Genomic DNA, 54,779 nt, shown 5'->3' on the forward strand with positions numbered 1-54,779 from the left:
GCTGAAAGCTGAACAGATCGATGATGTAGCTGAACCGCTGCTGCATGACAAATGGGCGCTGTACGCGATGATCAGCCCGACCGCGGATTTAACGCAGATGGTCGGCGACGGGCAGAAGGTTTACACCTCGATGGAGATCAAACGCAATTTCGCCAATTCCAATAAATCCTACCTGGTCGGTCTGGCCGTCACCGATGACCCCGCAAGCCTCGGCACTGAAATGCTGGAGTTCAGCCGTACAGCAAAACAGAACCCGCTGGCCGGTCGTAAAACCGATCCGGACAGCCTCTTCACCGTCGCCACCGAAGCACTGATTGAGTTTGAAGATGCGCCGGAAACTGCCTCTTCTCTTTTCGCCCTGGTGAAACAAAAGCTTTCACGTAAGCAGGCGTCAGACGATGCCCGCCTGGCCGATGTTCACGAAGCTGTCAGCGAGGTCGCTCAATACGCTCAGACTGAACTGAATAAGCATGAAACCAGCCTGACCGATCTGTTGAGCCGCGTCGATACCCTGGAAAAATCCACCGCTGCCGAACATGACGCCCTCACTGAACTGAAAGGCAAGCTTGCGCAGACACCGGCGCAGAACTTTAACCAGCGCCCGCACGCAACCGGCGGCACAGGCGCTGACGAGACAGTGACCGACTGCTGATCCAACATCTTTAATTCACCCTCAGGAAATAAGTCATGAAAAAAGAAACGCGCTTTAAATTTAATGCGTTCCTCTCCCAGCTCGCCAAACTCAACAACGTTGACGTCGGCACACTGGACAAGAAATTTAACGTCGAGCCGTCCGTCACTCAGACCCTGATGACCCGATTGCAGGAGTCCTCAGAGTTCCTGACCCGTATTAACATCATTCCGGTGGACGAAATGATGGGCGCTAAAGTTGGCGTCGGCGTGACCGGTACGATTGCCAGTACAACCAACACTGACGCCGGTGACGAGCGTGAAACGGCTGATTTCACCAAGCTGGATCAGGAAGGCTATCACTGCACCAAAACCAACTACGACTTCCACTGGATGTACAGCAAGCTGGACTTGTGGGCGCGCTACAACGATTTTCAGACCCGTTTGCGTGACGCCATTATCAAGCGTCAGGCACTGGATCGCATCCTGGTCGGCTTTAATGGCGTTTCACGCGCACCGACGTCTAACCGGGTTCAGAATCCGCTGTTGCAGGATGTCGGCGTGGGCTGGTTGCAAAAATACCGCCTGAATGCCCCAACCAAAGTGATGGGCATGATTGTCGCCGAAGACGGCACCGTGACCAATGAGACGGTGAAAGTCGGTGGCGAAGGTGAATACAAAAACCTCGACGCGCTAGTCTTTGATGCGGTGAATGAACTGATCGACCCAATCTATCAGGACGACACCGAACTGGTGGTTATCTGTGGCCGCAAGCTGCTCGCGGATAAGTATTTCCCGCTGATCAACAAACAACAGCCAAACACTGAGGCGATGGCCGCCGACCTGATTGTCAGCCAGAAACGCATCGGCAATCTGCCCGCCGTTCGCGTGCCCGGCTTCCCTCCTAACGCCATGCTGATTACCCGTCTGGATAACCTGTCCATTTACTGGCAGGACGGCACGCACCGCCGCCACGTTGAGGAAGTGCCGAAGCGTGACCGTATCGAAAACTACGAATCCATTAACGAGGATTATGTGGTTGAAGATTACGGCTGCGGCTGTCTGATCGAGAACATCGAAGTGACCGCCGGAGAAGACGACACAGCTGAAAAAGCTGATCTCAGCAAATTCACCTCGGCGATCGTTGATGCCATCAAAACTGCATCCGGTACCACCGCACCGGCAGCTCAGGAGTAAGCCATGACCAGCCCTGCCCGACGTCATTTGTTGCGGCAGTCAGCTATCGAAGCCGCGCAGCAGGATACCAGCCTGCTGCGTCATGCCACTGGCTATGAACTGCTGCTGCAAAAGCTTAATGCTGACCAGAAAGCCCTGAAGAAAGCCTATTCCGCTGAGAAAAAGGCAGAACTCAAACGCAAGATGCTGCCTGAATATGCGCCGTGGGTGGCAGGCGTTCTCGCTGAGGGTAAAGGCGCTCAGGACGCCATACTGATGACCATAATGATCTGGCGTATTGATGCCGGTGACTACGCCGGTGCGCTCGAAATCGCCCGCTATGCGCTGCATTACAAGCTGGCGATGCCGTTCGGTAAACGTCCTGCCGGTTATGCGTTGGCGGAGGAAATCGCCGACATGAGCACCCGCGCTCATGCTGCCGGTGAGCCAGTCAGTCTCGATGTACTCATGACCACGATGGAACTGACGGAAAGCCAGGACATGCCGGATCAGGTACGCGCCAAGCTGCACAAAATCACCGGCTATCTGTATCGCGACGCGGAAAAACTGCCGCTCGCCCTGCAACACCTGAAACGCGCCTTCCAACTAAACAGCAACTGCGGCGTTAAAAAAGACATTGAGCGGTTGGAATCAGCCATCAAAAAGGCTGCCAACGGCTAAACAGAACGCGCCCCGCGCCGGACGGCACGCCAGCCGAGACCGGTCTTTGACCGCGTTCAACGCTGGCGTCCACCGTCCACCTATTCAGAGGTCATTATGTCCCTTGTTGTACCAGCACCGAAACCGGACGCCGCGACGGAACCCGCGATTAGAAACACCCATTTCTGGCCTGATGTCGATCCGGTTGAGCTGCGCGACACGCTGCGCCTGGAGGGCACCGTCACGGCGAAAAGGCTGCGCACCGCCGCAAAGTTTGCCATGACCGAAGTGAATGCCGAGCTGTTCAGCTTTCGCGATGCGCAGATTGCCCAGGGCTTTACACGCCTGGCTGACGTTCCTGCCGATCAGATTGATGATGAAAGCGTGAAGGTCTGCGCCTATCAGCGCGCCGTGGCGTCTATCGCGGCGGCCTTCCTGGCGGAGCGTTACCCGAATAACGACACCACCGACAAGGGCAGCCAAAAGGCCGAAATCGTGGAAAGTACGGTGGATGATTTATGGCGGGACGGACGCAACGCCATCAGCGACGTCGCCGGTGTGTCTCACTGCATCATCGGGCTGCTCTGATGAAAGTCTATGCCGAACAGGGCGACACCGTAGATTCACTCTGCTGGCGGTACTACGGGCGCACCGAGTCGGTGATGGAGCAGGTTTACGCGGCTAACGTTGGTTTAGCTACTCGCGGGGCAATCCTGCCCCATGGCTACGCGGTGGAGCTGCCGGACATCACCCTGGCCGCAGTCAGTGAAACCGTCTCACTTTGGGACTGATGACCATGGAGCGCATCACCTCGTTTATCTGTTACTGCATCGCCGTCTTTCTGGCCTGGCTGGGGGGCATGTCTTATCAGGATATCGCCTTTTTGGTGGGTGCCGCCGTCGGCGTCGCGACCTTCCTGGTGAACTGGTATTACCGTCGCAAAACCTACCGCCTGCTGAAAGAAATGGGCATCAGTGGAGAAATCAATGCAGCCATCAATCGTTAGACGCTGCGCCGTCGCTGCCGTCCTGGCAATTGCCGCGCTGCTGCCGCAAACGCCCACGTTGAAAACGTCCGCCGCCGGTCTGGCACTGATTGCTGATTTTGAGGGCTGCCGCCTGTCTGCCTATCAGTGCAGCGCGGGCGTCTGGACAAACGGCATCGGGCACACCGCAGGCGTGAAACCACAAACGCACATCAGTGAACGGCAGGCCGCCGTTAACCTGGTGGAAGACGTGATGCGGGTGGAGAAAGGCATTGCGCGCTGTATGCCGGTTGCCATGCCGCAGCCGGTGTACGACGCCGTGGTGTCTTTTGCCTTTAACGTCGGCGTGACGGCGGCGTGCAAATCAACGTTAGGGTTTTTCATCAATAAAGGTCGATGGCGTGACGCCTGCGAGCAGTTGCCGCGCTGGGTGTTTGTGAAGGGCGAACGCGTCACCGGCCTGGAGCGCCGCCGCGCGAATGAGCTGGCCTACTGCCTGCGGGGTGTCTGATGCGCATTTTAATTCTGTTACTGCTGGCAGCCTGTGCGCTGGCGGGGCTGCAAACGTGGCGTATCGGCGGCCTGACTGAAAAAGTAGACCAGGCGCAGCGCATTATCGGCACGCTGTCCGCCGGTATTGAAAGCCGAGACAACGCCATTAACCGCCTGAGTGATGAGGCCGTGACGCGCGAACGCCAGGAAAAAAGCCTGCGCGCACAGCTATCACAAGCGGGGCAATTAGCGCGGGATCGTGAAATTCACCTTCAAAGGTTACTTAATGAAAATCAGGAAATGCGTGACTGGTATGCAGCTCGTCTGCCTGACGGTATTGGCCGGATGCACCAACGCCCCGCCTTTGCCAGCGCCGCAGATTATTTACGTTGGCTGTCCGGCGGTAACGAGTTGCCCGATACCGGCAAGCTCACCGGCCACTAACGGCGATTTAAGCAGTGATGTCAGAAACCTGGAGGCGGCACTCACAGCCTGCGGCCTCCAGGTGGAAGCGGTCAAACAATGCCAGGAGGAACACCGTGTTAAAACCCGCCCAACTGAGAAAAGCCTTAACTGACGCCGTGCCCGTGCTGCAAGCCAGCCCCGATACCTTGCGGATGTTTGTGGATAACGGGCGCATCGTTTCCACGTTAGCCAGCTCGCTGTCGTTTGAATATCAGTATCAGACCGAGCTGCTGATCACCAACTTTGCCCAGGACTGCGATCTGATCATTGTCCCAATCCTGGCCTGGCTGCGCGAGCATCAGCCGGACATCATGGCGACACCCGAAAAGCAGCAGACCGGCTTTAAATTCAAGGCCGATATGCTCGATGATGGTTCCTACGATATCGCAATTGACGTGCAGCTCACCGAGCGCGTGATCGTGAAACAGATTGATGCCGGTCTGCACGTGGAGCATTTTCCGGAACCGCCTCTGCCGGAGCCGGTGGAAAGGCCGCGTGAACTGTACCTGCACGGCGAGTTAGTGAGTCAGTGGAATGAGTGAGCTGACTGCGTTTGATACCCGCCTGGCGGGGCTGATTGCCGCGCTGTCCCCGCAGAACCGGAAAGCGATGGCGGCGACCATTGCGAAGCGCCTGCGCAAACACCAGCAGCAACGCATTAAGCAGCAGGTTACGCCGGAAGGGCAGCCGTTCACCCCGCGCCGCCCGCAGCCGTTGCGGGCAAAGAAAGGCCGCATTAAGCGGGAAATGTTCGCCAAACTGCGCACGGCCAAATACATGAAGGCCAAAGGCACTGCTGATGACGCGGTGGTGGAATTCACCGGACAGGTGCAACGGATGGCAAAAGTGCATCAGTACGGGCTGCGGGATCGCCCGTCTGTCCGTGCAAAAGAAATGCAGTATCCGGCGCGCCCGTTGTTAGGACTGGACGCGGAGGATGTGAAGATTGTGGAAGAAGAGTTGCTAAAAACCCTCATCCTGTAAACCACCAGCGCCTTCGGTTTGAATGACGGGATCTTCACATAACGAAGTCATCAAATCGGAAGGCCGATATAAGTCAGACTCGTTTCCCGTCCATAGTTACAATGGCGTCAGCAGAACTATTCGGAATGTGAATTTTTACCTTGACTCCTGAATCGGTAATTACCTCGATCGTAACCGAAGAAGGTGGCGCGCCCGTGTCATCACCTGTAAAAGCGATAACTATTTGTTCAGATGATTTATCTTCAATAATCGGCATTAAATCACCGTTTACTAATCCAGCATAAATTTTCACATTACCCATTTAACCCTCCGAAATGAAATCTATGGTTTTCAATGCCAATTAAACTTTTGACACAACCATCTAATTACAATGGTTAAAATCATCTTTTTTGGTACGTAACCCCAGTCACTTTATAACCCGCTATGGCTTTATGAGTATCATCTAGCTGCGGGACAATTAATTCATTTACAATGAAATGTAAGCAGCGTGCCATTAGGGCATAACATATAGCTGTATAACGCAACCCATGAGGACAATCTTCGCTTATAAGTTGATGACGTATTTTTGTATCCCCAAAATCCACAAAGACTTCATAGTCGGCATCATTAAGTGATTTCATACCATAGGATGGAAGTTCATCAACCTTCTTAATTAAGTCCATGAAATCTTGATGAGATGCGCCTTCGAAATTAGTTCTATGGGCGAACCCATTCCTGATCGAATTTAATTTATCGATAATGCGAAAGGCTTTTATTGGCAGCCCCATTCTTTGTGCTAACTGCGCCTTACCCATAAAGCCTAAGGAGAATCGTGATTTTTCTTTATTTTTAGAGTCATTGATAAATAAATCTTCAATTTCAGTATATCCACATATCCACGCTTCGATGAAGCGCTCTAGTGCTAAATGTGTTGTAAGACAATTGGCGAGATCATTCTCTTCCCTCATAACTTTCATAACTGTTTCGGCCTCAAAAGTAAAGCCGGAAACTCTCATCATAATTTCAAAGTTCATTTTAATCCTTTTTTGATGTCAATTCATCTTGAGCCAATATAATACGAATGATGATCTTTATCGATGATTGTGAGTAAATATGGCAAGACACAAAATGTGTAGCCAAGAAAATATTATTCTTAGTTTATGCTAAGAAGAATGTATATCCCAAGAAATATAACAGCGTTCAAGGGGATTGCTCACTGCAAACATCCACATCTAAATTACCCATATGCACAAAGCAGCCTCCAAGTTGTGCCACCCGCCATCAACCCACCTCAAATTGTATGCCGCCTGACAGGGCGGCATTCTTTTATCCATGAATACATCCATCCCAAACAACGACATTCCGCGCCTGCTGCGCAATCTGATCCGCATTGGCACCGTTGCCGAGGTTGATTTAGAGACGGCGACCTGTCGCGTCAATACTGGCGGCAACGTCACCGACTGGCTGCACTGGCTGACGTCCCGCGCTGGGCGTTCCCGTTCCTGGTGGGCGCCGTCTGACGGTGAACAGGTTGTGTTGTTCTGCCTGGGCGGCGAGCTGGATACCGCCTTTGTGATGCCTGGCATTTTTTCTGATGAATTTCCGGCACCGTCTGCGTCCGCCGATGCTGTACACGTCACTTTCCCTGACGGTGCGGTGATCGAATACGAACCCGAAACCGGCGCACTGCTGGCAACCGGCATCAAATCCGCCACGGTAAACGCCTCGGAAAAAGTCGCGGTGACTGCGCCGGACATCACCTGCACCGCATCAGCCCGCATCACCCTCGACACGCCGGAAGTGGTCTGCACCAACAAGCTCACGACAGGCAGCCTGGAGGTGAAACAAGGCGGAACCCTAACCGGCAACCTCACCCATTCAGGCGGGAGTCTCACGTCAAACGGCGTGGTTGTTCATACCCATAAACACGGCGGCGTCCAGACGGGCGGTGGCAACACTGGCGCGCCCGCCTGATAACGAGGAGTTTTTAATGAATGTTTTCTTGTCAGTTTTTTGTGCGTCAATTTCAGGGGGAATGCTGGCGAACGATGCGGGCGGCTGGTGGTTGGTTGCCATTCTTGGCCTTATTTTCCTTTGCGCTCATGACTAACGCCAAATACATCGGCCTGGCTCGCGAATCAGGGCGCAGCGTCGAAGACCTGGCGCACATTCAGCAGTCGGTCAGCGACATTTTGCGCACGCCCGTCGGTTCCCGTGTCATGCGCCGTGACTATGGTTCACTGCTATCGATGCTGACTGACCGCCCGCAGAATGCGGCGCTGCGCCTGCAAATCATGGCGGCCTGCTACAGCGCGATCCTCAAGTGGGAGCCACGCGTCAGCCTGACCGGCATCACCTTTGAAACGACGTTCGACGGGAAAATGGTGGTGGATATCACCGGCACCCGCAAAGACACGTCCGCCGCCATTTCCTTAACCTTACCCGTGAGCTAACCATGGCAACTATCGACCTGAGCCAGTTACCCGCCCCCGACGTGGTGGAGGTGCTGGATTACGAAACCCTCCTGGCGGAGCGCAAAGCCACGCTGGTCTCGCTTTACCCCGAAGACCAGCAGGCCGCAATTGCCCGCACGCTGACCCTGGAGTCTGAGCCGATTGTGAAACTGCTGGAGGAGAACGCTTACCGCGAAGTGATCCTGCGTCAGCGGGTAAACGAGGCGGCACAGGCGGTGATGCTGGCTTATGCCTCCGGTAATGATCTCGACAATATCGCCGCCACGTTCAGCGTGGAACGCCTGACGATCACCCCTGCCGATACGGTCAGCGTGCCCGCCGTGGCTGCTGTGATGGAAAGCGATGCGGATTTGCGTATCCGTGCGCAGCAGGCGTTCGAAGGGCTGAGCGTGGCCGGTCCGGTCGGCTCTTATGAGTATCACGGGCGCTCGGCTGACGGGCGGGTGGCGGATATTTCGGTCATCAGTCCGTCGCCTGCCTGCGTGACAATTTCCGTGCTGGCACAGACCGGCAACGGCACCGCGCCCGCTGACCTGCTGGCCGTGGTTCAGGCCGCGCTCAATGACGAGAACGTGCGCCCCGTGGCTGACCGCGTGACCGTCCAGTCTGCCACCGTGGTCAGTTACACCATTGATGCCGTGCTGTATTTGTTCCCTGGTCCGGAAGCCGAACCCATTCGAGAAGCCGCCGAGGCAAAACTGATTGCTTACACCACCGCGCAGCACCGTTTAGGCCGCGACATCCGGCTGTCCGCCATTTATGCCGCGCTGCACGTTGAAGGTGTGCAGCGGGTGGAGCTGAAAAGCCCCGCCGCTGACATCGAGCTGGATAAAACGCAGGCGTCATTCTGCACCGCGTACACCCTGAAAGTGGGCGGCTACGATGAGTGATCGCCTGCTGCCTGCCGGTTCCTCGGCTCTTGAGGTTGCCGCCGCCGATGCCTGCGCCGCGCTTGAAAACGTGCCGGTGCCGCTGCGGCAACTCTGGGATCCGCTGACCTGTCCGGAGAAGCTTTTGCCGTACCTGGCATGGGCGCTGTCGGTTGATCGCTGGGATGAAAACTGGCCTGTCGCCACTAAGCGCCGCGTCATTCAGTCGGCGTGGTTCATTCACTGCCACAAGGGAACCCTCGGTGCCATCCGGCGCGTGGTGGAGCCGCTCGGCTACCTGATTAACGTGACCGAGTGGTGGGAAACGAATGACGAGCCAGGCACGTTTCGCCTGGATATCGGTGTGCTGGAAACCGGCATCACCGAAGAAATGTATTTAGAGATGGAAAGACTGATTGCCGACGCCAAACCGGCCAGCCGCCATCTGATTGGCCTGTCCATCAACCTGGACGTCAGCGGCACCTTACCCGTGGCCGCCGCAAGCTACGGCGGCGACATGCTGACCGTTTACCCCTACACCCCTGAAAGTATCACCGTCTCCGGCAGTGGTTACGCCGGTGCGGCGGTTCACCTTACCGACACCGTGAGAATCTACCCATGACAACCAAATACTTTGCCCTGCTGACCAACCAGGGGGCAGCAAAGCTGGCGAACGCCGCCGCACTCGGTACAAAAGTACAAATTACCCAGATGGGGGTCGGTGACGGCGGCGGCACCCTGCCCACGCCAACCGGCACGCAGACCTCGCTTATCAACGAAAAGCGGCGCGCCCTGCTTAACGCCCTGAGCGTGGACGCCGCCAACAGCAGCCAGATTGTTGCGGAACAAATCATTCCCGAAAATGAGGGCGGGTTTTGGATCCGTGAAATCGGCCTGTACGACAGCGACAACACGCTGATCGCCGTGGCGAACTGCCCCGAAACCTATAAGCCGATGCTCGCCGAAGGCAGCGGCCGCACGCAGACCGTGCGCATGATTTTAATCATCAACAGCACCGACGCGGTGACGCTGAAAATTGACCCGTCCGTGGTGCTGGCTACCCGCCAGTCCGTGGACGCGGCGGTGATTGAGGTGAAAGCCTATGCCGATAACGCGTTGGCAAAGCACCTGGCCGCGACAAATCCCCATACGCAGTATGCGCCCAAAGTGAGTCCGGTATTGTCCGGCACCCCCACAGCCCCGACGGCACCACCGGCAAGCAACGATCTGCAACTGGCTAACACGGCGTTTGTTACGGCGGCCATCGCGGCCTTAGTGGGGACATCGCCGGAGGCGCTCGACACGCTCAATGAGCTGGCCGCAGCCATGGGTAATGACCCGAATTTTTCAGCGACGGTGCTCAATAAGCTGGCGAAAAAAGCCGAACTGGCGGGGAGCGCGACGCAGGCTTTTAACGTCGCCGTGGGCGGCAGCGCGTCTTCCGCCGTTAATCAGGGGCAGTTTATTACCGGAACGAATGGAAACGGCGTGTATGCCCGCCTTCCCGGCGGGCTGCAAATTTGCCGCAACTCTATCCCGACCACTAACGGCAGCGCCGTGAAGTGGACCTACCCCCTCGCTTTCAACGCGACGCCGCAGGTTTTTTCAATGCCGGTAAACCCCTCGTCCGAACAACGTTCGGCCATGTGGACGACCGGGATCTCTGCCACCAGCGTTGATGTGTTTAATCCCAACGCGCAGGGGTGTCTTGTAAACGTATTGGCCGTAGGTTACTGAGGAATGCAAATGAAATTTATTACTATCAACGAACAGGGCGTGATAGACAGTATGCGCATTGAGCTGCCCGCCGATGGCCGCGCGTTCACTGAACAGGAAAGCGCCGCCATGGCTGCCCGCGGATTCATCCCGGTCACGGATGCGCAGTGGCAAAGCATCGGTCCGGATTACCGCTTCATTGAGGGTGTCCTGCTTCCCCCGGCGGCAATACCGGCGGCGCAGCGCCTGGAGGAGGCAAAGGCGGCTCAAAAAAACGGGCTGAAAAATGCCTGTCAGGATTATTTACTGGCGGGGTTTTCGGCGGATGCGTTGGGCAGCGATTACCGTTATCCCTCCCAGATCACCGATCAACAAAACCTGTCCAGTGCGGCTTCTGCACAGACGGGCGCTTACTTGTGGTGTGCAAAAGAGGCGGAATGGTCACTGAAAAGCCATACCCCGGCGCAGGTCCAGGCGGTGCGCGTGGCGTGGGTGACGTATCTGAATGCCGCACAGCAAAAGCTGGTCAGCCTGATGGACGATGTTGAAAATACCACCACGCCGGAAGAAGCCGCCGCCGTGGTATGGCGTGACTGATACACATCCGAGAATGACGCTGCCCCGAAAGGGGCTTTTTTGTATCGGGCATCGTTGCCCCTGACTGTGCTGTCCGGAACCTGCAGCACAGTCATTGCTGACGTTGCCTCGCCTGCGTTGTGCCATTTCCCACACATCCCTCCCGCCGTGCCTGATTGCCCCCAACACGCGATGATTGACCTCACCCCAATCACAGGAAAAACACCATGGCTGATTATCACCACGGCGTGCGCGTTGTTGAAATCAACGACGGCACCCGCGTTATTTCCACCGTTTCCACCGCCATCATCGGGATGGTCTGCACCGCAGAGGATGCCGACGCCGACGCGTTCCCCCTCGATACGCCGGTACTGATTACCAACGTGCTGACCGCCGCCGGTAAGGCCGGTAAAACCGGCACGCTCTACGCCTCCCTGATGGCCATCGCCAACCAGGCAAAACCGGTGGTCGTCGTCGTGCGGGTTGCCGAAGGCGAAACCGACGCGGAAACCACCTCCAACCTCATCGGCACCACGGACGCCACCGGCATGTATACCGGCATGAAAGCCCTGCTGTCCGCGCAGACCGAACTCGGCGTAAAGCCGCGCATTCTCGGCGTGCCGGGTCTGGATAATCAGGAGGTTGCGACCGCACTGGCCGCCGTCTGTCAGCAACTGCGTGCATTCGGCTACGTCAGCGCACACGGCTGTAAAACGGTCTCTGATGCCATCAAGTACCGCGATAATTTCAGCCAGCGTGAGCTGATGGTGGTCTGGCCGGATTTCGTGGCCTGGAACACCACCACCAACGCCAGCGACATCGCCCCCGCCACGGCTTACGCCCTCGGCCTGCGTGCCAAAATCGACGCAGAAACCGGCTGGCATAAAACACTCTCTAACGTCGGCATTAACGGCGTCACCGGCCTGTCGGCCAGCGTGTACTGGGATTTGCAGACCCCCGGCACCGATGCCGACCTGCTGAACCAGGCGTGCGTCACCACCCTTATCCGCAAGGACGGCTTTAAGTTCTGGGGACAGCGCACCTGCTCTGAAGACCCGCTATTTTTGTTTGAGAACTACACGCGCACCGCGCAGGTGCTCGCAGACACTATGGCGGAGGCGCACCTGTGGGCGATGGACAAACCCATGACCCCGACGCTTATCAAAGACATGATCGGCGGCATCAACGCCAAGCTGCGCGAAATGAAAACCGCCGGTCTGATCATCGATGGCAAATGCTGGTATGACGCGGAGGCGAACACCGTGGACACCCTGAAAGCGGGCAAGCTCACCATTGATTACGACTATACGCCGGTGCCGCCGCTGGAAGATTTGACCCTGCGGCAGCGCATCACCGACCAGTACCTGGCGACGTTCGCCACGGCCATCAACAGTTAAGAGGCGCTCAAACATGGCACTGCCTAAGAAACTCAAATACCTGAACCTGTTTAACGACGGCAATAGCTACCTCGGCACGGTCAGCGCGCTGACGCTGCCGAAGCTGACCCGCAAGCTGGAGAACTATCGCGGCGGCGGCATGAACGGTTCAGCCCCGGTGGATTTTGGCCTGGACGATGACGCCCTGACGTTTGAATGGACGGTGGGCGGCCTGGATGAACAGGTGCTTCAGCAGTGGGGGGCGGTGGCCGCCGTGCCGCTGCGCTTTGCCGGTTCCTTCCAGCGCGACGACACCGGCGACATCTCCGCCGTGGAAGTCTCCCTGCGCGGCCGTCACAAGGAAATGGATTTTGGTGAATACAAACAGGGTGAAGACACCGAAACCAAAATCACCACCCAGTGTACCTATTTCAAGCTCACGATTGACGGCAAAGACGTGATTGAAGTCGATACCGTGAACATGGTGGAAATCGTGAACGGCGTTGACCGCCTGGAGCAGCACCGCCAGAACATCGGCCTGTAACCCCTAACCGCGCCGAACCCCGGCGCAAAACCTCGCCTTTTGAAGAAGAGACACCGCTATGTCAGAACAAAATGAAAATATCGTTATCCTGGAAGAACCGATCAAGCGCGGCGACACCGTCATTGAACAGATTGAAGTCATCAAACCGAATGCCGGACACCTGCGCGGGATCGGCCTGGCTGCCCTGGCGAATGCCGACGTTGATGCGCTGACCCTGCTGCTGCCCCGCATCACCGCGCCGAACCTGACGCCGAAGGACTGCCAGTCACTGAGCCTGCCCGACCTGGTGGAGCTGGCGGGTAAGGTGGTGGGTTTTTTATCGCCGAAGTCGGCACGGTAACGCTGCCGCCTAACCTGGCAGTCGATGATCTGATGGCGGATATCGCGGTGATCTTCCACTGGCCGCCGTCAGAACTGAACCCGATGACGCTGACCGAACTGCTGGTGTGGCGTCATAAGGCCATGCAGCGCAGCGGAGCCACAGACAGTGAGTAACTTAAAAGTAGAGGTGCTGTTAAAGGCGGTTGACCAGGCAACCCGCCCGTTTAAATCAGTGCAAAACGCCAGTAAGGCGCTGGCCGGAGAGATTAAAACCTCACAGGCCGCGCTCAAAGACCTGAACGCCCAGGCCGGGAAAATTGACGGCTTCCGTAAATCCAGCGCACAGCTCGCCGTCACCGGTCAAAAACTCAAAGACGCCAAAGCGGAAGCGGCGGCGCTGGCGATTCAGTTCAGAAACACCGCCAGCCCGACCCGCGCACAGGCGCAGGCCATGGAATCGGCCAAGCGTACCGCCGCGCAGTTGCAGACCCAGTTCAACGGGCTGCGCCAGTCGGTGCAGCGTCAGCGCACCGAACTTACCCAGGCGGGCATCAGCACGCGCACGCTGTCTGACTCTGAGCGTCGCCTGAGAACGTCCATCAGCGAAACCACCGCCCAGCTCAACCGGCAGCGTGAATCCCTGGCACGGGTGAGCGCGCAGCAGGCCAAACTCAACGCGGTGAAAGGCCGGTATCAGGCGGGCAAACAACTGGCCGGTAGCGTGATCGGTGCAGGTGCCGCCGGTGTCGGGATTGCGACGGCGGGCACGGCGGCGGGTGTCGGGCTGCTGATGCCCGGATTTAACTTTGCGCAGAAAAACTCTGAATTGCAGGCGACATTAGGGCTGGAGAAAGATTCCGCCGATATGACCGCGCTGCGCACCCAGGCGCGGCAGCTCGGCGACAACACCGCCGCCTCTGCCGACGATGCCGCCGCCGCGCAAATCATCGTCGCCAAGTCCGGCGCGGACAAGGACGGCATTCTGGCGGCGACGCCGACTATTCTGAATCTGTCCCTGGCAAACAAGCGCACCATGGAGGAGAACGCCACCCTGCTGATGGGCGTGAAGTCCGCGTTCGGCATGACCAATGACACCGTGTCACACATCGGGGACGTGCTTTCTACGGCCATGAATAAGTCGGCGGCCACCTTTGAAGGGTTGTCAGACACCATGACCTATGCCGCGCCGGTGGCGAAACAGGCCGGTATCAGCGTCGAAGAAACGGCCGCGATGGCCGCCGCCCTGGCGGATGCCAAAATCACCGGCTCGATGGCGGGCACCGGCGCGCGAGCGGTCATTACCCGCCTGCAGGCACCGACGGGCACCGCCGCCGCCGCGCTCGGCGAACTGAAAGTGAAAACGGCGGACAGCAAAGGCAACATGCGCCCGCTGTTTACCATCCTGAAAGAAATGCAAAAGAGCTTTGAGAAAAACAAGCTCGGTTCGTCGCAGCGTGCGCAGTACATGAAAGCCATCTTTGGCGAGGAAGCCAGCTCGGCGGCGGCGGTGCTGATGGGGGATGCCTCCTCCGGCAAGCTCGACCAGCTCAGCCAGGCGCTGAAAACCTCGGACGGCAAAACCGAGGCGCTGGTGGCGATCATGCAGGACAACCTCGGCGGCGACTTTAAGGAATTTCAGTCCGCCTATGAGGCGGTCGGGACTGATCTGTTTGATCAGCAGGATTCGTCCCTGCGCAAACTGGTGCAAACTGCCACCGGCTACGTGCTGAAACTGGATAAATGGGTGGTGAACAATAAAGCCCTGGCGGCCACGCTCGGCAAGGTGGCGGGCGGTGCGCTGCTGATTATCGGCGCGCTGGGCATGTTTGGCCTGGTGGCCGGTCCCGTTATCAGCGGGATTAATCTGATTGTTGCCGCCGCCAGCATGCTCTGGACCATTCTCGGCACGGTGGGCGGCGCGATTGCAACGGTGATCGGCGGCCTGACATGGCCGATTGTTGCCGTCGGTGTCGCCATTGTCGCCGGGGCGCTGCTTATCCGTAAATACTGGGAGCCGATCAGCGCCTTCTTTGCGGGGGTGATTGAAGGGTTAGGGATTGCGTTCGAACCGGTAAAAGAGATGTTTGCGCCGTTGCAGCCGGTGTTTGACTGGCTTGGGGACAAGCTCAAAGCCTTGTGGCAGTGGTTTAAAGACCTGATTGAACCCGTGAAATCCACGCAGGAAACGCTGAACAGTTGTAAAGATGCGGGGGTGTCGTTTGGTCATCTGGTCGCTAACGCACTGACCGCGCCGTTGCAGGTGGCCAATAAGCTGCGCAGCAGCGTGGTCTGGCTGCTGGAGAAGCTCGGCCTGATAAAAGACGAGTCTGCTGATTTGGATAAGAATGCCGACAAAGCCAACCGCGCGGCGCAGGGTGTCAGCGTTGCCGCCCCGCCGCCGGGCGGATTGCTCGGCGGGGGCTATGTGCCCGTTTCCGCCGGTGGCAGCGGCAGCTATGTAGACCGCAGCACGCATACCTACCAGATTTCAGCCGGTAATGGCCTGGGTGGGGCAGATGCGGGAAAACAAATCCGCGCTGAACTGGAAGCCCGTGACCGCGCCCGCGCCGCACAGCAACGTTCACGCATGGATAACGACTAAGGAGATATTCCCATGATGTTAGTACTCGGGATGTTTGTGTTTCAGTTGCAGACCCTCCCTTATCAAAGTTTGCAGCGCGATGTGGATTACCGCTGGCCGGCGAATAACCGCATTGGCCTGCGCCCCTTGCCTCAGTTCCTCGGGGTCAATGAGGAGAAAATCACCCTCTCCGGCGTGCTGTTGCCGGAAATCACCGGCGGCAAGCTGTCGCTGCTGACGCTGAACCTGATGGCAGATCAGGGCATGGTCTGGCCGCTGCTGGACGGAAGCGGCACGATTTACGGGCTGTTTTTAATCAACAGCGTCAGCGAAACCCAAACGGAATTTTTCTCCAACGGCATGGCGCGAAAGATTGAATTTACGCTGACGCTCACCCGCGTGGATGACTCCCTGAGCACGATGTTAGGTGACGTGAACAGCTGGGGTGAGGGGGTATTAAATCAGGCGGGCGGTCTGGTTAACCAGGCTGCCGCAACGGCCGGAGGGTTATTTGCATGATCGCGGACGCGGTAAGCGGCATGGGCGGGCAGTTCGCGCCGGACTTTACGGTGACCGTCGGCGGTAAGGACATCACGCAGGACGTGAGTAACCGGCTGATTTCGCTGACGCTCACGGATAACCGGGGCTTTGAGGCTGACCAGCTCGACATCGCGCTAAGCGACACCGACGGCCTGCTGGAGATGCCGCCACGCGGCGCGGTGATAAATATCGCGCTCGGCTGGAAAGGCCAGGCGCTGACGAACAAAGGCGATTTTACCGTGGATGAGGTGGAGCATCGCGGCACGCCGGACACGCTGACTATCCGCGCCCGCAGCGCGGACTATCGCGGCAGCCTGAATTCCCGCCGCGACAACTCTTATCACGACACGACGCTGGAGGCGGTGGTGTCCGCCGTGGCGGCGCGCAACAACCTCAAGCCCGCCGTTGCCGAGCCGTTCAGGGGCGTAAAGGTCTCACACATTGACCAGACCCAGGAAACGGACGCGAAATTTATCACGCGCCTGGCGGAGCTGAACGGCGCGGTTGTAGCTATCAAGGCGGGCAGCCTGCTGTTTATCAAGCCAGGCGCGGCAAAGACGGCCAGCGGGAAGCCAATCCCGCAGATGACGATTATCCGCAGCGACGGCGACGGGCACACGTTCAATATTGCTGACCGTGGGGCGTATACCGGCGTTTCGGCAAGCTGGCTGCATACCAAAGACCCGAAGCCGAAAAAGGTGAAGGTTCAGCGAAAACCGAAAGTGCAGTACCTGCGCGCCCTGCAACATCCGAAGGCAAAGAAGGTCAGCACGAAGGTGCAGAAAACGCCGGAGGCGAAAGAAGGCGATTACCTGGCGGGCAGCGATGAAAACGTGTTTACCCTCACCACCGTCTATGCCACGCAAAAGGCCGCCATGCGGGCAGCCCAGGCGAAGTGGGACAAACTCCAGCGCGGCGTCGCCGAATTCTCAATTTCCCTGGCGCGCGGGCGGGCGGATTTATTTCCTGAAACGCCGGTGGCGGTGTCCGGCTTTAAATCCGTGATCGACGCGCAGCCGTGGATAATCAGCAAGGTGACGCACAGCCTGGGCAGCAGCGGATTTGTGACGATGTTGAATCTGGAAGTATTGCTGTCGGATGTGAGTTATGAAGCTACTGAAAGCTGATCACTCGACCCGTTTGACGTCAGGATGGAGTTCACTGGCAGCCTCATGAAATATATCGCCGAGCCAGCCAGGAATTTCACCCTCAGTCATATCATCGGGAATGATGATGTCATTCAGGCGAGAAAATTTTCTTTCAGACATATCAGCCCGAAATACCTGCCAACCTTCTGGTGTTTTATTAACGCCGAGATAGCGACCGAAGACATTATAAATCAGCATATTTTCTCCTTCGTATTAATCCAGATATATTGAGAATAAGACGTCCGAAATACAATGTAAATCACTGTAATATAAGATGTATGCTTTTCTTTGTGACATACAATGACCGCATCTGATTAAAATGATTGCATGGTGATTATTATGATGCACTGCCCGAAATGCCAACACGCAGCACACGCACGTTCCAGCCGTTATCTGAGTATCAATACCAAAGAACGTTATCACCAATGTCAGAATATCAATTGCAGTTGCACGTTTAAAACCCATGAGTCTATTGCGGACATCATTGTTGAACCTGGCACCGTTCATGCTGTTCAGTTGCATCCTGATAAACATAGTCAGCAGTCCCTTCAAATACACTAAGACTAAGACCAAGCCCGCGAAAGCGGGTTTGGTTATTCCTGGCATTAGAAAATAAGAAATGACGGGTTCTTTAACAAGCATCAAAGTGAGATGACATTTAACTGCGTAGTACCTTCGTTATTCTTCTAATATTCATTACGACAACTCATAGCAGTTTTTACTGTGCCGTTAATTCCGACTCTCACTAAAGTGATAAATAAAATGTGTAAACAAGCCCTCTTCTTAGTGGTAGCGTCATTTCTTACTGGTTGCACAACCGTAAGTGAAATCAATCGTCCAGGCGGGGTTAAAGAGTATTTGATTGGTTGTGGTGCTTCTACCGGCTGGGGTGTTTGCTACGAGAAAGCAAACACCCTCTGCCCAAATGGATACATTGACGTATCTAAAGAGCCTGGCTTCAATCGAAAAGAACTCACCATTCAATGTAAGTAACCCCTCTGCATGTATACACGCGACTAAATCAAACATTTACACTGGTTTTATATACAGTAAAATTCACATTCTCAAAAAAGGAGGATGTGATGAGTGTAAGAAAACTGTCTACAGGCAAATGGTTATGTGAGTGCTACCCGAACGGACGCGAGGGCAAGCGATGCCGCAGGCAGTTTGATTCCAAGGGTGAAGCCGTTTCTTTTGAAACTTACACCATGGAACGGGCGAAAAACAAACCCTGGCTGGGTGAGAAGGAAGACCGGCGGAAGCTGAGCGAACTGGTCGATCTCTGGTACAGCCTGCACGGCTGCTCTCTGAATGATAAAAAGGGACGGCTAGGCAAACTGAAGATTATCAGCGCGGGAATGGGTGACCCGATCGCCAGCACAATCACACCAAAGGACTGGGCGCACTATCGCGATCAGCGACTGCGCGGCGAGATTGATAATGGCTACAGTACCAGTCTGGCGACCCGTAAAGTTTCCACCGGCACGGTGAACTGTGAGCATGCTTTTCTGCGGGCGGTATTCAATGAACTGAAACGACTGGGGGAATGGTCGCTGCCAAACCCTCTCGAGAATATCCGCGAGTTTGATCAGCCGGAACGTGAAATGGCATGGCTGACTCAGGAACAAATTCTGCTGCTCATGGCCGCCTGCAAACAACATGGAAATGACGAATTAACGCTTATCGTTAAAGTCTGCCTTTCGACCGGCGCACGGTGGAACGAGGCGGCCAAAATCAAAAGCTCGCAGATTTCGCCCTACAAACTCACCTTCATCAATACCAAAGGTAAAAAGAACCGTACCGTTCCCCTCTCCCGCCCTTTGTATGACGAACTGATCGCCCGTAAAGGTGTGTCCTTCTCGCCCTGCTATAAACAGTTCTATCGGGTGATCAGGCTGGCCGGTATTGAGCTGCCAGAAGGACAGATGACGCACGTTCTGCGGCATACGTTCGCCAGTCATTTCATGATGGCCGGCGGCAATATTATCGTGTTGCAACGCATCCTCGGGCACTCAGATATCCGCGTCACGATGCGCTATGCGCACTTCGCTCCGGATCACCTGGAAGACGCTATTCACCTGAATCCGCTGGCTCAAATGGGTGGCGACAAAGTGGCGACAGAAAGTCCAAATGAGTAGCATTGAAGGTAACAAGAAGTGGTTTAAGTGATTGTTTTAACGATAAGTTATTGATTTAAGAAATGTTCAAAAAAAAGACCGAATACGATTCCTATATTCGGTCTAGGGAAATGGCTCTTGGGAGAGAGCCGTGCGCTAAAAGTTGGCATTAATGCAGGCGGTTAAGCCGTACAACTTAAAGCGTAGACGACAGATGGCTATTTTCCACCCAGTTTGAAACATAGTGATAATAACAATGATGTATTATTTTCATTGTGTGACAACATACGCAAAACATGGAAGTTACATCAGTCATTTATCGTCGGCACGGCCATTCAGCAAAGTGATCTCGCTTTGGCAATAAAGGGAGCCAGACTCATTTTCTGTCCCGGATTCTGCGGGTCATCAAGCCAGATTTTCTCCAACGGCACGGCCTGGACCTGATGGTTTTTGACCTGCTCTTTCGCCACATCATTCAGAGGATATTGCGCCAGCGTACTGTCGTTAATCACATACAGCGCATTACCGGGGCGGCATTGCAGCATCACTTCTTCACGGGTAAAAGCCCAGGTTTTACCGTATTGCAGACGGCTGATCGTTTCCAACTGGGGTGCCGCGAAACTGCTGGCAGATAAGGTCAGCAGCACGCAGGCTAGCAGTGTTTTCCTCATGATTTTTCCTCGATGATATTTAATTCCTGATACCTGTCAGATAACCCGTTCAGCGCGGTGCCAGTGTGGCAAACACACTCACCAGCAGTAAAACACCCAGCGCCAGCCCCCATTCGAGCCAGGTCATCATGACAAAATAATGTTGTGCCCTGTCGGGATCTTTACTCATTAATGGCACCAGCCGGTAACGGTTAAACACAGCCACGGCCACCATCATCCCGACCATCAACACTTTGACCACCAGAAGGCGCTGGTAAAGTGATGTCATATCAGTCGGCCAGCGCTGTAAAATAATGGTCGTATTGATGATACCGGTAAGGATAACCAGCGCGACGGCAGCCTGTCCCCAGAGCGAAAAACGGATAAGTGTGGCAAGCGCATACGGCCTTGCCGCAGGCTGTCGGGTATACCACATGCAAGTCAGTAACGGCAGTAGACACCCGAACCAGTAAGCCGCGCTGAGCAGATGCACCACATGATTGCTTCGCTGGATAACCCCAAGTATACCTTCATGCATCGCGGCATGGCCGACCAATGCCTGGCTCATCAGTAAACCGAATGAGCATAGGAAAATCAGCATATTCCGCACAGGCAGCCAGTCCATCAGAAGCACCAGCAACAGCGCGGCCGTCAGTAATAAATGCCAGCGCCAGACTTCACCAAATGCCGTTGTTAACACCAGCAACCAGACATTCAGGTTCAGCGCATCGCCCCATCCGTTGCCCATCAGCGCAGCCTGAATCGCCAGCATACCGACCGAAGTCACAGCCGCGACAAAAGCAGAGCAGATCATCAGGGTCTGGTTTTTGCGCAGCAACACCGCTGAGAAACCGGCAGGTGTCAGCAGCGAACAAAAAACACTCAACCCAAAGATTTGCATCAGCGAAGCAAAATGCGCAAACCGACACAGAACGAAAAGTACAGTCAGGCTCATCGCTTATTTAACAGTGAAGCTGTACTGACCGTGCGTTTTATGACCATCGACGGAGACAACGTTCCACGAAACAATATATTTTCCCGCATGCAACGCATCGGAGAGTGGCAGAACGGCCTGAGTATTATCATTCGCTGCCAGCGCCATTTTACCGGTTTTAACCGCTTTCTGGCTGGCATCCGTCAGGGTGATCTTGCTGAAATCAGGCTCGATGCCTTCACTGAATCCGAGAGACAGTTCAGTCGGGCTGACGGTTAAAACCGAATCTGCCGCAGGGGTTTCCGTTTTCAGATGAGCATGAGCAGAAGCTTGCTGTGAGATAAATCCGCTCAGCATAACGGCTGAGACTGTCAGGACACGGCAAAGAGAAGTGGTTTTTTTGAACACGATGATTCCTTGGCTTGCTTAACGATGAATTTATAACGCCGTCACTTTAGCGCAAACTGCCGTAAAACGTTTGCCAAAAAGACATAAAAAAACGCAGAGGCGGAAGCACTCTGCGTTTTTGTGGACACCCCTGATCGGAAATTAGCCTGTCGGGGTTTGTGCCACCATATTTTTGAGATCTTTATCAACGAAGAACAAACCGTTACCGGTATTGCTGACCAGTGCCAGTTTATCAAGGACAGATTTGAACAGCGTCTCTTCTTCATGCTGCTCAGCAACGTACCATTGCAGGAAGTTGAAGGAAGAATAATCTTTCAGCGTCATGGACAGATCAGCCAGTTCATTGATTTTCTGCGTGATCAGCTGCTCATGTTCGTAAGTTTGCTTGAACAGATCGGTCAGGGATTCAAAGGCAACCGGCGGAGCGGCAATCGCCCCCAGCAAAGGCAGAGCACCGGTATCGCTGACGTATTTGAACAGGCGATGCATATGGTCCATTTCTTCCATTGAATGCTGTTTCAGGAAAGCAGCGGCACCTTCGTAACCTTTGTCGCTGCACCATGCACTCATCTGCAAATATAAATTGGCAGAATAAAACTCGAGGTTCAGCTGTTCATTAAGCTGATCAATCATTTCTTTTTTAAGCACGGCACGGCTCCATAAATTAAATTAAAGCAGGTGGGGGATTTATTTATCTGCATTATGCCCGTATCAATACAAAATAAAAACACCCGATTCACATTAATATTCACCGCAATAACAATTTAATTTAAGCCACTGATTTAATGAGTGTTTTTAAAAAATAAAATATCCAAAAATGATAATCATTAACATACAGAAGCGTATTAAAAAGGAATCATTCTTATTTGAGATATTAATTACCCCGCCTTATTGTAGATATTTATCATTTACCTTTTGTGAATGGTTCTTATTCACTCATTAGAATTATCCGCATTCTTTGTTAGCTGCGCGGAAATAAAAGCAAAATCGCAATATTCACGCTGACCCCAGCCTCGGGTACAATGTGGCAAAATCGATCATCAGGAAGCAGTTATGAGCATCAATCTGGCTGAAATCAGCAAAGAAGAAATGGATCGTATCAACGTCGACCTTGCGGCCTCCGCGGTGGCCTTTAAAGAACGCTACAACATGCCGGTTGTCGCTGAGATGGCGGAACGCGAGCAGCCTGCGCATCTGCGCACCTATTTTCGGGAACGGGTGATGTTTTATCGCGGGGAATCACATAAGTTCTCCCGCTTACCTTATGAGCCAAAGCAAAAGTAAACGGGAGTCGCAGGGGAAGGTTAGCGCCGCGCGGCGAAACGCTGGTTGGTACGGATCAGTTGATCGAGAATGCCGGGCTCGTCGAACGAATGCCCTGCCCCCTCAATGATGTGCAACTCCGCTTCCGGCCATACCTGCGCCAGATCCCACGCATTTTGCACCTGGCATGCCATATCATATCGACCATGCACAATGACGGCCGGAATGTGGCGAATACGTTCGACATTTTTCAACAACTGGTCATCACTTTCCAGAAAACCCAGATGCGTAAAATAGTGGTTTTCAATACGGGCAAACGCCAGCGCGAAATTGTCCTCACCAAAGGATGCCGCACCTTCCGCAGGCAGCAGCGTCACGGTTTCCCCTTCCCACAGGCTCCAGATTTTAGCGGCCTCAAGCTGAACAGCGCGATCGCCGGATGTCAGACGGGCCCGGTAAGAAGCAATCACGTTTTTACGTTCTTCTTGCGAAAGAATCGACAAAATACGTTGCCACTTTTCCGGGAAGAAACGGGAAGCCCCGTCCTGATAATACCAGGACAGCTCCTGCTTACGTAACGTGAAGATCCCGCGCAATACCATCTCGCTGACATGTTCAGGATGCGTCTGAGCATACGCCAGCGCCAGCGTTGAACCCCATGAACCCCCAAACACCAGCCATTGGTCAACGCCGGCCATTTTACGCAAACGCTCAATATCTTCGACCAGATGCCAGGTTGTATTGTTTTCCAGACTGGCGTGCGGTTTTGAGCGTCCGCATCCACGCTGGTCAAACAGCATGACGTCGTAATCATTGGGATCAAACAATTGACGGTGTACCGATGAACAGCCGCCACCGGGCCCGCCGTGGAGAAATACTGCTGGCTTGCCTTTCGGGTTTCCGCTGCGCTCCCAGTAAATTTGGTGACCATCCCCCGTATCAAGCATGCCACTGGCATAAGCTTCCCTGGGCGGATACAACCCTTTTAATTTTGGCATGACATTTCCTGTTCTATTTGGCCAGTGTATTGATTGATGTGCATTCATCTTCATAACAGCGCATCGGCTAGCCCACGACAAGATGTTATGAGCAAAAATCGTTATTTTGCATGCCGTTCGCATACTTATCGTGCAGTTTCACTTACTGCCCCGGCCGTAACATCGATAAAGCAGCCAGGCAGGAGCGAAGAAAATTCACAAAGACGCTTGCAACCGGAGCGGTTTAAGCAGTAAATAGCAGAGCAACCCAATCCACCAGCTTTAAGAGAGGCGAATATGAGTAAAGGAATGGATAGCAAAAAAAATGCGAAGAAAAAGCCACTGAAGACCCCGGCCGAAAAAAAGGCTGAGAAAAAAGCCAAGAAAGCTTCTGCTTAACAATGGACTTCGTAGAATAAACCCGCCGAGAGCGGGTTTTTTTATTTCCCCTTCATACTTCAGCGCACAGAGGCGTTGTCTGCCAGGGCGAGCACAAAAGCATATTCCAGCGCGATATCTTCGTAAGCTTTGAATCGTCCGGATTTCCCGCCGTGGCCGGAATCCATATCGGTATGCATTAACAACAGGTTATCGTCGGTTTTGAGCTCGCGTAATTTTGCTACCCATTTTGCTGGCTCCCAGTATTGTACCTGCGAATCATGCAAGCCGGTGGTGACCAGCATATGCGGATAGGCCTGTGCGCGAACCTGATCATACGGGCTGTATTGCAGCATATAATCATAATATGCTTTGTCGTTCGGGTTGCCCCACTCGTCATATTCACCGGTGGTCAGGGGAATGGATTTATCAAGCATGGTGGTCACCACGTCAACGAACGGCACCTGCGCTACAATGCCGTGATACAACTCTGGCGCCTGATTAACGATCACCCCCATCAGCAATCCACCCGCACTGCCGCCCATGGCGTAAACCTGTCCGGCGTCACCGTAGCCTTCCGCGACCAGTTCTTTGGTCACATCAATGAAGTCATGGAATGTGTTAAGTTTATTGAACAGCTTGCCATCGTCATACCATTGCTGGCCCAGTTCTGCGCCACCGCGGATGTGCGCCAGTGCGAAAACAAATCCTCTGTCGAGTAAACTCAGGCGGCTCCCGCTGAAAGCCGGATCCATACTGCTGCCATAGGATCCGTAACCGTAAACCAGTAACGGGTTTTCATTCGGCTTGAACAGTTCACGGCGATACACCAGTGACACCGGGACTTTCACTCCGTCACGGGCCGTAACCCAGACACGTTCGCTACGATAATTTGCCGCATCAAAATCTTTCACTTCCTGCTGCTTGAGCAACGTACGGTCATGCGTATCCAGATCGAGTTCAAACAGTGAGCTCGGCATAGTCATTGAAGAGTAACCATAGCGCAGCAATGCGGTGTCCGGATCGGGGTTATACGCCAGCCAGGTGGTATAGGTCGGATCGTCAAATGCCAGCGATTTTTCTTCCCCTGTTTTCCAGTGAATCTGACGCAACTGCGTCAGTCCCTGATGGCGTTCTTCCACCACCAGCCAGTCACGGAACAGGCTGAAGCCTTCAAGCATCACTTCGATACGCGGCGCAATCAGCGTTTGCCAGCGGGCTTCGACACCGTCTTCGCTTTTATATAAGCCGAAGTTTTTGCCATCTTTATTAGAGCGGATGTAGAAATGCCCGAGGTAATGATCGAGAGCATATTCATGATCTTTACGGCGCGAGAGGAATACCTGTGGTTTAGCCTGCGGATCATCGGCATCGAGCAGCAGTATCTCTGAGGTTGTGGTGCTGTCCAGATGGATCAGAATATATTTTTCTGACGTGGTTTTATCCAGTCCGACGTAAAACGTATCGTCTTTTTCTTCATATACCAGCTTGTCAGTTTTCGGATCGGTGCCGATCACGTGCCGGTAAACCTGATACGGCAACAGGGTTTTCTTATGTTTGCGGACGTAATACAGCGTTTGTGAATCGTTCGCCCACTCACTGCTGCCGGAGGTGTTTTTCAGCAGATCCTCCGTCCAGGTTTCATCATCGAGCTTTTTGATGCGGATGTCATACTGGCGGCGGGAAAGAAAATCTTCTGCCACCGCCATCAGCTGATTATCAGGGCTGATATCGAGACCGCCCAGCGTGTAAAACTCGCTGTCTTTGGCCCGCTCATTACCATCGATCAGCGTGCTCCAATTTTCATGTTCTGCTGCAAGCTGGCGCAGATAAATGGCGTATTCGTTGCCCGGCTCATAACGGGTCTGATAGCGGTAACCATGTTTGACGTAGGGAACGGAATGATCCTGTTGCGCGATGCGCGCAACCATTTCGCCGTACAGGGTTTCGCGCAATGCCTGATGCGGTTGCATGGTCAGCCCGGTAAATTCGTTTTCGGCCGTCAGATAAGCCAGAACCTGAGGATCGGCGCGGTCATCATCACGCAGCCAGTAATAATTATCGACACGGTCATCGCCGTGGACGCTCAAAATTTGCGGGCGTTTTTCAGCCTTTGGAGGTGTCATCATCGCGGGATCTCTTTGTCCTCTTTGTGGTGTGATAAGAGTGACAGGTTTAGACGGGGAAACCAAGAGACGTCGATGCAGGGGAAATAATGCGTCCGCGAAGAAATCACGGACGCAATCAGAGCCTTAATACCGGCTATAACGGCGCGCTATAGCTGATTTCGCCTATCTGGCAGTTAAGGGTTACCTGGTAGGTTTTATCTGTGTGATCACCGCGTACGGTTAACGGGACATTCCATTTTGCATTACTGCCGCTGATGCTGTCAGTCACCACCCAGGCCACCGGCGTGGACGTCCCAAGCGCTTTTTTATCTGCATCCCAGCGCGGGATACGGTTTTGCAGGAAATCACGTTTAACCAGTGCAGCCACATCCTCTTTGGTTGCCGTGGAACAAGGCGTTACAGTTGCCGTTCTCACTTCAGGCTCATCGGCCTGCGCAATCTGGCTCAGCCCGCTCATGCCTGCCGCTGCGACCACAACGCCCAAGATTATCTTTTTCATCGTTCGTCTTCCCAGTCTTTGTCGTTCATTCAGTTGACCCTGCCGGACAATATCCCTACATAACGCATGGTCATAATGTGCGTTAGTTAATATAATCCTCAACAAGGCAATAACACAACATTAACAATAAGACGCCCGACATAAAGCGAAAAGAAACGCTGTTAACGCAAGATAATGGCTTTGCAGTTTTTGCCTTTGATCTTCCCTTCCTGCAAACGTTGCAACGCCTTCTTCGCGCTCTTCTGACGAATCGCAACGTAAGCGTGAACCGGGAACATATCAATTTTTCCCACTTCAGCGGCGGTCAGCCCGGCATCACCGGTCAGCGCGCCCAAAATATCACCGGGGCGGATTTTGGCTTTACGGCCACCGTCAATGCATAACGTTGCCATTTCAGGGTCAAGCGCCACCGGGGCCGCGGCCAGGGCCTGAGCGGCTGGCTGCCAGGTAAAGCGCTGACGCGTATAATCTTCCAGCGCTGTCACACGCGGCATCTCCTGCGGCGTGACCAGGCTGACTGCCAGTCCGCGGGTGCCTGCACGGCCGGTACGGCCCACGCGGTGAACATGAACTTCCGGGTCGAAAGACAGTTCGTAATTAATGACCAGACCCAACTGTTTGATATCCAGCCCGCGCGCGGCAACGTCTGTCGCCACCAGTACGCGGCAACTGCCGTTGGAGAAACGCACCAGTACGCGGTCGCGGTCGCGCTGCTCAAGGTCGCCGTTCAGCGCCAGGGTGCTGATGCCTTTAGCGGTCAGGGCATCACACACCTCCTGACAGTCGCGTTTGGTGTTGCAGAACACCACGCAGGAGGTCGGCTGATGCTGATACAGCACGGCGGCCAGCAGCGATAAACGCTGATGTTTGTCGGCTTCGATGAAAATCTGCTGGATATCAGCGATGTCATCTTCGCCTTCGATTTCAACTTTCAGCGGCTGGCGCTGGAATTTAGAACTGATGCGCTCAATACCGTCGGGATAGGTAGCTGAAAACAGCAACGTCTGACGATCCTGCGGTGTATAACTGACCACATCTTCAATATCTTCGCTAAAACCCATATCCAGCATACGGTCCGCTTCATCCAGCACCAGCACTTTCAGTTCGTCCAGTTTCAGCGTGCCTTTACGCAGGTGCTCCTGAATACGGCCCGGCGTACCCACCACAATGTGTGGCGGATGGACCAGCGATTCAAGCTGTGGCCCGATAGCCTGACCGCCGCACAGAGTGAGGATTTTGATGTTTTGGGTAAAACGCGCCAGACGGCGTAATTCTTTGCTGACCTGATCGGCCAGTTCACGTGTCGGACACAGCACCAGCGCCTGAGCAACAAACTGCGAAACAATAATGCTGTTCAGTAAACCGATACCGAAAGCGGCTGTTTTACCACTGCCGGTTTTGGCTTTGGCGCGGACATCCTGCCCCTGCAGGATGGCGGGCAATGATGCTTCCTGAATCGGGGTCATTTCGGTGTAACCCAGTTCATTCAGGTTAGAAAGTTGCTCAGCGGGCAATGTCAGGGCAGAAAAGGAATGCGTGCTCAAGGCGATAACTCTTTATGTGAGGCAAAAATCGGGGCAGCGGCAGGAAACCTGGCGCCATGGTTTGGCTAAATGATAACAGAGACGCCCGCCGGCTGCCTTAACCGACAGAAAATGGCTAAAAAAATCCTGTAAATTCCGCTTTTATTCCACGCCTGAATCAATCAATGGCACTGCGCAATCGTTTTCGCTGGCAATAATTTCAGATATACTTTGCACCGAAATTCTTATTTTCCCTCACACAGATCTGGGTACGAAGCTATGTTAACCATTGGTACTGCACTGCGCACCGGCGCCACCCGCGTCATGTTATTAGGCTCTGGCGAACTGGGCAAAGAAGTGGCAATTGAATGCCAGCGTCTTGGTCTGGAAGTGATTGCGGTTGATCGCTACGCCGATGCACCTGCGATGCAGGTTGCCCATCGCAGCCATGTTATTAACATGCTGGACGGCGATGCACTGAAACAGGTTATCGAAAGCGAACGCCCTGATTTTATCGTGCCGGAAATCGAAGCGATTGCCACCAGCATGCTGGTCGAGCTGGAAAAACGGGGCCACAACGTCGTGCCTTGTGCTGAAGCAACCCGCCTGACCATGAACCGCGAAGGCATCCGTCGTCTGGCAGCCGAAACGCTGAATCTGCCCACCTCCACTTATCAGTTTGCTGATGATGAAGCCTCTTTCCGTCAGGCGATCGACGCCATCGGCTACCCGTGTATTATCAAGCCGGTAATGAGTTCTTCAGGCAAAGGTCAAAGCCTGATCCGCGGGGCTGATCAGTTGCAGCCGGCGTGGGATTACGCCCAGCAAGGCGGCCGTGCAGGCGGCGGACGTGTCATTGTTGAGGGTCTGGTGAAATTTGATTTTGAAATCACCCTGCTGACTATCAGCGCCGTGGACGGCATTCATTTCTGTGCCCCTATCGGACACCGTCAGGAAGACGGCGATTACCGCGAATCCTGGCAGCCGCAGCAGATGACAGATCTGGCATTGCAACGCGCCAGGGATATCGCCGAGAAAGTCGTAAAAGCGCTGGGCGGTAAAGGTCTGTTTGGCGTTGAACTGTTTGTATGTGGCGATGATGTGATCTTCAGCGAAGTATCCCCCCGTCCGCACGACACCGGTATGGTGACGCTGATTTCTCAGGATTTGTCAGAGTTCGCCCTGCATGTGCGCGCATTCCTCGGCCTGCCGGTGGGCCATATCCGCCAGTTCGGCCCTTCCGCTTCTGCCGTTATTCTGCCGGAACTGACCAGCAGCAACGTGACGTTTACCGGCCTGGAAAATGCACTGACCGGTTACAACCAGATCCGTCTGTTCGGTAAGCCGGAAATCAGCGGCAAGCGTCGTCTGGGTGTGGCGCTGGCAATTGCGGACAACGTTGAGGACGCCGTGGAACAGGCCAAACAGGCTGCGGCTGCGGTAGTCGTTAAAGGCTAAGCCATTTCCGACGCTGAGATGAAAAAAAACCGGACGCCTGAAAAGGGTCCGGTTTTTCTTTGCGGGAAAGAAGCTCCCCCGGCTCAGTACTTATTCGTCTTCGTCATCAAAAATGACGGTCACACGGTCGCCTTTATGCGTTTCGCGAATTTCTTCTGCTACGGTCGCAATGGCTTCGCCGCTGCTCATACCGGTTTCCATTAACTGGCGGATACGATCGGCGGCCTGTTCTTGTTCATGATGTGATAATGAAGGCATACCTGTCAGCATGGGAGTGTCCTGTTGTACGGGTGATAATGAAAGCCCGCGCAGTGCGGGGTTGCACAGTATACGCCTTATTAACGCAAATCGCCTGCGCTGCTTTCAGGCAGGCCGATCTGTGTTAGGATCCGAGAAAATACGTCATTGCGCCAGAGAAACCCGTATCCGTCATGCAATCCGCTCAGCCCGTTGTTTTCCATTCACTACCCTATCAGCCCGACGCATTAACCGAAGGGTTTGCGCCGCTTTCAGTTTTGCCATGGGCCATGTTGCTGCATTCCGGTTCGGCACAGCATCAGCATAATCGTTTCGATATTCTGGTCGCCGATCCGCTGATCACGCTCACCACACGTGGCGCGATAACACAGATTGAGCACAACGGCATGACCGAAACGCGGGAAGAAGATCCGTTTGCATTACTGGAAGAGCAACTGACGGTAGCCGGTTTACAGGCAGAACGTACCGCAGATTTTCCTTTTCTGGGCGGTGCACTGGGCCTGTTTGGTTATGATCTGGGACGTCGTATAGAAACACTGCCGGAAACGGCTGCGCGGGATATTAACCTGCCGGATATGGCGGTGGGGATTTATAACTGGGCCCTGATTGCTGATCACCATTTACAGCGTCTGACGCTGATTTGTCACGGTGACATTTCTGAACGTTTAGGTTGGCTGACAGAGTATCAGCGCCCCGCTGCTCCCCGGGCATTTTTCCGTTTACATGCGCCATGGCGGGCGAATATGTGCCGTGAGGAATACGGTGAAAAATTCCGTAAGATTCAGGAATATATTCACAGCGGTGATTGCTACCAGATTAACCTGGCGCAACGGTTTTCAACAGAATACAGTGGCGACGAATGGCAGGCTTTCCTGCGCCTCAGTCAGGCTAACCGTGCCCCTTTCTCCGCATTTCTGCGTCTCGCGGAAAATGCCGTTCTTTGCCTTTCACCTGAGCGTTTTATCTGGCTTAAAGACGGGCAGATCCAGACCCGGCCAATTAAAGGTACTATGCCCCGCTGCGCAGATCCGACTGAGGATGCACGGCAGGCAGAACGGCTGGCCGCATCGGAAAAGGATCGCGCCGAAAACCTGATGATTGTCGATTTGCTGCGTAATGATATTGGTCGCGTGGCGATACCCGGCAGTGTAAGGGTCCCGGAACTGTTCGTAGTCGAGCCCTTCCCCGCCGTACACCATCTGGTCAGCACTGTCACCGCACGTTTGCCGGAAACCTGTCACGCCAGCGCCTTGCTGCGTGCCTGTTTCCCCGGCGGCTCGATTACCGGTGCACCCAAAGTACGCGCCATGGAAATCATTGAGGAACTTGAACCACAACGGCGCAACGGCTATTGCGGCAGCATTGCGTATCTGAGCTGCTGCGGCACGATGGACAGCAACATTACCATCCGCACGCTGCTCACCGCGCAGGGTAAAATTTACTGCTGGGCGGGCGGCGGGATCGTCGCAGACAGTCAGGAACAGGCGGAATATCAGGAAACTTTTGATAAAATCGCCCGTATTCTGCCCGAATTAGGAGACATACAGCCGTGACGCTGCAGGCACAACACACGCCCTTACCGACGTTTTCACCTGCTGTGGAAGATTTCATTCTGCGTTTTCAGTTGCAGCCGCCGCGCAGGCCCGCTGCAGCCTTGCGCGGAACCCGCCATGCTGCTGTGTTGATACCGATTATCTGCCGTCCGGAACCCACCCTTTTACTGACGCGCCGCGCCGATCAGTTGCGTAAACACCCTGGTCAGGTAGCGTTTCCGGGGGGTGCAGCAGATGCGACCGATGCATCCATTATTGCGACCGCATTACGTGAAGCACATGAAGAGGTCGCGATCCCGCCTGAACAGGTTTATGTATTAGGAACATTATCACCGCAGGACAGCAGCAGCGGTTTCCAGGTCACACCGGTTATCGGACTGCTGCCTGTGGATGTTCCGCTACATCCGGCTGAAGATGAAGTTGCCGAATTGTTTGAAATGCCGTTGCGGGAAGCGTTTGATCTGACACGTTATTACCCTCTGGATATTCACCGCCGAGGCATTCATCACCGGGTGTATCTATCCTGGTATCAGCAGCAATTTGTCTGGGGACTGACGGCGGGAATCATTCGTCAGTTGGCCCGGCAGGTTGAAGCCTGAGCCCGCTGATTACATTTCGATCACACTTTTGCATCAAATAAGTTTATTTCATGCGAAAAATGAAACTTTTGCCTCTCAGCCCTTTTAAACTATAAGTCTATCCATAGGAATAAGAGACCCGTCCATAAAGACAGTCTCTGATGTTTTTTCATTTATGGAAGCCAGGGATCCCGTTCCCTGCCGCAATCTATTACAGGAGTATTCGACGTGATTAGCGTTTTCGACATGTTCAAGGTCGGGATTGGCCCTTCCAGTTCCCACACTTTGGGCCCGATGAAAGCAGGGAAACAGTTCGCTGATGATCTGCTGGAAAAGGGCATGATGCCTGCCGTTACGCGTGTCGCCGTGGACGTTTTTGGTTCTTTGTCACTCACCGGTAAAGGCCACCACACTGATATCGCCATTATTTTAGGTCTGGCGGGTAACCAGCCAGATACCGTCGACATCGACGGCATTCCCCATTTTATCCGCGACGTTGAGCAACGAGAGCGCCTGCCGCTGGGCGAAACCCACCATGAAGTCGATTTCCCACGCGATACCGGTATGGTGTTCCGCGGGGAGAATTTGCCACGCCATGAAAACGCCATGCAGATTCACGCTTTTGCTGGCGACAAAATGATTTACAGCAAGACCTATTACTCAGTCGGCGGCGGCTTTATCGTGGATGACGAGCATTTCGGTCAGCCGGTGCTGGATGAAGTGACCGTGCCCTACAGCTTTAATTCGGCCAGTGAAATGCTGGCAAAATGTAAAGAAACCGGATTGTCATTATCCGGTCTGATGATGAAGAATGAGCTGGCGCAGCACAGTAAGCAGGACATTGAGCAGTATTTTGAGAAAATCTGGCACACCATGCAGGCCTGTATTGATCGCGGCCTGAACACCGAAGGCGTTCTGCCCGGCCCGCTGCGGGTACCGCGTCGGGCTTCTGCCCTGCGCCGGATGCTGGTGTCTAACGATAAACTCTCCAGTGATCCGATGAACGTGATCGACTGGGTGAATATGTTTGCCCTCGCGGTTAACGAAGAAAACGCGGCAGGCGGACGTGTCGTGACGGCACCAACCAATGGCGCATGCGGCATTGTGCCTGCGGTGCTGGCGTATTATGACCAGTTCATTCAGTCGGTCAGTCCGGACATTTATCTGCGCTATTTCCTGACTTCCGGCGCTATCGGTATCTTGTATAAAATGAACGCATCGATTTCAGGCGCAGAAGTCGGCTGTCAGGGTGAAGTCGGGGTAGCCTGTTCAATGGCGGCGGCAGGCCTGACGGAATTGTTGGGCGGCAGCCCGGAACAGGTGTGTGTCGCGGCCGAAATTGGTATGGAACATAATCTGGGATTAACCTGTGACCCGGTTGCCGGTCAGGTTCAGGTGCCCTGCATAGAACGCAATGCTATCGCGTCAGTAAAAGCCATTAACGCTGCCAGAATGGCGTTACGCCGTACCAGTGAGCCGAGAGTTTCACTGGATAAAGTCATTGAGACGATGTATGAAACCGGTAAGGATATGAATTCCAAATACCGGGAAACCTCACGCGGGGGTCTGGCGATTAAGGTTCAGTGCGACTGATTCGGTCAAAAATGAGATTTTCCTGCGGTATGTTCGGGTTGTATAATTTTCGACCTGCTTACCACAGGAAATACCCCCTGGCGGGTAGCCAGCAGCAATAAAACCTTCGCTAACAACAACCCGTTGTATTATCAATAAAAAAGGGTAGTGAGACTTGCATTATACCCTGCAGGTACGGCATGCTGATTTCCGCCTGTTTTTCCCAGTCCGAACCTCTTCTTATTACATCTGCTAAATGTCGGAAATGGCCAGGAAAAACCCAAGTGACACTGTCACCTGCACTATTTTTTTGATTTGAACAGAGAAATATACGGAGTTTGCTGCAACTCAGGCCGGGCGGCAGACGATTTACAGCGACTCTCTATAAAAACGAAATGGCTGTTACGCATCGGTAACCCTTTAAAAATAATAATTTTGAGCCTGCATTTAACACGGGATAAAAGGATTAGAACGATGCTGTTCTCCCAGACCGGACTTGCGAAATATCGTTACTATCGCATTGCGCTCGCCAGTGCGATGGGAATATGTACGCTGCTTCTCACGCTGGGCATTCGTATCTACGAACAAGCTCAGGTTATCGCCAAAGATCAGCAGCGGGTAGCGTTTCACACCGTTGAAAAACTGGAAAAATTGCTTGAGCCCGCATCTCCGGCCGGCAAAGTAATGCCTTTCGATACCACGCTCAGCTGTAACGTGCTGCAGCCCTTGTTGCAACAAACCGTTGCACGGATGCAAACATTGCGTTCAATCAGTCTCGTCAGCAACGGCATTATTACTTGTTCAAGCCTGGTAGGTTCGCTGGATCTGAATTTTAACGACACCCTGCCTGCGTTCGCACAAGGCAAAACCCAGCTTGAGTTACGTGCGTCGAAATGGAGCCGTGTCGATACACCGACGCTGGTTTTATGGCATCCGGCGGCACCGGATAATCTTAACGGCGAACTGTTTATCTATAACATCGGCATCTTGTCGAATTTCCTGCTGGAACCCCAACCGCCTTATGCCAGCCACATAGTCCTCAACGTCGGGCAGCGAAATCTCGAATACGGCAAAAAGGCCATCGCCAGTTCCAGCGCCTTGCCGCAACCGCCTCTGCTGAGTGTCCGCTCGGGAAAATATGATTTTTCGGTCTCTATTTATGGAGATCAAGCCAGCACCCTGGCATGGAAGGAACTCTTTTCACATCTGCCGCTGTCAGTTCTGATAAGCCTGCTGACAGCAACAGCCGTTTATCTGTTCTCAGGCAGCCGCATCAGCCTGGCTTATCCGATCAGCCACGGCATTTCCAAGCGCGAGTTTAAAGTCTATTGCCAGCCCATTATCAACAGCACGGACGGCCGCTGTATCGGGGTGGAAACGCTGATGCGCTGGAAGAACCGCCGTCAGGAATGGGTATCGCCTGACGTATTTATCCCTCTGGCTGAACAGCACGGCTTAATCATTGCACTGACACGCTATCTTATTAAGACAGTCGCTGAAAATTTGTCAGTCTTTCCTGCAACGCCGGGTTTTTACGTCAGTATCAATGTTGCAGCACAGCACTTCACGAATATGGAAATTGTTGATGACATCCGAAAGCTGTGGCTTCCGGCGCAGCCATCAGTTTCTCTCATGCTGGAACTGACGGAGCGGACACGGTTACAGGAATTACGTGCTGCCGAAATTTCACAATTAAAAGAAATGGGAATTCTGCTGGCCATTGATGATTTCGGGACAGGCCACAGTTCACTGAGCTATTTAAAAACCCTTAATCCCGATGTGCTGAAAATCGATCAGGCTTTTACGGCTTCAATTGGCACGGATGCGATTAACGCAACCGTCACGGATACCATCATCACGCTGGCGCAGCGCCTCAATTTGAAGCTGATTGCCGAAGGTGTGGAAACCCGTGAGCAGGTGGATTATCTGCGTGAGCGCAGGGTTGACTCCTTACAGGGCTATTATTTTGCCCGCCCGATGCCTATTGATGTGTTCCCGATCTGGCTTGAACGGTATAAAAAATCAAGGCAGAACATGGAATTGCAGGATAAGACAGATCCGACCTGAAGAAGAAAATCAGTTTTATCCGACGCAAAAAAACGGCGACCTGAGTCGCCGTTTTACATCCCGAAATAAATCCCCGTTACTGGTCTTCATCCCATTTTTCGTCGGATGTCAGATGCCTGATACGCACCCGTTCAATACGGTATTCCGACACTTCAAGGATTTCAAAGTGCAGTGATGCCATTTCAATCACTTCCCCCACAACCGGCATCTGGCCTGATTTCGACAGCAGCAGCCCGGCAAGAGAAGCAAAGTCGTCGTCCGCATTCACCAACGTTTTGACGTCCAGAATTTGTTGCAACAGGTGTAAATCCGTTCCGCCTTTAGCAATCCAGGCATCACCATCAGCCACGACGTCCGGTGTTTCATCTTCGTCCGGGAATTCGCCTGCGATAGCCTCCAGTACGTCCAGCGGCGTCACCAGCCCCTGAATTACACCAAATTCATTACTGACCATCACCAGAAGCCCTCTGGCTTTGCGCAAAACCGCCAGCAGTTTGATGACATCCATTGTTTCCGGCACCACAATCGGCGGCGTTCTTTCCGCAAAAGCAATAATGCTTTCACCGTTTTCCAGCGCCACCAGCAGGTCTTTCGCGCGTACCACACCGATCACATCATCCAGCGAATAACGGCAAATCGGAAACAAACTGTGCGGTGTATCGAGAAGCTGACTGCGGATTTCATCCGGTGACTTCTCGCAGTCTACCCAGGAAATTTCGGTACGTGGCGTCATGATACTGCGCAGGGAACGTGACGCCAGCGTCAGTACGCCGGTGATCATATGCCGTTCTTCTTCAGCAAAGGTTTCACTGACCGGCACGACATCGCCATCAGGTTCATCTTCATGCTCATGCCGGCGTTTTCCGCCCATCAGTCGCTGAATGGCTTCCGCTGTACGTTCACGCATCGGGCGACTGGACTGGCTTTTCAGGAAGTTACGGCGCGCAATCTGGTTGAACAATTCAATCAGGATGGAGAAACCAATTGCAGCGTACAGGTAACCTTTCGGAATATGGAATCCGAAGCCTTCAGCAATCAGACTCAGGCCGATCATCAGCAGGAAGCTGAGACATAGCACCACCACGGTCGGATGGTTATTCACGAAGCGAGTCAGTGATTTGGACGCCAGCAGCATCACGCCCATCGCGATCACTACCGCAGTCATCATCACGGCCAGATTATTCACCATACCCACCGCAGTGATCACCGCGTCCAGCGAGAATACCGCGTCGAGCACCACGATCTGCGCCACTACTGCCCAGAAACTGGCGTAGCCGCGGTTCGGTGTGCCCTGCCCGTCATGCCCTTCCAGCCGCTCATGCAGCTCGGTAGTGGCTTTGAAAAGCAGGAATATCCCCCCGACTAACAAGATCAGATCGCGGCCTGAGAAACTAAATTGCGCAATACTGAACAGCGGTGTGGTCAGTTTCACCATCCAGGAAATCAGTGACAGCAAACCTAAACGCATGACCAATGCCAGCGAGAGGCCGATAATACGGGCTTTATCACGCTGCTTCGGCGGCAGTTTATCGGCAAGAATCGCGATGAAAACCAGGTTATCGATGCCCAGAACAATTTCCAGCACGACAAGCGTCAGCAAACCGACCCAGATTGAAGGGTCCATCAAAAATTCCATATCAGACTCCGCAATGAGTTAAAGAAAAAAGACGCACGAAAACGCGATACACCAGGCTGTCAGATGACCGTCCGGAGGTATGGGCTGCATAAAAAGCAGATGAAAGCGGTTTCAGTGCGGCAGAAATCAGGCCCATCGGGGCAGATTTGCCAGTAAAAATGAGGTGAAAAAGCGAAGGATAGCGACGTCGGTGACAGTCCATAGGGTGGGCTGAGGCCCGGTACTCCTGTTCAATTATTCGGAAAATCACTCTATCAGGAATGATTATGTGAAGAAAGAGTGTTTTTTTACCTCCGGCATCAATTTGAAACATCTATGCTGTTTTAATGTGCAATGTGAAACCGTATTCACAATACGTCTTTCAATAACGGACAGTCGTCACAAAAATTATTTTTTCGCACACTAAAATAAATCACGTCGCACAACCCGATGAGGTTCTGCCATTTTACAGTTTTGCAGTCTTATCAGAAATTAAGGAAAGTCAGGAAGCAGGGAATGCCCTGTCCGCCTCAGGAATAAAAACGGGCGGATATCATCAGCACCATTACTTATGTGCATAACTCTTTCCGAGAGTTAACAGAGGAGGTAGCGAGTGAGTATTGCTATTATCATCGGCACGCACGGGTCAGCGGCTGAGCAGTTGCTGAAAACAGCGGAAATGATTTTAGGTGAACAGGATAATGTCGCCTTTATTGATTTCGTTCCCGGCGAGAACGCCGAAACCCTGATCGAAAAGTACACGGCAAAGTTGGGCGGTTTAGACACCAGCAACGGCGTCCTTTTCCTGGTCGACACCTGGGGTGGCAGCCCGTTCAATGCCGCCAGCCGTATTGTTGTCGATAAAGAAAATTACGAAGTTGTCACCGGTGTTAACATCCCGATGCTGGCAGAGACTTTCATGGCCCGCGATGACAACCCTTCTTTTGCAGAACTGGTCGCCATTGCAGTGGAAACGGGGCGTATCGGCGTAAAAGCGCTGAAAACACCGGAACCTGCAGCTCAAGCCCCTGCCGCCGCTCCGGCGCCGAAAGCAGCCGCTCCGGTGCAACCTGCCGGCCCGAACGATCATATGAAGATCGGCCTTGCCCGAATCGATGATCGTTTGATCCATGGCCAGGTCGCGACCCGCTGGACCAAAGAAACCAACGTGACCCGCATTATTGTTGTCAGCGACGAAGTGGCTGCCGATACCGTGCGTAAAACGTTGCTCACTCAGGTTGCCCCTCCTGGTGTTACCGCACACGTTGTCGATGTTGCGAAAGCTATCCGTGTTTGGGATAACCCAAAATACGCGGGTGACCGCGTTATGTTGCTGTTCACTAACCCGACAGATGTTTTACGTCTGGTTGAAGGAGGTGTGAACATTACCTCCGTAAATATCGGGGGTATGGCCTTCCGTCAGGGCAAAACTCAGGTGAATAACGCCGTGTCTGTCGACGAAAAAGATATCGAAGCATTCAGGAAACTGAATGAAAAAGGTATCGAACTTGAAGTGCGCAAAGTCTCTACTGACTCACGCCTCAAGATGATGGATCTCATTAATAAAATGAATTAATAAGCGCATTGCTGTTGGCAGATTCCCTCAACGTTATCTGTCTGGTGTGCCTGTTTATACTCAGCGTCCTTTGGTCATAGGAGAAGTGCAATGGAGATCACCACACTACAAATTGTGCTGATATTTATTGTTGCATGTATTGCCGGGATGGGTTCGATCCTGGATGAATTTCAGTTTCACCGTCCGTTAGTCGCCTGTACCTTGATCGGTTTTGTTCTTGGTGATGTGAAAACCGGGATCATCATCGGCGGTACTCTGGAAATGATCGCACTTGGCTGGATGAACATCGGTGCTGCTGTCGCGCCAGATGCCGCCCTCGCCTCTATCATTTCTACCATTCTGGTTATCGCAGGCGGACAATCCGTCGGCGCGGGTATCGCACTGGCGATCCCGCTGGCAGCTGCAGGCCAGGTATTAACCATCATCGTTCGTACCATCACCGTCGCCTTCCAGCACGCAGCGGATAAAGCGGCTGAAAAAGGGAATCTGAACGCGATTAGCTGGATCCACGTTTCAGCACTGGTTCTGCAGGCAATGCGTATCGCCATCCCTGCCGTGATTGTTGCTGTTTCCGTGGGTACTGCGATTGTTCATGACTTGCTGGCATCTATCCCTGAAGTGGTCACCAACGGTCTGAACATCGCCGGTGGTATGATCGTCGTGGTAGGTTATGCCATGGTCATTAACATGATGCGTGCTGGCTATCTGATGCCATTCTTCTACCTCGGTTTCGTGACTGCTGCATTCACCAACTTCAACCTGGTTGCACTGGGTGTGATTGGTGTGGTGATGGCGGTTCTTTACATCCAGTTGAGCCCGAAATACAACAAATCCGCGCAAGCGGCGGCGGCACCGGGTGTTAACGATCTCGATAACGAATTGGATTAAGGGTGAAGGACATGGTTGATAAAACTGAAGTTAAAAAACTCACGGCCAGCGATATTCGCGGTGTGTTTATGCGCTCCAACCTTTTCCAGGGGTCATGGAACTTCGAACGTATGCAGGCGTTAGGCTTCTGCTTCTGTATGGTGCCTGCAATTCGTCGTCTGTATCCTGAGAATAACGATGACCGTAAAGCGGCTATCAAACGCCACCTGGAATTCTTCAATACCCATCCTTACGTTGCTGCCCCGGTTCTGGGTGTGACGCTGGCGATGGAAGAACAGCGTGCCAATGGTGCACCTATCGACGACGCGGCCATCAACGGCCTGAAAGTCGGTCTGATGGGGCCTCTGGCCGGTGTGGGTGACCCGATCTTCTGGGGTACTGTGCGTCCGGTGTTTGCTGCATTGGGGGCGGGTATCGCCATGACCGGCAGTCTGCTGGGTCCGTTGCTGTTCTTCGTTCTGTTTAACCTTGTACGCCTGTTGACCCGCTACTACGGTGTGTCTTATGGCTACAAAAAAGGTGTCGATATCGTTAACGATATGGGCGGCGGCTTCCTGCAAAAACTGACTGAGGGGGCGTCTATTCTCGGCCTCTTTGTCATGGGGGCGCTGGTTAACAAATGGACGCACGTTAACATTCCGCTGGTGGTGTCGAAAATCACTGACCAGACGGGCCATACCACCGTCACCACGGTACAGAGTATTCTGGACCAACTGATGCCGGGTCTGGTGCCATTGCTGCTGACCTTCGGTTGCATGTGGCTGTTGCGTAAGAAAGTGAATGCGTTGTGGATCATCGTTGGCTTCTTTGCCATCGGTATCTTCGGTTACTGGATTGGCCTGTTAGGTCTCTGATAACCTTCAAAGCCGGGGGAAATTTTCCCCCGGCTTTTTTATGTCTGCTATTGATGTCTTTGTGATTTTCATTTTGTTTTGGCCTGATGGCTGTAAGCCGGAGTTTTCATGTCTGTAACCGATATCGTCCTCGCCCTCTTTACCCTCCTGTTACTTGCCTACGCTATCTATGACGAATTCATCATGGGCACACGCAATGGCAAAACGCGCCTGCGGGTCAACCTGCGCCGCCGCAACAGACTCGATTCGATTATCTTCATCGGTCTTCTGGCTATTCTTCTCTATAATAATATCCATGCGAATGGCACCGCTATTACCAATTATTTATTGATCGGCCTGGGGCTGATTGCTTTTTATCTCTCTTTTATTCGCTGGCCAAAAATACTGTTCAAACCGGAGGGGTTTTATTTCGCCAACACCTTCATCACCTATGATCGGATCCGCAGTATGAATCTTTCGGAAGACGGCATCCTGGTATTTGAATTAGAACAGAAAAAGTTATTAATACGTGTAAACGAACTGGATGACCTTGAAAAAATATACAAAATTATGGTTAATACTCAATAACTTACAACAAATCCACGTATTGTTGATTATAGCACGATGCATACTTACGAGAGATTTAATTAACCTTACCCTTTAAAGTGTCGTTAATTACGCTGTCCCTGAAATTCTATTCCCCTCCAAACTACAGCGTTATTTAAAAACCCTATTTTATTTGGTGTTGTCCCCGATAAAAAGAGTGTGGTAAGGTTTCGCCGTCATTTGGGGGCTAATCTCGTGAATATATCCGCTACGCTTATTCTTGCTTTTGGCATGTCTATGGACGCCTTTGCTGTGTCAGTCGGTAAAGGAGCTACCCTCGACCGTCCCTGCTTTCGGGAAGCCTTTCGTACGGGTCTTATTTTTGGTGTTATAGAAGCCATCACACCGCTGATTGGCTGGTCTCTGGGACTGGTAGCCAGCCGGTACATCATGCAATGGAGCCAGTGGGTCGCATTTACCCTGCTGTTGATTCTGGGTGTACGCATGATCATCGAAGGGCTGAAAAATAAGCCGGAAGAGAACCTGACGACGGCAACCCGTCATAGTTTCTGGATCCTGGCGGCTACAGCTGTCTGCACCAGCCTTGATGCGTTGGCGATCGGTGTGGGTTTAGCCTTTCTTGATGTGAACATCATACATACCGCGCTGCTCATCGGTATGGCGACCACGGTGATGTCAACGCTTGGGATGATGCTCGGACGTTTTATCGGCCCGCTGCTAGGCAAATGGGCCGAAATTCTGGGAGGTGCAGTGCTGATCGCAATAGGATTAAACATCCTGCTGGAGCATCTGGGTTATTTACGCTGAGGGACGCTGATGTATTCTGATGAGAAAGTCTGTCTCGCATTCAAAGGCCGTCTGAGCCTTTAAGCTGGTCATCACTGCTTCTGTCGCCCGCCATGCGAATGGCGTCATCTGCAATAAATTAAATGCCTCTTCTCCGGAAAGCTTCATGCCATAGGCGAGTGTTTCAGTGCTTATCCGGTCAAAACCTTCCAGCCGTTCATCAAGATCAGTGTGCAGTTGTACATCCTGATAAATCAGCCCTTTCAGTTGGTATAAGTGACGCGGCCCTGGCGCCACCGTGATCACCAACCCGCCCGGTTTTATCGCCCGGTACAATTCCTGCGTCTTACAGGGTGCATAAATGCGAATAACTGCATCCAGCGAACCATCAGCAAAAGGCAAGCGATGGCTGGAGGCCACACAAAATGACACATCGCGATATCGTCTGGAGGCATAACGGATGGCAACTTTCGCCACATCCAGCCCGAAAACTCTCAACGCACGCTGCGGCATCAGCCTCTCAGCGAATGCTGCCGTGTAATACCCTTCCCCGCAGCCAATATCCAGCAATGCGTCTGCAGTTTGCGGGATGGCTTTATCAAGAATATCAGTCAGACGGTCCCGCAGAGGCTGATAGTGTCCGGCATCCAGGAATGCACGACGTGATACCATCATCTCTGTGCTGTCACCGGGCTGCTTTGAACGTTTATGCTGCACGGGCATCAGATTGACGTATCCCTCTTTCGCATTATCAAACTGATGATTAGCCGGACAACGCCATTGCTGACCGGTCAGCGTAAGCGGCTGGAAACAAAGCGGGCACTGATAAGTCATGCGGAAAACCTGCAAGAAAAGTCTGAGGGAGCGAAGATTCGCAATAGTGTTAAGTCTAAAGAAGGTGTTCCGGTGTTGCAACAGCTGGAAAATCCCGTTCAAAGGCGGCTACACTGGTTCCATAACATTTTTCTAACGAGAAACGAGATGAGTGACCACTCAGCTTTACTCCGTCAAATTCCCGGTATTGTGCATGGCTTCGGCGATAAACAGGCGCTACTCCCTGAGCATCTGCGCCGCTATGAAGCAACCCGGCCCGAAAAAAAACAGGTACACGGCACACGGATTGTGGATGTTACAGTCCCGGGCCAGCAATGCGGCGAAGCCGACGGTTTCATCACAGCAACACCAGGCATTCTTCTGGCCGTTTTCACTGCGGACTGTTTGCCGGTGATTTTCTGTCGTAAAGATGGCAAAGAAATAGCGGCAGTACACGCAGGTTGGCGCGGGCTGATCGATGGCATTCTGGAAAAGATGGCACAGCGGATTAATCAGTCGGGTGATACAGCACAGTGGGTTGCCTCTGTCGGCCCGGCGGCGGGGGCGTGCTGTTATGAGGTCAGTCAGGAACTGATTGATGCCTTTATACAACGTGTCGATTTACCTTCTGAACTCATCACACCATACCAACGTCATCTTGATCTGGCTGCCATTGCCGAAGCCAAATTGCGGGCGTTGGGGTTCGCAGACGTTGATCATACCGGCAGTTGTACAATTTGCTCGCCCGATTCGGCAGGAACCGGATTCAGGTATACCAGTTTTCGCCGTAACAGCCATCAGCGGGCACAAAACCCGACACATCCGGGTATCAGTGGCCGTAACCAACAGTCAGGAATTATGATCCTCTGAGCTTCAGCGGCAGACACAAAAAAACCCGCCTTGGCGGGTTTTTTTACAGCGAAGGCTGCTTAGATTGCAGTTACGTTAACTGCTGACGGGCCTTTCTGGCCGTCCTGGATTTCGAACTCTACGTTCTGGCCTTCAGCCAGAGTTTTGAAGCCGTTACCCTGGATTGCAGAGAAGTGTACAAACACGTCTTTGCTGCCATCAGCAGGAGTAATGAAACCGAAACCTTTAGACTCGTTGAACCACTTAACTTGACCTTTGATCTTTGCCATCTTGAGTATTTCCTTTGGATTGTTTAAACCGCCCAGCGGCGTTACATAGACAAACTAGAGTCGTTACTGCTTGAGGCACTAAGATTAGAATCGGCAGAGAAGCGGTATTCAACGTGAACGTCTTTACTCAGAACTTCTATACTGAAAATGCCACACATATACAGAACTGTACCTCGTTTTACCCAGATGCGTTATCACATACTCTGAATTCGATGGCAAGCCATTTTTAATCAGTGATGGACATGTCGCACATATTTGAGCCGGTTAAAGGCACTTCGTGTTCAGTTAAGCTGAAATATGTTGATAGACATGCTTTTTTCTGCTTTGCAGTTTTACCTGCATATCAAACAAAACAATAACGACCTGTTTTGATTATTGATCATTTAATGCAGAACCGTAAGCGTAAACCTCACCTTTATTTGAATTTTTATTGTCTGCGTCACCCCAAACTCTCCACGCCAGCCCCCACAGCGTATCGCTACACAGGCCTTACAGTACGGGGTAGCGCCGGTGGCGGCGCATCATGCGGCGCTGACGGAGACGTGTACAACACACAAGACCTATGCCGAAAGTCAATGCCTGCCAATATGACTGGTTATGCAATAATCAATTACGCCATAGATGGATAAAATGGTGCAAAACAAACGGTGAAAATCATTAAACGCACCTTTTGTGTGCACCTGTACTTCCTGTCCTGATAATAGTAAAACCCAGCTGACTTCAGGGAAAATGAATTCCAAATCCGGACGCCCTCTAATGGCGATTTTTTATAGTGTCGATTTTGACATTATAATGAATTAAAGTTTGCGACTTGGTTAAATTAACATAACAGTTTGCAAACACTCACCGCAGACTTATTCAGATATTAAATATCAATATGAAAAACTAATATTAATTACCGTGATCCAAATCCCATATTAGCCTTCTACTGATAAGCGGCTGAGTGCGTTACCTGCCCGAAGGCAGCAGCGGGGATGAAGCACAACCCGCAGCCCGGCAGGCTTAACAAGGAGCAAGCAAGCGATTGTTTTTAAAAGATAAATACCACCTTTACTCATGAGGGGAAATTTCTGATAGCCTCATAACAAGATATTGAATTTCGTTAAAATTGCCTTAGAAATGGGTATTTAACCCGCAGCAACCTGATAATTAACATTCGCATAACACCTACGGAATGTAAGTGCTATTTGAACCCTCTCACCAAGTGATAATACTTCTCATTCGATAAATAAAATGTCTGCTTACCTGTCTCTGATGACTAAGGAAATGATATTCAATCTTTAGAAATGCTTGCACCGATTTTTAAAGGTTTAAATTCGATTTCAGGCGATTTACTTTGACTTATGGCTTCGGCTAATTCAGCCAATGGCTGGTCCAGAGATTCATCGGCTAATTCAAAAACACCCCAATGAATGGGAACCGCTTTTTTACAACGCAGCTCTGTAAACACCGTAACAGCCTGCTGAGGGTCCATATGTTGCGCACTCATGAACCATCGTGGTGCATAGGCACCGACAGGAATTGCCGCTAAATCGAAAGGTCCCAGACGTTGTCCGATCACGTCGAACTGGTTGCTGTAACCGCTGTCGCCGGAAAAAAAGAACTGTAAACCGGGATGGCTGACCACCCATCCACACCAGAGAGACCGGTTTCGATCCCATAATGTCCGCATACTCCAGTGACGTGCCGGGACAGCCGTAATCGTCAGTTCGCCAAACTGATGCTCATCCCACCAGTCCAGTTCCTCGACATAATGCGCTCCGCGCCGCTTAAGCCACCGCTTCATGCCCAAAGGCACGATAAATTGCACATGCGGAAATCGTCGTAATAGCTTACGAACCGTTGCACGGTCAAGATGGTCATAGTGATTGTGGGATAACAGAACAACATCTATCGGTGGGAGTGCTTCTACCGTCGCCGCCACCGGTGTTTTTCGCTTAGGCCCGTAGAAACTCATTGGCGAAGCGCGATCAGACAGGGCGGGATCCATCAGAATGTAGCGCCCGGCAACACGCAGCAGTAAACAGGCATGTCCTAAAAACCACAAACGATCATCAGACCCGCTAAAATCGGCAGTCTGCCACCACTGGCTGGTAAATTGTTCGTAACCTTTCTCAGGAGGCGCTGGCAGGCGGAGCGCCTTACGTTCTTTCCGCCAGCGTTTGAGATCACCCTCCTGACGGTTATGGGGCTCAGCATTGGTAAAACCATCTGGTGTGTGATGTGTTTTTGACGGATTGTAATAGGGGTTTTTAGCTGACATAAGGCTCCATGAGATCACTTTTTAGTGGCGGCAGCGTAAAGCCATGATACGGATCAATTAGCATATTTACTGAACACACTACAGAGCGAAAGTGAAAAATTATGTGGCAATTCAGGCATGCCGGGGGGTTAAGAAAATCTTAATAACTTCATGTTTCACTGTAGATGTTCAAAAAGGAGATGACTTATGATCACGAACACTAAGAGTGAGCGTAAACACTTTGCGTCAAGGCTGACCCATATTATGCAGATCCAGACACAATATGGACGGCTATGGCTGCGTTCCCGCTTTCGCCGGATGACCGTTCCGGCATCAGTCAAACTCTTCCTGCTGGCCCTGCTGGGGCTGTCAGCTTTGGTTATCACGGGTACATTGCTGCTGATCTTCGATGCCATCGCACTGATGTCACATATTCTGAAACGGCCTTTCTATCGGGGCAGCTTGCGGCAACGTTGTCTGATGAGAAAGCCTGTATAACGAAAAACCGTGGCGGATATCTCCGGCACGGTTTGAGGGAACGGGAACATTTGACTGACTGTCAGGCAGGCATACCGCAAAGTTTGGTCAGATTTCTGGCGCCGATCATGAGGGTAGCAACATAGGACTGTCTGCGGGTCACAACTTCGACCGCGACACGCGCATCTTTATATTTGATGAGATAGGTTGAAGGCCAGCCCTGCCGGCGTTTGCCGTAGGCTTTTTCATGACTGTCGATAGCTGCATGGGCAACCACCAGATGGGAGAGAGTTTTATCACCTTTAATGATGCGCTTCATAATGGACTCCGCCTTAGACACAACTGTCAAAATGAGGAAACATTAATCACTTGATACGCATCGCTTTATGCGACGCTTATTCGAATCACTTCTTTGCAAAACTTTGTCACTCTGTGAGTATCTCTGCGCTTTTGTTTATGCGCAAGTCTTACTAAGCAGGAAACACACCATAGCGGCACGAAGCGGCCGTTTGCTTTGCGCCTGCCACTGCCCCTGAGGACTGCTTATTTCAGCCAGCCAGAGAGGATCGCTTTGTAACTCTTTAAAATTAATACTGATTCTGTTGGCGCAAATGATCGGCCACGCATCGGAGGGGTTGTTGCAATAATCTTTGCCTTTCATTCCGCCATAGGGATACCACTTCTCAGGCTCCTCTCCGGTCAGTAAGGCTATGTTGTGGTTCACTTCGCTGTCATTTTCTTCAGACCATTTGATCATCAGTTGTTCCATCCTGCAAGGCACATGCGTGGAGACTACCGGAGAAATAAGACAGTTTTATGAAAGTGATGATGCAGAACGAGAAGGGAAAATAGGACCAAAGTGCATACGGGCAATACCCGCCGGAAGGCGGGTTAACAAAACCAAATTATCTTTCAGGAATAAAGCCACGCAGGCTGAGTGCAGAATCATCATCTGCCTCAACAGGAGACACGTTAGTCTTCACCTGTGCAGCCAGAATCTTAAGTAATTCTGTCTGCTGGCGTTGCTGCTCAGCGATCTCCTGTAACAGAGCAACCTGTTCATTTGCCCTGACACTGGCGCGGCTAATAAAAAACCATACCAATACAAACAACAGTGCTGAAAGTGCACACAGCACCAATGAAGCCAGGCTGTTTTGGCCCATTGCGAAATCAAACATTGACTACCCTACCACTGACTGTTCAGAGCGTTCATCTTACCATCCCCGACAGGTCAGGGAAGCCATTCGCAAAAAAACAGGGTTTTCTTACCCAACCGTAAGCCGTGCTGACATCCGTCAAAAAGGGATGAATGAGGTAATTGCACATACGCCCAGATCAAAGTTGCCCCCCTGATCACAGTAACTGTTTAGGGCCAGCAGATACAGGCCGATGCAAATGAGCAGGAAAAGAACGAACGTGACGATCCTCCGGACATTGAAAACAGGCTTTTTCAATTTAATGGCAGGTCTCTTTTGGTTTAAAAAACGTCTATCAGGGCTCAAAGGCGACGTCCGGCATTTGACTGAACAGAAGGACATAATACGACGAATATCCTAAACAACAATATAACGAAGCGATAGCTTTTACGTGCGATACAATGTGTAATAATCACATACGTAAATCAAACAATAAAATGTATAAGTTTTATCTATAAATAGAGCGACAATCCGTGTTTGATCTTGGTCAAGCAAAGTCATGTTTACGTGCCTGCACTTCTGATAACTCACCTTTGATAATTTCTATAAAATAGACATCTTAATAAAACCCCCAGGCATTTTTATAAAGAAAGAACAGAACGTGAAATTATTAACGCATTCCCGAAAAATTTTAAAAACAAATATTTCCCCTAAACCTTACACTGACAAGATAGCCGGGCTTGTGCCTGGTGTTACATCCCAGAATCTGAGACAGGTAAGTCTTACCCACGTCTACTCGCATGCGTGCTTTATCACTGCTATTTAGAAACAGATAAAGAAATTATTGGTTTTACAGTTGATTAATAAACCCAATAATATTGCGTTCATCTTTAAATAAAGTGACTTTTTGCGGATATTTCCAGGAACTTCCTTGTTGAATTATACCACCCGTTAAAATATCATCCCGCCGTCGAACAGTTCTTCTGTCTCTTCAGTTATATAAATGAAAGCATAATGGCTGAATTATTTTTCAGCTGATTCATGCTGACTATTTTTTGTTGAGGGATTAATAAATGCATACATGGAATAAAAAGTTCTTCGTTTCTAAAATAGCGCTAGCCTGCGCTGTTGCAGTCGCGGCCCCCGTAGCAATGTCAGCCGATATTTCTGGCACCGTTTACGATACGTTCTATCATGACTCCACGCTGGCGGGTCATATCGGATATCGTGGGTATGTAGATAATGATGGGGCTGACACCCGCTATACTGGCGGAGACATCGACTCTTCTATCAATAATGCTGTCGTTAATGGTGTTATTTCCACTCATTATCTCGGTTTTGATAGCAATAACAGCAACACGTTTAATATCACCAATACCACGGTTAACGGCATGATCACCTCTGAGTGCATGACAAGTGATTGCGGCACAACCCGTAATGATTATGACCAGTCTCCTTTGCAATTGACCATTGATAACTCCACCATTAATGATACTTACGAACACTTCGATTATGACATTACTGATGATAATAAAATTCGCGACCATGAATCCCTGAATACCTACGATATGGGTGTTGCAGTGACATTGAATCAGGAAAGTAACATCGTTATCGAAAATAACTCTCACGTCGCGGGCATTGCACTGACGCAAGGCTACGAGTGGGCTGATACAGACAGTAATAACAGTAATACTTTTGATAATACCCTGACGGTAAATGATTCCGTGCTGACTTCGGGTTCTTACACAGAATTACAAACCAGCGGTTTCTACGGCCAGTCGGATAAGCCAAGTGATTATGGTAATATCAGCGCGACGGGTATTCCGGCTGATGATATTGCGTTATCTGTTGTTGCCAGTGCAACCGCTGATAATGCAATGAAAACCAATGCCATATTCAATAATTCAACCATTGCAGGTGATGTCGATTTTGTCAGCACCTTCGACGAAGGTTATTATGTCGGTGGTCATGACAGCAATGCCGATGGCGTGCCGGATACCAATGGTTGGGATGATACAGATGAACTGAATCTGACGCTGGACAATGGCAGCAAATGGGTTGGTGCAGCCACTTCTGAAGTTCAGATGGATTCAGCCTTGTATGACCACAGCACTAACAGCATCTGGCCGGGCTCTGTCTTCAGCAGTACCACCGGCTATCTGACGGGTGATGATGTTTATCAAAGCGGTCTGTTTAATGTCGCGCTAAACAACGGTTCCGAATGGGACACGACTAAAACGTCAAATATTGACAACCTGACGGTTAATAACCGGTCTCAGGTCAATGTCGTTGAATCTGGCCTGCTGGCAGATCACATCTCTCTGACCAATGCATCAACGCTGAAAATTGCTGCACACGGCGATGTTAAAACAGATGTACTGAACCTGAACTCAGGCAGTCAGGCATCGCTGACTGAAGAAAGCGCCTCTCTTTATGCCAACACCATTGTAGTCGGTAGCGGTTCTGAGCTGAACCTGGATTTAGGGCAGATTGATACTCATAACATGGTTCTGACTGATAGCGGTACTTTCGATATCGGAAGTCGTGAGTATGTCCTTAACGCCGACATGAATAATGCACGTGACAAAACTGCCGCAGAGTATATTTATGATCAGGGCACCCTCGGTATCAACTCCGATGGTCATCTGGCCGTGAATGGCGTAACAAACGGCAATTATCAGGTCCGTATCGATAACGCGACAGGTGAAGGCCAGGTTGCTGATTATCAAAATAAAGAGCTGATCCGTATCTACGGCGGCAATGCGACCTTTACTCATGCTAACACCGCTGATCTGGGTGCTTATCGTTATCAGGCAGAGCAGTACGACGATACCGTAGTACTGGCCAGGCAAGGTATTACCTCTACCGCTAATGCTGCCCTGAGCCTGCCTTCTTCCAATGCTGCAACCTGGCATATGGAACAAGACACGTTAGAAGCCCGCATGAACAGTTCACGTCACACCCAAGGCAATGATAAAGGAGGTGTGTGGGTCAACTACTTCGGCGGTCAGCAAAACGGCGACAACGGCGTGATTGATTACGATCAGGACGTCAATGGCGTCATGGTTGGTTTGGATAAAGTCACCGAAGGGGGCGGCGAGCGGCAGTGGCTGGTAGGTATGGCCGCAAGCTTCGCGAAATCCAGCCTGTCTATGGATAATGCGGATGCGGATACTGACAGCCAGTCAGCACGTGTTTACGCCAGTCTGGACTTCAACACCGGCGCATTCTTTGATACTTCCCTGAGCTACAGCCACTTCAGCAACTCAACAGACAGCACCATGAGCAACGGTCAGCAAGTATCAGGTGATAGCTCCACTGATGCCTGGGGCTTTGGTCTGAAAGTGGGTTATGACTGGCAATTCGCACCTCAGGCTTATTTGACGCCTTACGCAAGTATGACTGGCGTGTTTATCGGCGATGATGATTACAGCATGAGCAACAATATGCATGTCAGTGATCAGGCTTATGACAGCATACGTTATGAACTGGGTGGTAATCTGGGTTATTCCTTCGATCTGGGTGCAGGTCAGGCAGTCAGCCCTTACGCCACTCTGGCGTATGTGTATGAGGATGCTAACAACGATGCAAACATCAATGGCGACCGTATCGACAATGGCATTGATGGTTCCGCTGTCCGCGTTGGCTTAGGGGGACAGTTCGACATGAGCAAAAACTTCACCGTTTACGCAGGGGCTAATTACCTTGGTGGCAGCGATGTTGACCAGCCGTGGGCAGCTAATCTGGGTATGAAATACCGCTGGTAATCTTCCCGGTCTGAATAGCATTCTTCAGTAATTTATTGGCCTCTTTTCAGGGGCCAATTTTTTTTAGCATCTTCACGGTTTTGCTGATTAGGATTCTGCTGCAGTGACATTTTCCTGGAAATAAATTCTACTATGCTTATCAACCTCCTGAATCGTTCAGGACAAGGGATTTAGGGAGTTACAGAATGGGCATAATTAAAACCATCATCGTGCTGGCCGTCATTTACGCGATTTTTCTTTTCTCGGGTTATGGCGTGACAGTTGGCAGCAATGAGAATGCTGCAGGGCTGGGTCTGAAATGCCAGTACTTAACAGCAAGAGGAATTGTCAGCTCGCAATATATTCACTCTGACAGTGGCGTCATCGGCGTGGCAAACTGCCCCATTTTCAAGCGGGTGGGTGAAGTGGTCGACAATAAATAGGCCGGATATTTCTACGTTGTACAGCAGCGTTGCCATGCCCGCAAATGCAGGCATGGCAACGATTTATCAGCTATCGTGCTTCGTGAATTTCAGCTCGATCAAGGAAATGGCTTTCTCAATAGCACGCTTTGTCACAGGATCAGCTCCGGCAGGATGCTTGCTGAAATCAATACTTTTCAGCTGATGAGACATTTTCTCGCGCACTTCCGCTGGCGCAATAATTTCAATCACATCCAGTATTTGTTTAATTACCAGCTGGCATGCAACCAGATCGGATTCGATTTCCTGTTCTCTGTTCAAAGACTCGGACATGAGCTGCTCCTTTCATAACGGTCATTCATAAAAATTATGGCCGCGAGGATATCACGCTCTTTCCTGAAATTCTCTTTTCTGCATCGTTACGTTTTTGCGGTTAAACAATGCGGATAAATAAGCAGCAAACGCGCCTCGCCGGATGTTGCCAGGCGCATAATGGTTCTATGCTTAACAGGATGACAAAAAAGGAGAGGCGCTATGTTCGCACTTGTTTTGACTATTTGTTATCTGGGCGGAGGATGTGAAGACTTAGTGGTTGATGCCTTTAATACTCAGAAACAATGCACGGTCGCTATGCATCAGCAAGGGCTGCGCCAGGCGGGCTGTTATCCCATCGAAGATTTTATCGATGGTTACTGGATCCCTGCCCATGAGAACGCTGACTACTGAACCTTTGTGTCAGCATTCACATGGCGAGACAAAAAATGTCTTAATCATTGCTAAAGTGCTCGAAGAAAGGTATGAATACCCTGTTACTCATTGATATTTAACCATATTGACAGGGCAGGAAATGGCAATGACGATACGTAAAACTTATGGGTGCTATAAAAAACTTCCTCTCGCACTCCTTCTATCCGGTACTTTCATGGCTTCATTCGCCACGCACGCTGCAAATGTTCCTGCAGGTGTCGAGCTGGCAGCCAAACAGGAAATTGTCCGTAATAATGGCAGTGAACCTGCATCCCTTGACCCGCATAAAGTCGAGAGCGATGTGGAATTTAATATCCTCAGCGATCTTTTTACCGGACTGGTCACTATCGATAATAAAGGCAATGCGCAACCTTCACTCGCGGCTAGCTGGGATACCAAAGATAACAAAACCTGGGTCTTCCATTTACGCCCCGGCATCGTCTGGTCGGATGGTTCGCCCATCACCGCGCAGGATGTCGTTTTCAGCTGGCAACGTCTGATCGACCCGAAAACCGCTTCACCTTATGAAAGCTATCTGGGCAGCATGCACGTGTTGAATGCCGGCGACATTATTGCCGGCAAAAAAACTGCCGACCAGTTGGGTATCAAAGCGCTGGATAAGCAGACGCTGGAAGTTACGCTTGATCAACCGCTTTCCTATTTTCTCGGCATGCTGGCGCACCCGTCTCTCTCCCCAATCAGTCAGGCGGATGTGGAAAAATACGGCGATAAGTGGACTCAGCCAGGCAATCTGATCAGCAGTGGTCCGTTTAAACTCGATACGTGGACGGTCAACGAACGTATCACTGCCGTACGTAACCCGAACTACTGGGATAACGCACATACTGTCATCAATAAAGTCACGTATTTGCCGATTGCTTCCGGTACCGCCGACGTTAACCGCTATAAGGCCGGTGAGATCGACATCACGTCTACCGTTCCTTCGCCATTGTTTGCTTCACTGAAAAAAGAGCTGGGCTCACAGGTTCATGTCAGCCCGTATCTGGCCGTTTATTACTATGCAATGAATACCCAGAAGCCGCCGTTTAATGATGTTCGCGTGCGTAAAGCGCTGAATCTGGCGATTGATAAGTCGATCATTGCCGGTAAAGTAATGGGTCAGGGGCAAACCCCAGCCTGGCATCTTTCTCCGGATAACACCGGCGGTTTTACTTTTGCCAAACCTAAAGAAGCCAGCCTGACACAGGAACAGCGTAACGAAGAAGCTAAAAAGTTACTGACTGAAGCCGGTTTTGGTCCGAACCATCCGCTGAAATTCAACCTGCTATATAACACTTCTGAAGCGCATCAGCGCATTGCCATTGCTGCGGCTTCAATGTGGAAAAAGAATCTGGGCGTCGATGCCGTTTTACAGAATCAGGAATGGAAAACCATGCTGGATACCATGCATCAGGGTACCTATGAAGTGGTGCGTTATGCGTGGATTGCAGACTATAACGAACCCTCCACTTTCCTGAATACCCTGCGCACGGGTAACAGTGAGAACACGCCAAAATTCAATAATGCCGCCTACGATAAGGCACTCGATGATGCGTTAAAAGCCACGAACAAAACGGACGTGGGCAAAGCTTATCAGCAGGCGGAACAGGTATTAACCGAGCAGTCGCCGGTCATTCCTTTGTACCATTACGTCAGTACTCGTCTGGTCAAACCGTACGTAGGGGGATTCAACGACAGCCTGCTTAATTACGTTTACACCAAAGATTTGTATGTAATTAAGCATTAATCTGCCTTCCTCTCCTTACGGCAATGGATTGTCCGGGGAGAGGCATTTTCAAATGCTCCGCACCGCCCGTCTTTCCACTAACCCACTTGCCACGCGCAGCCCAGATGATAGATTGTACGTAAATCACACAAACGGGAGCTGTTATGAAATTCTCGGACAGTGAGA

At 52.0% G+C, this 54,779-nt stretch carries 66 protein-coding genes (2 of these 66 only partly in view); 44 read left to right on the forward strand and 22 right to left on the reverse strand.

Annotation, left to right across the window (positions count from 1 at the left end; genetic code table 11):
* From ACOZIO_RS04405 to ACOZIO_RS04455, 11 genes are all read left to right on the forward strand, one after another.
* A protein-coding gene (locus tag ACOZIO_RS04405) for a GPO family capsid scaffolding protein (RefSeq protein ID WP_421594966.1) crosses the window boundary here: on the forward strand, positions 1 to 652 show its 3' portion. Its footprint begins 197 nt before the window's first position; 652 of the gene's 849 nt are visible here — the last part of the coding sequence; its start codon lies off the left edge, out of view; the stop codon is at positions 650 to 652.
* A 35-nt stretch (positions 653 to 687) separates the two neighbouring features.
* Positions 688 to 1,827 carry a phage major capsid protein, P2 family gene (locus ACOZIO_RS04410; protein ID WP_421594967.1) on the forward strand — a complete coding sequence of 380 codons (1,140 nt, stop codon included), beginning with the start codon at positions 688 to 690 and terminating at the stop codon, positions 1,825 to 1,827.
* A gap of 3 nt (positions 1,828 to 1,830) precedes the next feature.
* Positions 1,831 to 2,487, forward strand: coding sequence for a terminase endonuclease subunit (locus ACOZIO_RS04415; RefSeq protein WP_266059323.1), 657 nt, complete (start codon positions 1,831 to 1,833; stop codon positions 2,485 to 2,487).
* A 96-nt stretch (positions 2,488 to 2,583) separates the two neighbouring features.
* Positions 2,584 to 3,054 (forward strand): head completion/stabilization protein, encoded by a 471-nt coding sequence (locus ACOZIO_RS04420; RefSeq protein WP_421594968.1) that lies wholly within the window; start codon positions 2,584 to 2,586, stop codon positions 3,052 to 3,054.
* Entirely contained in the window at positions 3,054 to 3,257 is a 204-nt protein-coding gene (locus tag ACOZIO_RS04425) for a tail protein X (RefSeq protein ID WP_421594969.1), read from the forward strand. Before ACOZIO_RS04420 ends, ACOZIO_RS04425 begins: the two co-directional genes overlap by 1 nt.
* A gap of 5 nt (positions 3,258 to 3,262) precedes the next feature.
* On the forward strand, positions 3,263 to 3,472 hold the full coding sequence (locus ACOZIO_RS04430) for a phage holin (protein ID WP_421594970.1): 210 nt from the start codon (positions 3,263 to 3,265) through the stop codon (positions 3,470 to 3,472).
* The gene (locus ACOZIO_RS04435; protein WP_421594971.1) at positions 3,453 to 3,962 is read left to right on the forward strand and encodes a lysozyme; all 510 of its coding nucleotides are present in this window, start codon (positions 3,453 to 3,455) and stop codon (positions 3,960 to 3,962) included. The genes ACOZIO_RS04430 and ACOZIO_RS04435 overlap by 20 nt, the downstream gene beginning before the upstream one ends.
* Complete coding sequence (gene lysB / locus ACOZIO_RS04440; RefSeq protein ID WP_421594972.1) at positions 3,962 to 4,387, forward strand: Rz-like lysis system protein LysB; 426 nt, start codon at positions 3,962 to 3,964, stop codon at positions 4,385 to 4,387. Before ACOZIO_RS04435 ends, lysB begins: the two co-directional genes overlap by 1 nt.
* Entirely contained in the window at positions 4,281 to 4,520 is a 240-nt protein-coding gene (gene lysC, locus ACOZIO_RS04445) for an Rz1-like lysis system protein LysC (protein ID WP_255414952.1), read from the forward strand. Before lysB ends, lysC begins: the two co-directional genes overlap by 107 nt.
* Positions 4,483 to 4,950: a phage tail protein gene (locus tag ACOZIO_RS04450; RefSeq protein ID WP_421594973.1), complete on the forward strand. Its 468-nt coding sequence runs from the start codon at positions 4,483 to 4,485 to the stop codon at positions 4,948 to 4,950. Before lysC ends, ACOZIO_RS04450 begins: the two co-directional genes overlap by 38 nt.
* Positions 4,943 to 5,392, forward strand: coding sequence for a phage virion morphogenesis protein (locus ACOZIO_RS04455; protein WP_421594974.1), 450 nt, complete (start codon positions 4,943 to 4,945; stop codon positions 5,390 to 5,392). The genes ACOZIO_RS04450 and ACOZIO_RS04455 overlap by 8 nt, the downstream gene beginning before the upstream one ends.
* Before the next feature lie 73 nt (positions 5,393 to 5,465).
* Here ACOZIO_RS04455 and ACOZIO_RS04460 read toward each other — a convergent pair whose 3' ends face one another.
* Both ACOZIO_RS04460 and ACOZIO_RS04465 read right to left on the reverse strand, forming a co-directional pair.
* Positions 5,466 to 5,693, reverse strand: coding sequence for a hypothetical protein (locus tag ACOZIO_RS04460; RefSeq protein ID WP_421594975.1), 228 nt, complete (start codon positions 5,691 to 5,693; stop codon positions 5,466 to 5,468).
* Between the two features lie 79 nt (positions 5,694 to 5,772).
* Positions 5,773 to 6,405: a hypothetical protein gene (locus ACOZIO_RS04465; protein ID WP_421594976.1), complete on the reverse strand. Its 633-nt coding sequence runs from the start codon at positions 6,403 to 6,405 to the stop codon at positions 5,773 to 5,775.
* A gap of 298 nt (positions 6,406 to 6,703) precedes the next feature.
* Here ACOZIO_RS04465 and ACOZIO_RS04470 point away from each other — a divergent pair, with 298 nt between their 5' ends.
* The 13 genes from ACOZIO_RS04470 (at position 6,704) to ACOZIO_RS04530 (ending at position 17,495) form a co-directional block, all read left to right on the forward strand.
* Positions 6,704 to 7,345, forward strand: coding sequence for a phage baseplate assembly protein V (locus tag ACOZIO_RS04470; protein WP_421594977.1), 642 nt, complete (start codon positions 6,704 to 6,706; stop codon positions 7,343 to 7,345).
* A gap of 128 nt (positions 7,346 to 7,473) precedes the next feature.
* Positions 7,474 to 7,824, forward strand: a complete 351-nt coding sequence (locus ACOZIO_RS04475) for a GPW/gp25 family protein (protein ID WP_421594978.1) — start codon at positions 7,474 to 7,476, stop codon at positions 7,822 to 7,824.
* 2 nt (positions 7,825 to 7,826) lie between these two features.
* Entirely contained in the window at positions 7,827 to 8,735 is a 909-nt protein-coding gene (locus ACOZIO_RS04480; RefSeq protein ID WP_421594979.1) for a baseplate assembly protein, read from the forward strand.
* Entirely contained in the window at positions 8,728 to 9,336 is a 609-nt protein-coding gene (locus ACOZIO_RS04485) for a phage tail protein I (RefSeq protein WP_421594980.1), read from the forward strand. Before ACOZIO_RS04480 ends, ACOZIO_RS04485 begins: the two co-directional genes overlap by 8 nt.
* Positions 9,333 to 10,451 carry a phage tail protein gene (locus tag ACOZIO_RS04490; protein ID WP_421594981.1) on the forward strand — a complete coding sequence of 373 codons (1,119 nt, stop codon included), beginning with the start codon at positions 9,333 to 9,335 and terminating at the stop codon, positions 10,449 to 10,451. The genes ACOZIO_RS04485 and ACOZIO_RS04490 overlap by 4 nt, the downstream gene beginning before the upstream one ends.
* 9 nt (positions 10,452 to 10,460) lie before the next feature.
* A complete protein-coding gene (locus ACOZIO_RS04495) occupies positions 10,461 to 11,027 on the forward strand; it encodes a hypothetical protein (protein WP_421594982.1) in 567 nt (188 codons plus the stop codon).
* Between the two features lie 206 nt (positions 11,028 to 11,233).
* Positions 11,234 to 12,403, forward strand: a complete 1,170-nt coding sequence (locus ACOZIO_RS04500) for a phage tail sheath protein (protein ID WP_421594983.1) — start codon at positions 11,234 to 11,236, stop codon at positions 12,401 to 12,403.
* Between the two features lie 13 nt (positions 12,404 to 12,416).
* On the forward strand, positions 12,417 to 12,926 hold the full coding sequence (locus ACOZIO_RS04505; protein WP_421594984.1) for a phage major tail tube protein: 510 nt from the start codon (positions 12,417 to 12,419) through the stop codon (positions 12,924 to 12,926).
* A 58-nt stretch (positions 12,927 to 12,984) separates the two neighbouring features.
* Entirely contained in the window at positions 12,985 to 13,266 is a 282-nt protein-coding gene (locus ACOZIO_RS04510) for a phage tail assembly protein (protein WP_129990491.1), read from the forward strand.
* A gap of 32 nt (positions 13,267 to 13,298) precedes the next feature.
* A complete protein-coding gene (locus tag ACOZIO_RS04515; RefSeq protein ID WP_113876560.1) occupies positions 13,299 to 13,421 on the forward strand; it encodes a GpE family phage tail protein in 123 nt (40 codons plus the stop codon).
* Positions 13,414 to 15,849, forward strand: coding sequence for a phage tail tape measure protein (locus tag ACOZIO_RS04520; RefSeq protein ID WP_421594985.1), 2,436 nt, complete (start codon positions 13,414 to 13,416; stop codon positions 15,847 to 15,849). Before ACOZIO_RS04515 ends, ACOZIO_RS04520 begins: the two co-directional genes overlap by 8 nt.
* 12 nt (positions 15,850 to 15,861) lie before the next feature.
* A complete protein-coding gene (locus tag ACOZIO_RS04525) occupies positions 15,862 to 16,347 on the forward strand; it encodes a phage tail protein (protein ID WP_421594986.1) in 486 nt (161 codons plus the stop codon).
* Positions 16,344 to 17,495 (forward strand): phage late control D family protein, encoded by a 1,152-nt coding sequence (locus ACOZIO_RS04530; protein ID WP_421594987.1) that lies wholly within the window; start codon positions 16,344 to 16,346, stop codon positions 17,493 to 17,495. Before ACOZIO_RS04525 ends, ACOZIO_RS04530 begins: the two co-directional genes overlap by 4 nt.
* Here the strand turns inward: ACOZIO_RS04530 and ACOZIO_RS04535 are convergent, their stop codons facing one another.
* The gene (locus ACOZIO_RS04535) at positions 17,496 to 17,714 is read right to left on the reverse strand and encodes a DUF7661 family protein (protein ID WP_129990494.1); all 219 of its coding nucleotides are present in this window, start codon (positions 17,712 to 17,714) and stop codon (positions 17,496 to 17,498) included.
* A gap of 141 nt (positions 17,715 to 17,855) precedes the next feature.
* On the opposite strand from ACOZIO_RS04535, the gene ACOZIO_RS04540 reads away from it, so the two are divergent.
* Both ACOZIO_RS04540 and ACOZIO_RS04545 read left to right on the forward strand, forming a co-directional pair.
* Positions 17,856 to 18,077: a DNA-binding transcriptional regulator gene (locus tag ACOZIO_RS04540; RefSeq protein WP_072071578.1), complete on the forward strand. Its 222-nt coding sequence runs from the start codon at positions 17,856 to 17,858 to the stop codon at positions 18,075 to 18,077.
* A 521-nt stretch (positions 18,078 to 18,598) separates the two neighbouring features.
* Positions 18,599 to 19,654: a phage integrase gene (locus ACOZIO_RS04545; RefSeq protein WP_421594988.1), complete on the forward strand. Its 1,056-nt coding sequence runs from the start codon at positions 18,599 to 18,601 to the stop codon at positions 19,652 to 19,654.
* 314 nt (positions 19,655 to 19,968) lie between these two features.
* Here ACOZIO_RS04545 and ACOZIO_RS04550 read toward each other — a convergent pair whose 3' ends face one another.
* The 4 genes from ACOZIO_RS04550 to ftnA form a co-directional block, all read right to left on the reverse strand.
* Complete coding sequence (locus tag ACOZIO_RS04550; RefSeq protein WP_129951771.1) at positions 19,969 to 20,304, reverse strand: YebY family protein; 336 nt, start codon at positions 20,302 to 20,304, stop codon at positions 19,969 to 19,971.
* Positions 20,305 to 20,353: 49 nt separating this feature from the next.
* Positions 20,354 to 21,238 (reverse strand): copper homeostasis membrane protein CopD, encoded by an 885-nt coding sequence (gene copD, locus ACOZIO_RS04555; RefSeq protein ID WP_129990496.1) that lies wholly within the window; start codon positions 21,236 to 21,238, stop codon positions 20,354 to 20,356.
* Between the two features lie 3 nt (positions 21,239 to 21,241).
* Entirely contained in the window at positions 21,242 to 21,628 is a 387-nt protein-coding gene (copC, locus tag ACOZIO_RS04560; RefSeq protein ID WP_205951570.1) for a copper homeostasis periplasmic binding protein CopC, read from the reverse strand.
* A gap of 138 nt (positions 21,629 to 21,766) precedes the next feature.
* Positions 21,767 to 22,273 (reverse strand): non-heme ferritin, encoded by a 507-nt coding sequence (ftnA, locus tag ACOZIO_RS04565; protein ID WP_421594989.1) that lies wholly within the window; start codon positions 22,271 to 22,273, stop codon positions 21,767 to 21,769.
* Between the two features lie 405 nt (positions 22,274 to 22,678).
* Between ftnA and ACOZIO_RS04570 the strand changes: the two genes are divergently transcribed.
* Positions 22,679 to 22,909, forward strand: coding sequence for a DNA polymerase III subunit theta (locus tag ACOZIO_RS04570; protein WP_013576177.1), 231 nt, complete (start codon positions 22,679 to 22,681; stop codon positions 22,907 to 22,909).
* A 20-nt stretch (positions 22,910 to 22,929) separates the two neighbouring features.
* On the opposite strand, the gene pip is transcribed toward ACOZIO_RS04570, so the two are convergent.
* From pip to dbpA, 4 genes are all read right to left on the reverse strand, one after another.
* Positions 22,930 to 23,886: a prolyl aminopeptidase gene (pip, locus tag ACOZIO_RS04575; protein WP_129951774.1), complete on the reverse strand. Its 957-nt coding sequence runs from the start codon at positions 23,884 to 23,886 to the stop codon at positions 22,930 to 22,932.
* Between the two features lie 437 nt (positions 23,887 to 24,323).
* A complete protein-coding gene (locus tag ACOZIO_RS04580; RefSeq protein WP_421594990.1) occupies positions 24,324 to 26,372 on the reverse strand; it encodes a S9 family peptidase in 2,049 nt (682 codons plus the stop codon).
* Positions 26,373 to 26,505: 133 nt separating this feature from the next.
* The gene (yebF, locus tag ACOZIO_RS04585; RefSeq protein ID WP_129951776.1) at positions 26,506 to 26,871 is read right to left on the reverse strand and encodes a protein YebF; all 366 of its coding nucleotides are present in this window, start codon (positions 26,869 to 26,871) and stop codon (positions 26,506 to 26,508) included.
* A gap of 161 nt (positions 26,872 to 27,032) precedes the next feature.
* Complete coding sequence (dbpA, locus tag ACOZIO_RS04590) at positions 27,033 to 28,415, reverse strand: ATP-dependent RNA helicase DbpA (RefSeq protein WP_421594991.1); 1,383 nt, start codon at positions 28,413 to 28,415, stop codon at positions 27,033 to 27,035.
* Positions 28,416 to 28,673: 258 nt separating this feature from the next.
* Here dbpA and purT point away from each other — a divergent pair, with 258 nt between their 5' ends.
* Positions 28,674 to 29,852, forward strand: a complete 1,179-nt coding sequence (gene purT / locus ACOZIO_RS04595; RefSeq protein WP_129951778.1) for a formate-dependent phosphoribosylglycinamide formyltransferase — start codon at positions 28,674 to 28,676, stop codon at positions 29,850 to 29,852.
* Positions 29,853 to 29,942: 90 nt separating this feature from the next.
* On the opposite strand, the gene ACOZIO_RS04600 is transcribed toward purT, so the two are convergent.
* Positions 29,943 to 30,122 carry a YoaH family protein gene (locus ACOZIO_RS04600; RefSeq protein ID WP_129951779.1) on the reverse strand — a complete coding sequence of 60 codons (180 nt, stop codon included), beginning with the start codon at positions 30,120 to 30,122 and terminating at the stop codon, positions 29,943 to 29,945.
* A gap of 161 nt (positions 30,123 to 30,283) precedes the next feature.
* Here ACOZIO_RS04600 and pabB point away from each other — a divergent pair, with 161 nt between their 5' ends.
* The 4 genes from pabB (at position 30,284) to ACOZIO_RS04620 (ending at position 35,880) form a co-directional block, all read left to right on the forward strand.
* The gene (gene pabB / locus ACOZIO_RS04605; RefSeq protein ID WP_129990497.1) at positions 30,284 to 31,663 is read left to right on the forward strand and encodes an aminodeoxychorismate synthase component 1; all 1,380 of its coding nucleotides are present in this window, start codon (positions 30,284 to 30,286) and stop codon (positions 31,661 to 31,663) included.
* Positions 31,660 to 32,262, forward strand: a complete 603-nt coding sequence (locus ACOZIO_RS04610; RefSeq protein ID WP_129951781.1) for a CoA pyrophosphatase — start codon at positions 31,660 to 31,662, stop codon at positions 32,260 to 32,262. The genes pabB and ACOZIO_RS04610 overlap by 4 nt, the downstream gene beginning before the upstream one ends.
* A gap of 207 nt (positions 32,263 to 32,469) precedes the next feature.
* Entirely contained in the window at positions 32,470 to 33,834 is a 1,365-nt protein-coding gene (locus ACOZIO_RS04615; RefSeq protein ID WP_421594992.1) for an L-serine ammonia-lyase, read from the forward strand.
* A 453-nt stretch (positions 33,835 to 34,287) separates the two neighbouring features.
* Positions 34,288 to 35,880, forward strand: coding sequence for an EAL domain-containing protein (locus ACOZIO_RS04620; protein ID WP_129951783.1), 1,593 nt, complete (start codon positions 34,288 to 34,290; stop codon positions 35,878 to 35,880).
* Between the two features lie 76 nt (positions 35,881 to 35,956).
* Here ACOZIO_RS04620 and ACOZIO_RS04625 read toward each other — a convergent pair whose 3' ends face one another.
* The gene (locus ACOZIO_RS04625) at positions 35,957 to 37,516 is read right to left on the reverse strand and encodes a TerC family protein (RefSeq protein ID WP_129951784.1); all 1,560 of its coding nucleotides are present in this window, start codon (positions 37,514 to 37,516) and stop codon (positions 35,957 to 35,959) included.
* 592 nt (positions 37,517 to 38,108) lie between these two features.
* Between ACOZIO_RS04625 and manX the strand changes: the two genes are divergently transcribed.
* The 5 genes from manX (at position 38,109) to mntP (ending at position 42,166) form a co-directional block, all read left to right on the forward strand.
* Positions 38,109 to 39,071: a PTS mannose transporter subunit IIAB gene (gene manX / locus ACOZIO_RS04630; RefSeq protein ID WP_129951785.1), complete on the forward strand. Its 963-nt coding sequence runs from the start codon at positions 38,109 to 38,111 to the stop codon at positions 39,069 to 39,071.
* A gap of 90 nt (positions 39,072 to 39,161) precedes the next feature.
* The gene (locus ACOZIO_RS04635) at positions 39,162 to 39,959 is read left to right on the forward strand and encodes a PTS mannose/fructose/sorbose transporter subunit IIC (protein WP_101077145.1); all 798 of its coding nucleotides are present in this window, start codon (positions 39,162 to 39,164) and stop codon (positions 39,957 to 39,959) included.
* An 11-nt stretch (positions 39,960 to 39,970) separates the two neighbouring features.
* Entirely contained in the window at positions 39,971 to 40,813 is an 843-nt protein-coding gene (locus ACOZIO_RS04640) for a PTS mannose transporter subunit IID (protein ID WP_129951786.1), read from the forward strand.
* Positions 40,814 to 40,921: 108 nt separating this feature from the next.
* Entirely contained in the window at positions 40,922 to 41,380 is a 459-nt protein-coding gene (locus tag ACOZIO_RS04645; RefSeq protein WP_336369446.1) for a DUF986 family protein, read from the forward strand.
* A 213-nt stretch (positions 41,381 to 41,593) separates the two neighbouring features.
* The gene (gene mntP, locus ACOZIO_RS04650; RefSeq protein WP_129951788.1) at positions 41,594 to 42,166 is read left to right on the forward strand and encodes a manganese efflux pump MntP; all 573 of its coding nucleotides are present in this window, start codon (positions 41,594 to 41,596) and stop codon (positions 42,164 to 42,166) included.
* On the opposite strand, the gene rlmA is transcribed toward mntP, so the two are convergent.
* On the reverse strand, positions 42,158 to 42,979 hold the full coding sequence (gene rlmA, locus ACOZIO_RS04655; protein ID WP_421594993.1) for a 23S rRNA (guanine(745)-N(1))-methyltransferase: 822 nt from the start codon (positions 42,977 to 42,979) through the stop codon (positions 42,158 to 42,160). The two genes, mntP and rlmA, sit on opposite strands and share 9 nt — an antisense overlap.
* A 147-nt stretch (positions 42,980 to 43,126) precedes the next feature.
* Between rlmA and pgeF the strand changes: the two genes are divergently transcribed.
* Entirely contained in the window at positions 43,127 to 43,828 is a 702-nt protein-coding gene (gene pgeF, locus ACOZIO_RS04660; protein WP_129951790.1) for a peptidoglycan editing factor PgeF, read from the forward strand.
* 59 nt (positions 43,829 to 43,887) lie between these two features.
* Here pgeF and cspE read toward each other — a convergent pair whose 3' ends face one another.
* The 3 genes from cspE to ACOZIO_RS04675 form a co-directional block, all read right to left on the reverse strand.
* Complete coding sequence (cspE, locus tag ACOZIO_RS04665; protein WP_002221949.1) at positions 43,888 to 44,097, reverse strand: transcription antiterminator/RNA stability regulator CspE; 210 nt, start codon at positions 44,095 to 44,097, stop codon at positions 43,888 to 43,890.
* 41 nt (positions 44,098 to 44,138) lie between these two features.
* Positions 44,139 to 44,255 carry a DUF2627 domain-containing protein gene (locus ACOZIO_RS04670; RefSeq protein WP_071823629.1) on the reverse strand — a complete coding sequence of 39 codons (117 nt, stop codon included), beginning with the start codon at positions 44,253 to 44,255 and terminating at the stop codon, positions 44,139 to 44,141.
* Between the two features lie 1,115 nt (positions 44,256 to 45,370).
* Positions 45,371 to 46,360 carry an MBL fold metallo-hydrolase gene (locus ACOZIO_RS04675; RefSeq protein ID WP_129951791.1) on the reverse strand — a complete coding sequence of 330 codons (990 nt, stop codon included), beginning with the start codon at positions 46,358 to 46,360 and terminating at the stop codon, positions 45,371 to 45,373.
* Between the two features lie 186 nt (positions 46,361 to 46,546).
* On the opposite strand from ACOZIO_RS04675, the gene ACOZIO_RS04680 reads away from it, so the two are divergent.
* Positions 46,547 to 46,837, forward strand: a complete 291-nt coding sequence (locus ACOZIO_RS04680) for a hypothetical protein (RefSeq protein ID WP_129990501.1) — start codon at positions 46,547 to 46,549, stop codon at positions 46,835 to 46,837.
* Positions 46,838 to 46,898: 61 nt separating this feature from the next.
* Here the strand turns inward: ACOZIO_RS04680 and ACOZIO_RS04685 are convergent, their stop codons facing one another.
* The 4 genes from ACOZIO_RS04685 to ACOZIO_RS04700 form a co-directional block, all read right to left on the reverse strand.
* The gene (locus ACOZIO_RS04685; RefSeq protein WP_013576199.1) at positions 46,899 to 47,135 is read right to left on the reverse strand and encodes a DUF4060 family protein; all 237 of its coding nucleotides are present in this window, start codon (positions 47,133 to 47,135) and stop codon (positions 46,899 to 46,901) included.
* 135 nt (positions 47,136 to 47,270) lie between these two features.
* On the reverse strand, positions 47,271 to 47,573 hold the full coding sequence (locus ACOZIO_RS04690) for a phage protein NinX family protein (protein WP_129952136.1): 303 nt from the start codon (positions 47,571 to 47,573) through the stop codon (positions 47,271 to 47,273).
* 148 nt (positions 47,574 to 47,721) lie between these two features.
* A complete protein-coding gene (locus ACOZIO_RS04695) occupies positions 47,722 to 47,994 on the reverse strand; it encodes a YebO family protein (RefSeq protein WP_129951793.1) in 273 nt (90 codons plus the stop codon).
* A 117-nt stretch (positions 47,995 to 48,111) separates the two neighbouring features.
* A complete protein-coding gene (locus ACOZIO_RS04700) occupies positions 48,112 to 48,354 on the reverse strand; it encodes a PhoP/PhoQ regulator MgrB (protein ID WP_266059059.1) in 243 nt (80 codons plus the stop codon).
* A 671-nt stretch (positions 48,355 to 49,025) separates the two neighbouring features.
* Here ACOZIO_RS04700 and ACOZIO_RS04705 point away from each other — a divergent pair.
* Together ACOZIO_RS04705 and ACOZIO_RS04710 are read left to right on the forward strand one after the other, a co-directional pair.
* Positions 49,026 to 51,719, forward strand: a complete 2,694-nt coding sequence (locus tag ACOZIO_RS04705) for an autotransporter outer membrane beta-barrel domain-containing protein (RefSeq protein ID WP_421594994.1) — start codon at positions 49,026 to 49,028, stop codon at positions 51,717 to 51,719.
* A 185-nt stretch (positions 51,720 to 51,904) separates the two neighbouring features.
* Positions 51,905 to 52,141 (forward strand): YobH family protein, encoded by a 237-nt coding sequence (locus ACOZIO_RS04710; RefSeq protein ID WP_129951795.1) that lies wholly within the window; start codon positions 51,905 to 51,907, stop codon positions 52,139 to 52,141.
* Between the two features lie 66 nt (positions 52,142 to 52,207).
* On the opposite strand, the gene ACOZIO_RS04715 is transcribed toward ACOZIO_RS04710, so the two are convergent.
* On the reverse strand, positions 52,208 to 52,453 hold the full coding sequence (locus tag ACOZIO_RS04715; protein WP_015697897.1) for a DUF2766 family protein: 246 nt from the start codon (positions 52,451 to 52,453) through the stop codon (positions 52,208 to 52,210).
* Positions 52,454 to 52,654: 201 nt separating this feature from the next.
* Here ACOZIO_RS04715 and ACOZIO_RS04720 point away from each other — a divergent pair, with 201 nt between their 5' ends.
* The 3 genes from ACOZIO_RS04720 to ACOZIO_RS04730 all read left to right on the forward strand — a co-directional run.
* Entirely contained in the window at positions 52,655 to 52,846 is a 192-nt protein-coding gene (locus ACOZIO_RS04720; protein WP_129951796.1) for a YebW family protein, read from the forward strand.
* Between the two features lie 127 nt (positions 52,847 to 52,973).
* Positions 52,974 to 54,614, forward strand: a complete 1,641-nt coding sequence (locus tag ACOZIO_RS04725) for an ABC transporter substrate-binding protein (RefSeq protein ID WP_129951797.1) — start codon at positions 52,974 to 52,976, stop codon at positions 54,612 to 54,614.
* Between the two features lie 143 nt (positions 54,615 to 54,757).
* Positions 54,758 to 54,779, forward strand: partial view of a DUF2767 family protein gene (locus ACOZIO_RS04730; RefSeq protein ID WP_129951798.1) — the 5' end (the start) only. Its footprint extends 194 nt past the window's final position; only the first 22 of its 216 coding nucleotides appear in the window; the start codon lies at positions 54,758 to 54,760; the stop codon falls past the right edge of the window.

The sequence above is a fragment of the Rahnella sp. PD4 genome (assembly GCF_049199325.1).
Lineage (GTDB): Bacteria > Pseudomonadota > Gammaproteobacteria > Enterobacterales > Enterobacteriaceae > Rahnella > Rahnella perminowiae.

Excerpts from the sequence above, each read along its gene's own strand:
- ACOZIO_RS04410 (WP_421594967.1), top strand. The coding sequence starts at position 688 with ATGAAAAAAGAAACGCGCTTTAAATTTAATGCGTTCCTCTCCCAGCTC.
- ACOZIO_RS04415 (WP_266059323.1), top strand. The coding sequence starts at position 1,831 with ATGACCAGCCCTGCCCGACGTCATTTGTTGCGGCAGTCAGCTATCGAA.
- ACOZIO_RS04420 (WP_421594968.1), top strand. The coding sequence starts at position 2,584 with ATGTCCCTTGTTGTACCAGCACCGAAACCGGACGCCGCGACGGAACCC.
- ACOZIO_RS04425 (WP_421594969.1), top strand. The coding sequence starts at position 3,054 with ATGAAAGTCTATGCCGAACAGGGCGACACCGTAGATTCACTCTGCTGG.
- ACOZIO_RS04430 (WP_421594970.1), top strand. The coding sequence starts at position 3,263 with ATGGAGCGCATCACCTCGTTTATCTGTTACTGCATCGCCGTCTTTCTG.
- ACOZIO_RS04435 (WP_421594971.1), top strand. The coding sequence starts at position 3,453 with ATGCAGCCATCAATCGTTAGACGCTGCGCCGTCGCTGCCGTCCTGGCA.
- lysB (WP_421594972.1), top strand. The coding sequence starts at position 3,962 with ATGCGCATTTTAATTCTGTTACTGCTGGCAGCCTGTGCGCTGGCGGGG.
- ACOZIO_RS04455 (WP_421594974.1), top strand. The coding sequence starts at position 4,943 with ATGAGTGAGCTGACTGCGTTTGATACCCGCCTGGCGGGGCTGATTGCC.
- ACOZIO_RS04460 (WP_421594975.1), bottom strand. The coding sequence starts at position 5,693 with ATGGGTAATGTGAAAATTTATGCTGGATTAGTAAACGGTGATTTAATG.
- ACOZIO_RS04465 (WP_421594976.1), bottom strand. The coding sequence starts at position 6,405 with ATGAACTTTGAAATTATGATGAGAGTTTCCGGCTTTACTTTTGAGGCC.
- ACOZIO_RS04470 (WP_421594977.1), top strand. The coding sequence starts at position 6,704 with ATGAATACATCCATCCCAAACAACGACATTCCGCGCCTGCTGCGCAAT.
- ACOZIO_RS04475 (WP_421594978.1), top strand. The coding sequence starts at position 7,474 with ATGACTAACGCCAAATACATCGGCCTGGCTCGCGAATCAGGGCGCAGC.
- ACOZIO_RS04480 (WP_421594979.1), top strand. The coding sequence starts at position 7,827 with ATGGCAACTATCGACCTGAGCCAGTTACCCGCCCCCGACGTGGTGGAG.
- ACOZIO_RS04485 (WP_421594980.1), top strand. The coding sequence starts at position 8,728 with ATGAGTGATCGCCTGCTGCCTGCCGGTTCCTCGGCTCTTGAGGTTGCC.
- ACOZIO_RS04490 (WP_421594981.1), top strand. The coding sequence starts at position 9,333 with ATGACAACCAAATACTTTGCCCTGCTGACCAACCAGGGGGCAGCAAAG.
- ACOZIO_RS04495 (WP_421594982.1), top strand. The coding sequence starts at position 10,461 with ATGAAATTTATTACTATCAACGAACAGGGCGTGATAGACAGTATGCGC.
- ACOZIO_RS04500 (WP_421594983.1), top strand. The coding sequence starts at position 11,234 with ATGGCTGATTATCACCACGGCGTGCGCGTTGTTGAAATCAACGACGGC.
- ACOZIO_RS04505 (WP_421594984.1), top strand. The coding sequence starts at position 12,417 with ATGGCACTGCCTAAGAAACTCAAATACCTGAACCTGTTTAACGACGGC.
- ACOZIO_RS04510 (WP_129990491.1), top strand. The coding sequence starts at position 12,985 with ATGTCAGAACAAAATGAAAATATCGTTATCCTGGAAGAACCGATCAAG.
- ACOZIO_RS04515 (WP_113876560.1), top strand. The coding sequence starts at position 13,299 with ATGGCGGATATCGCGGTGATCTTCCACTGGCCGCCGTCAGAACTGAAC.
- ACOZIO_RS04525 (WP_421594986.1), top strand. The coding sequence starts at position 15,862 with ATGATGTTAGTACTCGGGATGTTTGTGTTTCAGTTGCAGACCCTCCCT.
- ACOZIO_RS04530 (WP_421594987.1), top strand. The coding sequence starts at position 16,344 with ATGATCGCGGACGCGGTAAGCGGCATGGGCGGGCAGTTCGCGCCGGAC.
- ACOZIO_RS04535 (WP_129990494.1), bottom strand. The coding sequence starts at position 17,714 with ATGCTGATTTATAATGTCTTCGGTCGCTATCTCGGCGTTAATAAAACA.
- ACOZIO_RS04540 (WP_072071578.1), top strand. The coding sequence starts at position 17,856 with ATGATGCACTGCCCGAAATGCCAACACGCAGCACACGCACGTTCCAGC.
- ACOZIO_RS04545 (WP_421594988.1), top strand. The coding sequence starts at position 18,599 with ATGAGTGTAAGAAAACTGTCTACAGGCAAATGGTTATGTGAGTGCTAC.
- ACOZIO_RS04550 (WP_129951771.1), bottom strand. The coding sequence starts at position 20,304 with ATGAGGAAAACACTGCTAGCCTGCGTGCTGCTGACCTTATCTGCCAGC.
- copD (WP_129990496.1), bottom strand. The coding sequence starts at position 21,238 with ATGAGCCTGACTGTACTTTTCGTTCTGTGTCGGTTTGCGCATTTTGCT.
- ACOZIO_RS04570 (WP_013576177.1), top strand. The coding sequence starts at position 22,679 with ATGAGCATCAATCTGGCTGAAATCAGCAAAGAAGAAATGGATCGTATC.
- pip (WP_129951774.1), bottom strand. The coding sequence starts at position 23,886 with ATGCCAAAATTAAAAGGGTTGTATCCGCCCAGGGAAGCTTATGCCAGT.
- ACOZIO_RS04580 (WP_421594990.1), bottom strand. The coding sequence starts at position 26,372 with ATGATGACACCTCCAAAGGCTGAAAAACGCCCGCAAATTTTGAGCGTC.
- yebF (WP_129951776.1), bottom strand. The coding sequence starts at position 26,871 with ATGAAAAAGATAATCTTGGGCGTTGTGGTCGCAGCGGCAGGCATGAGC.
- purT (WP_129951778.1), top strand. The coding sequence starts at position 28,674 with ATGTTAACCATTGGTACTGCACTGCGCACCGGCGCCACCCGCGTCATG.
- ACOZIO_RS04600 (WP_129951779.1), bottom strand. The coding sequence starts at position 30,122 with ATGCTGACAGGTATGCCTTCATTATCACATCATGAACAAGAACAGGCC.
- pabB (WP_129990497.1), top strand. The coding sequence starts at position 30,284 with ATGCAATCCGCTCAGCCCGTTGTTTTCCATTCACTACCCTATCAGCCC.
- ACOZIO_RS04620 (WP_129951783.1), top strand. The coding sequence starts at position 34,288 with ATGCTGTTCTCCCAGACCGGACTTGCGAAATATCGTTACTATCGCATT.
- ACOZIO_RS04625 (WP_129951784.1), bottom strand. The coding sequence starts at position 37,516 with ATGGAATTTTTGATGGACCCTTCAATCTGGGTCGGTTTGCTGACGCTT.
- ACOZIO_RS04635 (WP_101077145.1), top strand. The coding sequence starts at position 39,162 with ATGGAGATCACCACACTACAAATTGTGCTGATATTTATTGTTGCATGT.
- ACOZIO_RS04640 (WP_129951786.1), top strand. The coding sequence starts at position 39,971 with ATGGTTGATAAAACTGAAGTTAAAAAACTCACGGCCAGCGATATTCGC.
- ACOZIO_RS04645 (WP_336369446.1), top strand. The coding sequence starts at position 40,922 with ATGTCTGTAACCGATATCGTCCTCGCCCTCTTTACCCTCCTGTTACTT.
- rlmA (WP_421594993.1), bottom strand. The coding sequence starts at position 42,979 with ATGACTTATCAGTGCCCGCTTTGTTTCCAGCCGCTTACGCTGACCGGT.
- pgeF (WP_129951790.1), top strand. The coding sequence starts at position 43,127 with ATGAGTGACCACTCAGCTTTACTCCGTCAAATTCCCGGTATTGTGCAT.
- cspE (WP_002221949.1), bottom strand. The coding sequence starts at position 44,097 with ATGGCAAAGATCAAAGGTCAAGTTAAGTGGTTCAACGAGTCTAAAGGT.
- ACOZIO_RS04670 (WP_071823629.1), bottom strand. The coding sequence starts at position 44,255 with ATGTGTGGCATTTTCAGTATAGAAGTTCTGAGTAAAGACGTTCACGTT.
- ACOZIO_RS04675 (WP_129951791.1), bottom strand. The coding sequence starts at position 46,360 with ATGTCAGCTAAAAACCCCTATTACAATCCGTCAAAAACACATCACACA.
- ACOZIO_RS04680 (WP_129990501.1), top strand. The coding sequence starts at position 46,547 with ATGATCACGAACACTAAGAGTGAGCGTAAACACTTTGCGTCAAGGCTG.
- ACOZIO_RS04685 (WP_013576199.1), bottom strand. The coding sequence starts at position 47,135 with ATGAAGCGCATCATTAAAGGTGATAAAACTCTCTCCCATCTGGTGGTT.
- ACOZIO_RS04690 (WP_129952136.1), bottom strand. The coding sequence starts at position 47,573 with ATGATCAAATGGTCTGAAGAAAATGACAGCGAAGTGAACCACAACATA.
- ACOZIO_RS04695 (WP_129951793.1), bottom strand. The coding sequence starts at position 47,994 with ATGTTTGATTTCGCAATGGGCCAAAACAGCCTGGCTTCATTGGTGCTG.
- ACOZIO_RS04700 (WP_266059059.1), bottom strand. The coding sequence starts at position 48,354 with ATGTCCTTCTGTTCAGTCAAATGCCGGACGTCGCCTTTGAGCCCTGAT.
- ACOZIO_RS04705 (WP_421594994.1), top strand. The coding sequence starts at position 49,026 with ATGCATACATGGAATAAAAAGTTCTTCGTTTCTAAAATAGCGCTAGCC.
- ACOZIO_RS04710 (WP_129951795.1), top strand. The coding sequence starts at position 51,905 with ATGGGCATAATTAAAACCATCATCGTGCTGGCCGTCATTTACGCGATT.
- ACOZIO_RS04715 (WP_015697897.1), bottom strand. The coding sequence starts at position 52,453 with ATGTCCGAGTCTTTGAACAGAGAACAGGAAATCGAATCCGATCTGGTT.
- ACOZIO_RS04720 (WP_129951796.1), top strand. The coding sequence starts at position 52,655 with ATGTTCGCACTTGTTTTGACTATTTGTTATCTGGGCGGAGGATGTGAA.
- ACOZIO_RS04725 (WP_129951797.1), top strand. The coding sequence starts at position 52,974 with ATGACGATACGTAAAACTTATGGGTGCTATAAAAAACTTCCTCTCGCA.